We start from the raw sequence: 51,352 nt of genomic DNA on the forward strand, positions 1-51,352 counted from the left end.
GATTGTCCCCCTCGGAAGCTCATAAGGCTCAGGGAGGAGGAGCATATCCTCGTAGTCCCCTGAAGCGAAGGAATCACTGAGGTGAAGAAGCTCTTCTTCATCTGGTATGAAGAATGATTGAATAGTGCAGGTCTCAAAAGTATCCATACACTCATTGTAACATATTGAAAATTAAAAAGCAAAGATACCACATCTTAAAAAGCCCATTGGATAAAGGTTTTAAGGCCATCGCTGGATGCCATGCAGAGGGCCCGGAAGAGGTGAGGAGGTTATAAATGACTCTGGAGTTCGTCCGTGTGGAGCCTGGTGGCCTCCAGGGCTTCATGGGGCCATGAGGATCCTGGGAAACACCGAGAATATGACAAATATGAAATATTTATACACTCCGCACCCTCTGGAGAAGCTCTTCCCTGCTGATTCTATCCGGGGGGAGGCCTCCCCCACACAATTGCAGGCGCAGTGGTAAAATCACCTGCCATTGTCAGGAAATCCTCAGGGCGGCCTTCGGGTCACTGCCATGAGTGAGAATACCGGGGAAAGCCTCCCTGATACTATTCCGGAGTGGTCTTGACAATCACCGTCTTGAAGTAAAATCCGGCATCGCCCACCGGGTCGCATGCATTCGAGAGGGCACCCTCTGCGCCGATGTTGAGGATGTATATCTTGTCGGCTCCCACATACAGGTATTTGCCCTGCTCATCGGCGGCCATGGAATGGGGATCTGCACCAAGATTGTAGGGATTTCCTGCAATCACGTCCAGGGTGCCGTCATCCTGGTCGATGGCATACTGGAACATCGTGGTGTTGCTGTTCGTCCCGTAAAGGTACTTGTTGGCGACGGTGCCGATGAGCGACCAGTTGCCCGTTCCTGTAGTAGCGATATCAGCCCCGTTATCACTGAGCACGCCGGCATTGAAAAGCATACTGTGAATACTGGGAGTTGCAGGATTGACGCAGAGCGAATAGAGATGAGATGGCAAGAACAAGCAGGACCGACGGGATATCAAGATGCCCTGATCTTTTCATTGTCAATCCCCCTTTTTATGCAGCAATGGTCCCCTTACCTGACATATAAAAAATTTTAGCAGAACGCCGTTTTTTTTTTCAATAGCCAAAATGTAAACATTTTGTGCGATCAGGACCTCCATACTGCTCCCATTCGCTCAGGTGGAGCTGACAAAATGAATTTCTGCGGCAGGGGCGCCTGAGCTACTCCTGAGAGCGCTCCCGGGGAAATAATGGAGTAGTCCCCTTTTACCAGAGGGATTTCCGCATCTGCCTTGAAAAGAGAAGAGGGAGGAGAGCCGATGACGATCACCCTTGAGCTCACGGGGCACCTGCCCCACTACGGCGGCCAGGCCGAGGTGCGCCTCGAGCTGGCGGCGGGAGAGCCTCTTGACGGGGCCCTGAAAAAGCTCGGCATCCCCCCTGACGAGGTGCTCCTTTTCATCATAGACGGGAAGCACTTTTACGGTGACCATGTCCCGCGGGATGGCGACAGGGTCAATGTGCTGCCGGCCATATCGGGGGGATGAAGGCTTTTTCTCCGCAATGGAGAAAATGAAGGAGAGACACAGATATCTCAATCGGGGGAGGCTTTGGCATGGATACTCACGACGCTTCATCAAAGGGAATATTTTATGACTACCTGATTTCCTTTCACAAGGTGGCCCGGGCCCTGGGCTCAACGCTCTCGTCCGACGAGGTCCTCAGGAATATGCTTGAGAACATCACCGCCACGATGAAAGGCAAGGCGAGCTCAGTGATGCTCATAGATGAAAAATCCAGGGAACTTAAGCACCGGGCAAGCCATGGCCTCAGCGAGAAATACCTTGCCAAGGGCCCCATTGATCTCGACAGGTCAATACTCGACAGGGAGAAGGGAGCGCCCATCCTCCTCAAGGACGCCACCGCAGACGAGCGTGTGCAGTACAGGGAGAGCGTGAAAGAGGAGGGAATCGGCTCAATACTGATAGTCCCCATAGTGGTGAAAGAGAAGGTCATAGGGGCTCTCCAGCTTTATACCGACGCCCCGCGGGAGTTCTCGGAAGACGAGATCCGTTTCCTGTCTTCACTGGCAGAGACAGGCGGCCTGGCCCTTGAGAACGCCTTCCTCTATGAGCAGAGGCAGAAGGAGAACCAGGCCTTCTGGGAGCTCGGCAAATCCATCAACGGGAGCCTCAAGCTCAACGAGGTGCTTGAGACGATGGCGAAGGGGATCACAAGAGCCCTTGACCTGAAGGGCTGCATGATAAGGCTCCTGGATGAGAAGCGCAGGGTTCTTGAGCTCATGGCCTCCTTTGGCCTGAGCCAGAAATACCTGAAAAAGGGGACGGTGGACCTTGACAAGTCCTTCATAGAGCCCATGGAAGGGAAATATGCCTACGTGCGTGATGCCGGAAGCGACACGAGGCTCCAGTATCCCCAGGAGGCCAAGGAGGAAGGGATTGCCTCGATCCTTTCGGTTCCCATGAAGGTAAGAGAGAAGATCGTGGGAGTTCTGCGCCTTTATACGAGCTACCCGAGGGAATTCAACAATGACGAGATGAACTTCATCAATGCCATTGCCGAGCTTGGGGGTACCGCCATTGAAAATGCCATGATGTACAGCAGGGTCAAGGAGGACTACGACGACCTCCGCGAGAGCATCGGGAGCTCCCGGTCCTGGTTTTAGCCTCACGCCCGCTGAACCCCGGCGCCTCTTAATGCGAAAGCCTTGCCACGTAGAGGAAAGAGGGAGTCTTGCCCTTCCCGGCGGAAAGCTGCAGAAAAGCCAGGTCGGGGCCATGGGGAGACCACCGGGGCTCCCAGAGATACTCGGGATTTTCAACGCCTTCGACAGTTTTCACCTGGAATACCGTCGAGAGCCCCTGCCCTTTCTTGGTGACGACCTTGAGGGACCTTCCCTCATCGCCGGTAAAGGCTATCCACTCACCGTCAAAAGACCATGAGACATTCCCCGGGTCATCGCCGGCATTCTTCACCTTCGTGCCCACGGGCACCCGGGCTCTCACCCCCCCCCCTGCCTCTACTATGGAAAGCTCGTACTCCCCCTTCTCGCCGGCAGCTTTGAAAGCGACGGCAGCACCGTCAGGGGACCAGGCAGGCGCCCCGCATGATGCCAGGTCCTCCTTCAGCACTCTTGAGGTGCGGTCATGGCCTGCGATGCAGAGATCGTAGAGAAGGCGCTTGGGATCACGTTCTTCAAGTGAGAGGTAAGCGCAGAAGCGCCCGTCACGGCTCATCTGCGGGGAGCGCAGCTTCCCATAGGCCACTTTCTTCCCCATGAAAAGCATCTTGGACTTTACCACGTGGACGGCACTGTCAGTGAGCTGCCTGAAGCGCTTCCCATGGGCGTCAAGGGCGAAGACATAGCACTCCTTCACGTTGGAATCGTCGCTCTCCTTCTGGAATACGGCCACCACGTCACCCCCCGGGGAGAGGGAAGGATCGAGTATCCTTATCTTCCGCCATGACTTTTTCACGGGAAGGGGAAGAAGCCTCTGCTCCTTCCTTTTCACCTGGTAAAGATAGATGTCGCTCGTCTCCCCCCCCTCCTTGAGGGAAAACACTACGCCTCGGGAGGCGTCAAAGCCGAAGGGAGTGTATTCGGCGCCAAGGGAAAACTCCTCGAGGACCCTGCAGGAATCTCCCTCGAAGCTGACCCACCTGCCGCCGGAAAGAAGGCCCCCGCCTGAAAGGGACCAGAGGGGTGAGGTATAGTCACCGTCAAGAGGGGCGAGAACCCTCATATTGCAGGGAGGAGCAAGCTTTGTGCTGTCAAGGAGCGGTGCCGCCCCGAGGAACAGGGGGCTTTGCAGGAGCGCAAGGAACAGCAGGAAAGCCATCCCGAGAAGAGAGGCATAAAGGCTCTTTTTCATGAGGCCACTTCCTTTCACCGTGATTCGGCCCAGTGAGCAAAGGTCCAGAGCTGGCCAATCCTGTCCCTCACCGTTGACGCGAGCTGCCTCTCGCTGAGAAGCTTTCCCAGCCCCTCCTCCTTGACCATGGAGACTTTCGAGGCATCGACGGACTCGTAGATAACGCCGAGCGTTGCGGCATAGAGATCACGACAGACACCGTATCCCATCCTGTCTGCCGTGTAGGTAAGGCCTTTCGATACCTTTTCGATGGTAAAATCGGCGGGTATGGTCCAGGTGACAAAGGTGGTGAGGGCTTCCCTTGCCTGGGGAGGAAGAGGAAGGCTGCCGATGAGAAAAAGAAGGTTGTCCCTGGAAAAGCCCTTGCGGCCTTTCGATTTCATAAGCTTCACCGCCAGTGACGAGATATTGTCGCCAAGGAGCCTGATGCCGGGAAGCTTCACAAGGGGCGCCACCCTGCCTATCCCCTCGCGGATTATCAGGGAGGCCATCTGCGTCGCCGCGTCGCCGAGCTGGCTCCTGTAAAAGCGGTGATCCATCCTCAGGCCTGCCATGTGATAGCCGAAAAGGAAGGTCTGCATACCCGGAGAGAGGGTGTCGGTGGAGCGGGGACTGTAAATAAGAATATGCTTTACTCTTGGCTTCTCCAGGATCTCGTAGCTGAAAAACCTGAATGGCCTCATCCCCTCGTAGCGATAAAGGGTTATGGGAAAGCCTGAAAAAAATGAGAGCGCGTCAAATAACGGCGTGGGGAGTGAATAAAGGTCCTTCTGAGACACCTCGGTGCTCTGGCGGAGCAGCTCCTGGAACTCCTGCCTTTCCTGGTGGCTTTCGGCGGGAACGAGCTCCCTGTCGCCTGCCACCTTGTGGATGAGATCAATGAAGCGCCTCTCCTCAGAGTGGACATAGTCATCAAGGGCAAGCTTCTCAAGGCCCGTGGAAAAATCGGTTTCCATGACGCCCGCCATGGAGGTAGCCTTATAGGCCGCCTCCATCTCCCTGAACCGGTAAAGGAGCGACTGGTTCCCCCGCTCCCCGCAAAAACCTTTCATCCTCTCCAGGAGGCCTTCATTGAGGGGCTGCTGCTTCCACATCGTGATGATGGCATCCTCGGGAGGAGCCCCTCCTGCTTCTTTCCCAAGGATCGCCATATTAAGGGCCATTGCCTCCTCATGGGCGGGATTGGAAGAGAGGAGGGCGCTTACGTAGCCCTTTGCCTTGGGGAGATTCCCCAGGCGCTCGAAGTGAATTCTCGCAAGGCTCATAAGGCAGCCATCGCGCTCCTGGGCAGCGAGCCTCAGCGAAAGGAGCTTTTCATAGGTTCTGGCCGCTTCATCCCAGTTCCCCTGCTTTTCAAGGCAGCCCGCCTTGCCAAGGTAAGCCTCCTTGCTGTCGTTCTTCTTCTCTATTGCCCTGTTGAAGCAGCGGAGGGCTTCATCGGCAAGGCCGTGGTCATTGAGAAAAGTCTCTCCCAGTATCACCAGGTCCTTTGCCACGGGATTCTTTTCATACTGGGTCAAGAGCAGCCTCAGGTCATCAGGTCTCGTCTCGCCGTCGCCAATGAGCCTGCCGATGCTTCCCCTGAGCTCCCTGAGGCCAATCTGCTCGTCAGGATGGCGCCTCAGGTGCTCCCTGAAAAAGCGGTCGGCCTTTTCAGATTCTTTTCTTGCCTTCCAGAACTGCCCCAGCTTGAGGGAGGGGTAATGGCCCGCCTCATCATATCCCTCCTTCGCCGCCTCTTCAAAGTGGGAGAAAGCGCCTTCGTGATCGCGGGCGAACTCTTTCACGAGCCCCAGGTGGTACATTAGGGGACCCCTGGGGAGGAGCTTCCTCTCCAGGGCCCGATCAAGCACTGCTCCTGCAAAAGGCTCGCCTGCACAGTCCAGCTCCATGATGACCGAGGCAAGAAACCTTGTATTCTCGTCATCATGAGGTTCAAGCTCGTAGTGCTTCTTCAGCAGCATCATGGCCTGCCTGGTCCGGACGTTAAGAGTGCGGTAAGTCTTTGCGAGATGCTTGATGAGGCTCCTCTGCTCAGGTCTGAGCTTGAGGGCTTTTTCCATCACCGCCAGGGCTTCCTGGTCAGTCCTTTCAATCGATATGAAGAGCGACGAGAGCTCAAGAAGCACGATGGCATCATTGGGCGTTACCGACAGGAGCTTCTCGAGGATCTCCGCCAGGGCCCCCTGGCTCCCCTTGGCCCGGTAAACACCTGCAAGGGCCCTCAGCAGTTCGATGCGCGTTTTCCTGCTCGAGAGGCTCCCGTGGGCGAGAAGGCTTTCATAGAACTCGCCCCGCTTCTCCTCTTCCCCGGCGCTCTCCATGAGAGGAACAAGGCGCCTGAGGGCCCCTGGGTAGTCAGGATTATAAAGAAGGAGCTTTTTATAGGCCTCCGCCGCGAGATCAGGCCTCCCCTGGGCTTCATGGATCTGCCCTCTCTCCATGAGGGCGTCACCGTTATCAGGATCCGTTGCGAGGACCTGCTCCAGGAGCGCCATGGCTTCCGAGTGCTTCTGCTCATGAGAGAGCCTCTTTGCCGCCCTGAGACGCTTTGTCTTCTCTCCGTCTTGCTGGGGATTCCCTGCCACCGTTGTCACCTCGCTATGAAGCATCAAGCAGCCCTGCGGCCCCCAGGAGGCCGAAGCATCCTGTGAGCATCATATCCCCGAAGGGAGCTGCCTCGTAATAGCCAAGAGAGCGGACCATGGCCCTGTTGGGCCCTGTCACCGCCGTGAACGAGAAAGGCTCCATCGAGCGGTATTCATCAAGGATCACGCACCCATGGCCCTTCTCCTCCCAGACTTCCTCATGAGAGAGACGGCTCTCGGCAAAACGCCCGAGCATGCCGGCAATCTTCTCCTTTGTCATAAAGCACGTATGGTGTTCAAGCAGGCCCAGGACCTTTTCCCCTTTCATGAGAGCCGCAAGGACATGCTGGTTGCCCATGTTCACTACGAGCGCGCCGCCGGCAGCCTTCTCTTTGACCAGGGGATCGAAAAGGGCGCCCAGAAGGGCTGCAGGGCCTGTATCCATCAGCTCGCTTGCCGGGAGCCGCTCCCTTATGGCCTTCATCCTGGTAAAGAGGGGCGGGATGTCATTGAAAAGGAGCGACCGCAGAGTCCCTCCCCCGGCAAGAAACTCCCTCCAGTAGGCAAACCTCACCTGCCTGTTGCTTCCCCTGAGGCATTCGCCGTGGTCCTGGACCGCCACGAGGTACCGGCAGGGCTGGGGCTTCCCGTAATGCCTGAAAAGGGCAAAAAGAGGCTCAAGCTCGATGTCTGAGAGGGCAAGGGAGTGCATCCCGCGGGGAGGGCTCTCGGCTATCATGATGCCCCTCTCCTTCACTTCCTCGAGATTGTCCCTGAAGGTTTTTGCCGCCGAGGGCGAGGCATAGACCTCATAGCCGGCCTTGATATGCTTCTTTACGGCAGAGCTCAGAAAATAGGATCCCATCACGGTCCCCTCGAGAAAAAGGGGCCTTCCCTCCATGGTATGCTCTTCCACCTGGCGGGCCAGCACCGCGGCCCTCGTGGGAAGGACAAGCTTGATGCAGTTCTCAATAGCTGTTCCTTCCTCCCAGAGAAGGATATCCTGCGTCCCCGCGCCCACATCTATGGCAAGTACCGTCTTCATCTCTTTCTCCCTGAATTCTTTGTGGTATGGATAGGATTTCGATAAAAGGGATTCCAAAATCCTTTGCCTAATTGATCCTGTGCGGTGAAAGAAAGTTTTCGGGAGGTTCCCATGGCGGGATTCGGTCTTGACTTCAAGAGCTTCTTTGATGATTATTTCAGGAGAAATGACGAGAAATTCCTGGCCGAGCTCGGCGAGGTGATCAATGAGAGGGACGACTCCCGGGAGATTGCCGCCCTGGCTGACTGGTCCTTCAGGAATTACGTCATCGAGGCGCTGGTGAAAGCCCTCGAGGCGAACAATGAAAAAATATACCGGGACTTCGCGGACCTTCTCTCAGGCATTGAACCGCCTCAGCGCCACGAGCCCGCGCTCTATCAGGAGCCCCAGCGCTACGAAGAGAGCGCGCCCCCGGGGACAGGCTACCCTAAAAGAGCAAGCAGCAGCATCCCGGGAGGCGTTCCGGGGGGAGTCGCCGGGAGCGGGTACGCAGGAAGGTTTTCCTACGGGTCGCCAGGAGGGACTTCAATGGGAGGGTACAGCGGGGGCTCCCCGGGAACGATGCCCGGGAGCTTTCCCGGCATGGGACAGGCGCCCTCTGGCGGCGCCGACGAAAGCCAGGGAAACGGCGCGCCCCAGCCTCCCGTGGACTTCAACTTCGAAGCGTGAGAACTGCCTTCACAGCCGGTCTCTCTCCGGATCCTCGGGTACGTATCCCGGGGGAGGCGGTATCGCTACCGGGCCTCCCGTGATGGGGTGCCGTCCCGCGATGCCTCTCATAAGAATCATCAGCAGCACGATAATGGCCACGATGCCAAAAATGGCCAGCAGCATCACGGTCCTGTTTCCATCAATGGCGGCGCGGACTCCCAGAGCTGCCATGAGAAACGAAGCCAGGATAAGGATCACATTTATGGCGATGATGCCCAGGATCCTCAGCCAGGGATTTTCAAAGGGGTGGCTGTTCATGCTTACTTCTGCTTCTTCTCCATCTTTGCCCAGGTGTCCCTGAGGGAGATGGTCCTGTTGAAGATCAGGGCTCCTGCCCTGGAGTCGGGATCGACTGAGAAGTAGCCCAGGCGCTCAAACTGGAAGCGGCTCCCTGAAGGTGCATCACCAAGGCCTGGCTCCACCTTGCACCCCTTGAGCACTTCAAGAGATGCCGGGTTGAGAGAGGACGTGAAATCCCCCTCCTCCCCCGGGTTGGGCTTTGTGAAAAGGCTCTCGTAAAGGCGCACCTCGGCATCAAGGCTATGGGCTGCCGAGACCCAGTGGGACGTGCCCTTTACCTTCCTGCCGTCCTGAGAGGTGCCCCCCTTCGTGGAGGGGTCATAGGTGCAGTGGACCTCGCTGAGCTCGCCGGTCTTTTCATCCTTGACCACACTGGTGCACGTCACATAATACGCCGCCTTCAGGCGCACCTCGCGGCCCGGGGAGAGACGGTAAAAGTCCTTCGGCGGGTCCTCGCGGAAGTCGTCGCGCTCGATATAAAGCACCTTGGAGAAGGGGACCGACCTCTTCCCCGCCGAGGGGTCCTCGGGATTGTTGATGCACTCCACTTCCTCGGCGGCGCCTTCAGGATAGTTGTCTATGACCAGCTTGAGAGGCCTGAGGACTCCCATGACACGGGGGGCACGTCTGTTGAGGTCATCGCGCAGGCAGTGCTCAAGGAGCGAGATGTCCACTATGCTGTCGGCCTTGGCGACGCCGATGACATCGCAGAAGACCCTGATGGCCTCGGGAGTGTAGCCGCGACGGCGCATCCCTGCAAGGGTAGGCATTCTCGGATCGTCCCAGCCCCGCACATGGCCTCCTTTCACAAGCTCAAGAAGCTTCCTTTTGCTCATCACTGTGTAGGTGAGGTTGAGCCTTGCAAACTCTATCTGCTGGGGGTGGCACTCCACCTCGAGCCGATCAAGATACCAGTCATAGAGAGGCCTGTGGATCTCAAACTCCAGCGTGCAGATTGAATGAGTGATGCCCTCTATGCTGTCCGAGAGGCAGTGGGCAAAATCATACATGGGATAGATGCACCATTTGTCGCCTGTCCTGTGATGAGCGGCCTTGCGGATGCGGTACACAGCGGGGTCGCGCATGTTCACGTTAGGCGACGCCATGTCAATCTTTGCCCTCAGGACACAGGCGCCGTCGGGAAACTCGCCTTTTCGCATGCGCTCAAAGAGGTCAAGGCTCTCCTCCACAGGGCGGTTCCGGTAAGGGCTCTCCTTCCCCGCCTCGGTGAGGGTGCCGCGGTACTCCCTTATCTCGTCGGCGTCCAGGTCGCATACATAAGCCTTCCCCCGCTTGATGAGGTCCACGGCATATTCGTAGAGCTTCTCAAAATAATCGGAGGCATAGTAAAGGCGGTCATCCCAGTCAAAGCCCAGCCATTTCACATCGTGCATGATGGAATCGACATATTCCGTATCCTCCTTCGTGGGGTTAGTGTCGTCAAACCTCAGGTTGCATGTGCCGCCATACTGGGCGGCAACCCCGAAGTTCAGGCAGATGGACTTTGCGTGCCCTATGTGGAGGTAGCCGTTGGGCTCGGGGGGAAACCTCGTGGCCACGCGGCCCTTGTGCTTCCCTGTCTTCATGTCCTCATCAATTATCTCCCTGATAAAGTCCTTTGTCAGTTTTTCTGCGGGGGCTTCGCTCACCGTGGACACTCCTTTCATGAGAGCTTTTCTTCTCGCTCATTTTTTGGCATGGTTACTAAGAAATCCTGCTGCCTCCTCCAGTCGGCTCATGCAGCGGTAAACGCCCAGGGCGCTCATTGACTCGTAAAGCGGAAGGGACTCTCCTGAGCCGGTCACGGCAAGCCTTACGGCCATATGAAGAGCCTTGCTCTCCACGGAAAGCTCTTCCCGCGCCTTGAGCATACATTCCTTGAAATGATCGGCAGTGACAATCTTTTCCGCATCATTCCTGAGCTTTTTCCTGAATGCCGTGAGAAGCTTCGCTGCCTCGTCACAGGACAGGCCCGCTTTCTGGAAATCCTCGAGGCGGTAGCTGAGGGTGAGCCTGAAAAGAAAATCAGTGATGGCGCCAAGCTCCCTTTCAAAGCGCCTGAACCGCTCCCTCACCTGGGGCGCGAGGCCGCCAAGGTACTCCATGAGAAAGGATACCCGCGAAGAGAGATAAGAGCAGAACTCCCCGCTGTCCATCCTGTTGATATAGAGATCATTGAGGGCATTGAGCTTCTCGTAGTCAAAGGCGGGGCCTGAGACGGAAATGCGGCTGACGTCAAACTCCCTGACAAGCTCGTCGATGGAGAATATCTCGATATTCCTTATCTCCTCCTCTGTCCTCCCCTCCGTGGTCCGGGAGTACCCCATGAGGGCAAGAAAATTGAGAAGGGCCCCGGGAACATGGCCGGCGGCGCGGAACCACCGGAGGGACACGGGATTCTTTCTCTTGGAGATCTTGCTCTTGTTCCTGTCGGGGTTCCTCAAGAGCGACAGGTGGTAGAACTCAGGCACTTCCCACCCGAATGCCCTGTAGAGAAGCACATGCTTGAACGTGGAGGCAATCCACTCCTCGCCGCGGATTACCGTCGAAATCCCCATCAGGTGGTCGTCCACCACGTTAGCCAGGTGGTACGTGGGAAAGCCGTCGGACTTCAGCAGCACCTGGTCATCAATCTCCGAGCATTTCCGGGAGATATTTTTGCCCCTGGTGCAGTCAAAAAAGGAAATCTCCGCGTCGGGAGTGTCCCCGGGGACTTTGAGCCTTATGACATGAGGCTCCCCGCGGGCCGCCCTCTCCTCGGCCTCAGAGGGCGGCATGTTTCTGCAAGGCGAGTCTGCCGCAAAATAACCGACGGCAGGGCGTTTATCCTTTTCCTGGCGGGCCCTCAAGGCATCAAGCTCCTCCCTGGTGCAGAAGCACCGGTAGGCCCAGCCGTTCCTTATAAGCTCCCCGGCATGCTCCCTGTAGATGCCCTGTCGCTCGGACTGGCGGTAAGGCCCGAAAGGGCCGCCCACGTCGGGGCCCTCGTCCCATGTGAGGCCCAGCCACCTGAGACAGTCCAGGATGGCCTGTTCCGATTCAGGCGTGGAGCGCTCCCTGTCAGTATCCTCTATCCTCAGGATAAACTTCCCGCCGCGGGACCGGGCCAGACACCTGTTAAAAAGCGCGATGTAGGCAGTCCCCACGTGGGGCTCCCCAGTGGGAGACGGTGCTATCCTCACCCTTACTTCCTTGCTCATTTTATCCTCCTGTCCTGGCCATTCGTTATCCCTCGGGAAAGATCTCGAGCTCCCTGGGGAGATCGGAGAGCACTTCCAGGGTGGAGTCCCCGTGGAGGGCCACGACATCCTCAATCCTCACACCCATTTCTTCACCGGGGAAATAGAGCCCCGGCTCGACGGTGAAGACCATGCCGGGGAGAAACCTTTCATGGGATTTATAGTTGAATACGCTTACCCGGGGCTTCTCATGGAGGTCAAGGCCTATTCCATGGCCCAGCGAGTGGACATAGCCATCCCTGGAGAGAGGGTTCCGGGAGAGGGTGGGAAAGCCCCTGCCCTCAAAGAAGGCCGATACCTTTTCGTCGGCCGACGACACGGGCACCCCGGGCCTTATGGAAGCGAGGCCCACACCCTGCGCCTCCAGGACCGCCTGATAGAGCTCCTTGAGGCGGGGCGGCGCAGGGCCGATACAGACAGTTCTTGTCAGATCGGAGATATAACCTTTCCTCGTGCAGCGGGGAAATATGTCCAGTATCAGGGGCTTCCCCGCCTCGATGGCTACAGAGTCATCTCCAATGCTGTGGGGAATGGCCGAGTCACGCCCCAGGGATATGATGGGGGGATCGGCGGCGTTCATGGCGCCCTTTGCCATTTCCATGAAGGCGCGCTTCCTGAGATCACCGACAGTCACCGCCCTGCCGTTCCTGTGGACAAGCATGGTGCCCCTGAGCTGCTTGGACCTGAGATAATCAATAAGGGCCTTGATGATCACGCAGGTCCGGCGGGTCATGTCCCGCAGCACTTCAAGCTCGCCGTCGTCCTTGGTCTGCCTTATGGCCTGCAGGATGTTGTCATCCACATCCTGCACAAGAGCAATATGGGGGTAACGTTTCAGGATCTCCCGGTAGATGAAAAAGGAGCGCTGGATATAGTCTATACCATAAAAGGCCACATTTCCGCCTATTCTCAAGTGCTTTATCAGGTTGCCGTAAAAAGCCATCCACCGCTCGACTTCGTTCTGTATGTTTTTCATCTCGCGGCGGGAGACGATCTCCTCGGTATCAAGCCCGCGGAGCCCGCAGCGCTCCACCTCCCCGCGCTCCATCGAGTTGTGGATCACGATAAGCTCCTCGTCACGCTTCTTTACCAGGACAGGGTTCAGGATGTTGGCTTCCCCGATAAAATAAACAATATCGGGGTTTGAGGAGCGGGGACCGGAGAGGATGATCCAGTCAATGCCTCTCTCTTTCATCGCTTCATCGAGGTGCTGCTTCATGGCGACTCCTGCCAGGGTTTTATCGTTTCATGGGGGGGCCGTGCCAGGGTGAAAAAGAAGGTCGATCCTTTCCCCGGCTCACTCTCCAGCCACACTTCGCCGCCATGGCGCTCTACGCCTTTCTTCACAATGGCAAGGCCTATCCCTGCCCCTTCGGTTGTGGCGGCTCCGCTGGATGAGCGGGTGAACACGTCAAAAAGTCTCTCATGAAACTCTTTTTCGATGCCTATGCCATTGTCCCTTATCTGAACCTCATAGAGTTCACCGCGGCGCTCCCACTGTACATCGACTTCCGAAGCGCGGTATTTGAGGGCATTCTCCACCAGGTTGAAGAATACCTGGTAGAGCACGGCATAATCGCCTGACACGGTGGGCCACTGCTCAGCCGCCCTGATCACGGAGTCGGCAAAAGTCTTCCTCTCCGAGAGGCTCAGGATCACTTCCCCGATGATCTCGCCCAGGTCTACCTCGGTAAAGCTCCGCTTTACAAGCGCATACCGGGCATAATGCTGAAGGCCCTTTATCATCTCCATGGCCTTATCGGAGTTCACCCATATGCGTTCTATGATGGTAGCCACCTCGCCGGCAAGCTTCTCATCCATCTCCTTGAGGAGGAGAGAGCTGTATTCCCTTATGCTCATAAGGGGGCTTTTCAGGTCATGGGATACGGCATACACGAAGCCTTCAAGCTCCTGGTTCTTATTGCTGAGCTCCTGCTGGCTCCTTTTTATATCACTGATGTCGAGCATGATCGTTGCGAGGCAGAGCGGCCTGCCGGTGAGGATTTCCTTCACAATGAAGGTGGTGATATGGACATCGACCTCTTTCCCTGTCTTGAAATGCCGCAGTTTCGCCTCATCAGACCAGATTCCTTTCTCCTTCACTATGGGTATGATCATGCTCATCAGGGTACCCTTCCTGTCGCGGCCTACGAATTCATGAATCTTCAGCGTGGTGACGTCATAGGAATCATCGATCCCCACAAGCCTCCTCCCTGCCTCGTTCACATAGGTGACATCACCTTCAAGGGTCGCCATACCGATGAACTCCTTGCTGTTCTTGACGAGGGACACGAATTTCTGAGCCTCCTGCTCAGCCCTCCTGCGCTCTGTGATGTCGCGGATCGTCCCCATGCTGGCCGCCCCGCCCTTGTACTCGATGAGGCTCCCCGTTATCTCGAGGTCCCTGATGCTCCCGTCCTTATGGATACCCTGGATCTCATAGGTCACAGGCGCTTCGCCGCCGCTCTGGCGTACCGTGTAAATCTCCTTCAGGCGCTCAAGGTGATGAGGGGCGACAAATCTTTCCGCGGCCATCCCTGTGATCTCCTGGACTGAATATCCCGAGATATGCTCCATGGTCTTGTTGGCGAACCTGATGATGCCGTCCTGGAGAATCACGACGCCGTCTTTGGCCTGCTCCACAAGCGTTGAATACTTGGTCTCCGATTCAAAAAGGGCCTGCTGGGCTTCCAGTATCGTGGTGAGATCTTCCGTGTAGAGCAGGAGCAGGTCAGGGGGGACAAAGACCACGGTGGCCATGATATTTCTTGTCTTTCCCGTCGTAATATAGGTATACTTCGAAGTGACCCTTCTTGTGCCCCTGTCCTTCGCGCACTGGCGTAACTCCTGGATCACATCGGGCCTTGCGGCGAACAGCTCTGACACATCCTTCCCCTTGAGGCCCGCAATGTTCCCCTCGGTGACTTCCAAGGCCTTCTCATTGTAATCGACGAGCTCCATCTGCTCACCGCTGATCTTGAAGAGGTATGAGGCCAGGGGGAAAAACCTGAAGAGGGACCGGAGCTTCTCCTCGCTCACTTTAAGGGCATCTTCGGCAAGCCGCTTTGTGGTGATATCCCTGATAAGCCCCACGAGATGGGTGATCTCGCCGCTTGAGTCCCTGAGTGGCACCTTGATGGTGGTGAGAATATGGCGCCGGCCCTTCGAATCCGTGATGGGCTCTTCCGGTATCTCCACCTTCTGTGCGGTGCGGAACATCTCTTCATCTTTTTCCCAGAAAAAGTCGGCCTCCTCCTTGGGGAAAAAATCATAGTCGCTCTTCTGAAGCATATCCTTTTTCTCATGGCCCACCATCTCGCATAAAGCCCTGTTCAGGGAGACCCATCGGTGGCCCCTGTCCTTGATGAACACTGGATCAGGGATGGTTTCAATGACTGTTTCCAGAAAGTTTCTGTACTCGCTGAGCTCCCTCTCGACAAAAGCCTTGTTGATGGCCTTGTTGATGGAATTGACAAGCCTCTCGTAGCGGGCAAGCCCCTCTTCCTTGTTGAAATAATCGCTTGCGCCTGCCCTCAGGGCCTCAATGGCAATCTGTTCGCTCCCCTGGGCGGTGAGGAAGATGCATGGAATGTCAATATTGCCCTCCCGAAGCTTATGGAGCATATCTATGCCGTTCATGCCGGGAAGCTCATAATCGGAGAGGATGAGATCGGCCTGTCCCGACGAAAGAAAAGCAAGAGCATCCTCTGCGGTTTCAACAATCTCAATGGAAAAGCCGGGATCGAGCTTTCTCAGCCTTGTCTTGATGAGAAGGCCATGATCAGGGTTGTCCTCGACGAGGAGCAGCCTTTTCTCATTGTTTCGATCTCTGTGCAAATCCATTGTTTCTCCTGTGTTGGAGCCTACCGGCAGGCGCCTCCCGGCAAAGAGGGCTCCTGCTCTTCGCGCTCAATCCTGCGAAGCCTCCTGAAGGCCTTGCAGAATACGCAGACTTTCTCAATCTTACCGATTGCCGGCGCAAGATCTGATTCCGGCTTTGAGCGGGAATAGATGCAGAGAGGGCAGATAGAGCAGACAAAGGCTCCTGCCTTAAGCATCACTTTCTCCCTGCCGTCAGCTACGAGGCCCAGGTTCGCAAGAAAGGTGAGGACCGAGCCTGCGAGAAACCCCACCAGAACTCCCAGCAGAATCCATAAGAGCATGGCCACTCCTCCTCTTCACTGTGTGCCCGGGGTCCTCTCGGTGATCCCCGGGATAACTATGGAAAATAGTATCATTCCCGGCAAGGAAAGTCAATCTTTTTAGGGAGCGGGAAATATGAGGCGCACCGAGGAGAATTTTAATTGAAAACGAATATTGTGAGTCAAGATTGGTGGACTTTTGATATCACTATGGACAACTCGCTCTTCAGATCACTCATCGAATCGCTTGACGACGGCCTCGCCCTGATCAGGGACGACAATACCATCATTTACTGCAACAGCGCCTTCAGAACATTAAGAGAGACGACATTCCAGCGGGCCGAAAATGCATCCCTCCTCAAGCTTTACCCGCCATCCCAGAAAGAGGGGCTCCTCTCCCTGCTGAAATCCCTGAGAAAGAAGGAGCCTTCCGAGCACACCACCCTGTTCGTGGAAACCGAGTCCGGCAGGCAGTTCTCCGATACTTACACCGCCATGACCGACAAGTTCGGCGAGGTCACCGGAATAATCGTCATGACCCGCGAAGTCCTCGCTACGGTGAAGACCGACGGGGGGAAGACCGTGGCTCAGAAATACGTGAGCAAGGATGTCACGGAGATAAAAAAAGAAAAAACCATCAAGGAGATCACCAACAGGAGAAAAAGGGAGATAACGGCCCTCCACGGCCTTACCATCGCTGCCTCAGAGGGTGAGAACACTGGCGAGATTCTCATGGAGTGCCTCAGGAACATCATGGAGATGTTCTCCCTGGAGGCAGGGGAAGTGCGCTACCTTGACAAAAAAAAGCAGCACTTCTCTCCCCCCGTTGCCTGCTTCGGCATGTCAGAGAGCTTTGTCAAGAAGTCGAGCGCTGCCGGCGTCGGGAAATGCCTCTGCGGCTCGGCAATCGCAAGAGAAGAGATTGTGTACTCGCCGGACATAACCCTTGAAGAGCAGCATCCCTGCAAGCACTGCATAGAAGAGGGATTCAAGCTGTCCGTCGGCGTGCCTCTCTTCTCTCAGGACGAGATCATCGGGATCCTCCACCTTGCCTCCCACAGGACCAAACAACTCGACGAAGACGATCTCTCCCTGCTCAAGATCGCGGGGAATTTCCTGGGGCTTATCCTGGACAACGAGAAGATGAATGAAAAGGCAGAAATTGCCAGGGAATACCTCAAGGGGATGATTGCCGCCAACACCGATCCCATCATAATAACAGACCCTGAGGGGAACATAATCGACATCAGCCCTGCACTGGAGAGAATGACGGGCTTCCCAAGGAAAAAGCTTCTCAAGACCCCGGCGGTGCGCCTCTTCCCCGAATCATTCAGGAGCCTCATCACCGACATGCTCTCCTCTGTGCTCACCGAGAACAAGGTAAGGGAGCTGGAAACCCACATCATCTCCCAGGAGGGAGATGCAATTCCCGTGGGCATCTCAGCCTCGCTTCTCAGAAAACCGGAGGGCACGCCGCTGGGAATCATCAACGTCCTGAAGAACCGGGCCGACGAGAAGAGCCTTCAGAAGGAGATCCAGAGGCGGAACAAGGAGTTTTCCCTCTTTTACAGCCTCTCTTTTCTCATGACTGCGAACCTCAGCATCCAGGAGTTCACCACCAAGGCGCTCCACGAAGTTTTCAAGCTCATCAGCGTGATTCCCAGGGCGGTGCTCTATGAGTCATCGTCGCCAGAGGGACCGATTGAGCTTGTTGCCCACGTAAACATGCCCCCCGAGATTACTGGAAGCGAGAAGACCGTCCCCAGAGGAGAGTGCCTCTGCAGCAGCGTGCTTGAGAGCGGAGAGGTCCTCGTGAGCGATGCCCCTCAAAAGGCCATGGACTACCGTCATCATGGTGAAAAATGGAACATCCTGGTGCCGGTGAAATGCGACGAGAGGGTCCGGGGGGTTCTGGTGCTTTACGCTGACAGGAAGCCGCCGGCCGGTGCCGGTGACACGCAGCTCCTCGCCATGATAGGAAATGTGCTGGGAGCCGCCATGGTAAAACACACCCTGCTGAGAGAATCCATATCACATGATGAAAAAGCACTTGAAGGCACTCCCAGCCTCAGGATTTTACAGGCTGCCGTGAAAGCCTTCACTACCCATGACCATGACGAGGAAGCCCTCCCTTACCTTCTCTGCAGGGAGGCGAGAAGAATCGCCGATTTCCGCACTGCCACAGTAAGCCTCTTCGAGGAGGAGGCCCTTATCTCTTTTCACCTCTTTGGAAACGACAAGGTCAAAAAGAGCAGAATGGAAGGGATCCCCACGGGGACAAGGCTTGCATGGGTGATAGACAAGGCTGAGCCCCTTATCTGTGACAACCTGGCTCTCCAGGCAAAACCCTTCAGAGAGGATAACGCCCTTCTTCAAAGAGGGGTGGTCTCCCATCTTTCCCTCCCTATTCTTTGGAATGAAGAGCTTTTCGGCGTGCTTACCCTTGAAAAGGCGACACTTACGCCCCTTGGCGGGGAACAGCTCATTGCCCTTGAGCTCATGATAGAGTATTTCGCCGCCCTCATCCATGAGCCCGTGAGCCCTCAATCCCCCGATGAGGACTCCCAGGCCCTCCGGTCAGAGATGGAGACCCTTGTGAACCAGCTTGAAGCCTATTCGGGAGAGATCCTCCGCACGAACCTTCATTTTGAAATCGAAAAGCTCCTCCTCTCGGCGGTAATAAAGTGGTTCGCTCCGGAGATTATCATGTTCCCCCTGGGAACCGGCGAAGGGGGAGAGAGGAAAGGCGTCGTCTATTCACGGAAAAAACCGGACAGGGAGATGGTCACGGCCATTCAGATCTTAATCACCATGGAAGATGCCGCCCTTGGAAATATCCTGAACACTCTTACCCTCCATGCCGAGGAGCTCGCCGAGCTCCCACCCGCTCCGCAGCCTTTCAATGTAGAGAGCTTTCTGCTGGCGACCCCTCTCAAGCTCCAGGGTGACAACGGCCTTTTCTTCGCGATGGCTTCAGGCGCCGCGGGCCACTTCGAGCTGAAGCTGCCCGTGGCAAGATGCTTTTCCCTCCTCCTCACCATAGCCTCAATGAGAATGAGGGAGATTTCCGTGCTTGAGCGGGCCACGACTTCGCTCATTGAGATAAAAAAGGCCCTGAGCACTTAGGGGGACTATTTCATCGCTTTTTCCATCTGTTCCACGTTACGCTTCATGAGAGGCACGTAGTCCAGATTTTCCCTGGTGCCTATGGGATCAAGCAGCAGCACTGCCACGCCGCACTCTTTCCCAATGACCTCTGCTGCCTTGGGGGAGAACTGGGGCTCGGCGAAAATGGCCGAAGCCTTGATGCGCTTCACTTCCTCCACGATATCCCTCACCTCCCGGGGGCTGGGCTCCCGTCCCGGTGACAGCTCGATGGCGGCGGCCTGGTCGAGGCCGTAGTCGCGGGCAAAATAGATCCATGCGGCATGGTGGGATATGAATCTCTTCCTGGAAAACTTCCCGGTCTTCTCCCTTATCTCCCCGTCAAGCTCCTCGAGGGTCCCGAGATACCTTCCGCTCCTCTCCCGGTAAAAGGCTTCGCCTTCGGGATCGACGGCAATAAGGGCATCACGTATTGCTTTCACATGGCAGCACGCGTTCCTCGGGCTGAGCCAGATATGGGGATTGCCTGTCTCGCCGTGGCCGTGGTGATCGTCGTGGGATTCATTGTCTATCACCTCTATGGTCCTGGAGAGCTCGATGACCCTCAGGGCCTTGTTTCCCGATGCCTCGACAAACTTATCCTTCCAGAACTCAAGCCCCAGGCCCACCACTACAAGAAGCCTTGCCTCAGCGAGGGTCCGCAGCTGCGACGGCTTAGGCTCAAAAGTATGGGGGCTTGACCCGGGGGGGATAAGGAGCTCCACTTCCACCCTGTCGCCACCCACCTGCCTGACAAAATCCGCCAGGGGCACAATGCTGACGGCCACTTTTATCTTCGAGGAGGGCGTTTTCAGAACATTGCCGGATGAAGGCGCCTTCGTGGCAGCGCAGGAACAGCACAGAAGCGCCGCAGCAAGCAAAAACAGCACCACACGATAATATTTCATAGAATCCCCCGCCGGTATCTCACGATTCATCTGCCCCACAGACCATTTGATCACGGCCTGGGCCTGGGGACATTCTTCTCTTCGGCCTCTCTGCACACCACAGAAGTTACCACGGCATGGAGGCGAACTCCTGCGTCGCCCGGTGAGAGGATTTCACTCCACGCTTCACGAAGAAATGGAGCGGCCCCATGAGGGTAAACCCCTGGGGCCGCCCACCTAAAAATCATGACGAGGTGCTTTATGGATTTTGAACGTACCCAACAGCTTGCCCACACCGTGAGACTCCTTGCCGCCGATGGCGTGCAGAAGGCGAATTCAGGCCATCCCGGCATGCCCATGGGCACTGCCGACATGGCGGCAGTGCTCTGGCAGGGTTTTCTTCACTTTGACCCCGACGATCCCCTCTGGCTCAACAGGGACCGCTTTGTGCTCTCAGCGGGCCATGGCTCGATGCTTCTTTACTCCCTCCTCCATCTCTTCGGCTTTGCTGTCACCCTCGACGACCTGAAAAGCTTCAGGCAGTGGCACTCGAGGACGCCGGGCCACCCTGAGAAGGGGTGCCTCCCCGGCGTTGAATGCACCACGGGCCCCCTGGGGCAGGGCTTCGGCATGGGCGTGGGAATGGCCCTTGCAGCCAAGGTGATGGCCAACCGATTCAACACCGGGGATTTCTCCCTTATCAACCACAGGATCTACGGCATCGTGAGCGACGGCGACCTCATGGAGGGCATCTCCGCCGAGGCGGCATCCCTTGCGGGGCACCTGAAGCTTGACAACCTCCTCTATCTCTATGACTCAAACAGGATCTCCATAGAGGGCTCGACGGACCTGGCCTTCACGGAGGACGTGGGAAAGCGCTTCGAGGCTTATGGATGGAAGGTCTTCCATGCCGACGGCCATAACCTCCGGGAGCTTTTTGAGGTGACAGGAAAAGCCCTGGAGGACAGGACGGCGCCGAAACTCATTGTCTGCAGGACCCACATAGCCCGCTGGAGTCCTGCCATGGAGGACAAGGCTGAATCCCACGGCTCTCCCCTGGGGGCCGAAGAGATCAAGGCCACGAAAAAAGTGCTCGGATGGCCCCAGGACAAAGACTTTTACATCCCCGACGAAGTTGCCGCTTTCTGCAGGAAAAGGGTTGATGAGCTCAAAGCCCTCCACTGCGCATGGAAAACACAGTATGCCGCCTGGCGCAAGGAGCACCCCGACCTGGCGGAAAAGCTCGACGGCGCGCTGAAGAAGGAGCTCCCCGGAGAGCTTGAAAAAACGCTCATTGAGAACCTCCCCGACAAGGACGAGGCCACGAGGGTCTCCTCAGGTGCCGTGATCCAGAAGATCGGCAAGCTCATCCCCTTTGTCATGGGAGGCGCTGCGGACCTGGAGCCTTCGGTGAAATGCCATATCAAGGGGGCCGGCTCTCTCAAGCCCGGTGACTTTTCCGGGAGGAACATCCACTTCGGGATCAGGGAGCACGGAATGGGAGCCATCCTGAACGGGATGGCCCTCTATGGGGGGATAATCCCCTACGGCTCAACGTTCCTCGTTTTCAGCGATTACATGAAGCCCTCCGTGCGGCTTGCTGCGATGATGGAAGCCCAGGTGGTCTTCATATTCTCCCATGACAGCGTCTTCCTTGGAGAGGACGGGCCGACACATCAGCCCGTGGAACACCTGGGAGCCCTCAGGATCATCCCCAACCTCAGAGTGATAAGGCCTGCCGATGCCATGGAAACGGCAATGGCTTGGTTCAGTGCCCTCAAAAGGAAAGAGGGACCCACGGCACTTGTCGTTTCGAGGCAGAATGTACCCCAGCTGAAGCGTGCCGCCCGATTTGACGCGTCGCTCATCACCAGGGGAGGCTACATCCTGGAGGACTCGAAAAAGCCCTCCCCCGATGTCATCCTGCTTGCTTCAGGCTCAGAGGTCCACCTTGCCCAGAGGGCTCACGAGCTCCTCAAGGCCCAGGAAATTGACGCCCGCATAGTCTCCATGCCTTCCATCGAGGTGTTCCTCGACCAGGAGCCCTCCTATAGGCACAGTGTCATTCCCAGGAATTTCGCCAGAGTGGTGGCCATAGAGGCAAGCCTCACAAGGGACTGGGACAGGTTCACCGCGCCTTCGGGGCTCACCATCGGGCTTACCCGCTTTGGTGACTCGGCCCCGGCCAAGACCATCGCGCAGCATTATGGATTCACCCCTGAAAAGGTAGCCGAGCGCGTTGCAGTGTGGCTGAAGGAAAAAGAGGAAGTGAAGGCCTTCCCTGCCCTCTGATGCGCTATTTGATATATTTCTTTATGGTGCGGACCAGCATGTCGGGGTCAAAGGGCTTCTGCACGAAATCAACAGCGCCGAGCTTCTGCTGCCGGTCAAGAATCCTGCTGTCGTCAAGGGAGGTAAGTAAAATCACGGGGACATTTTTCACGTCATCCTGAGATTTTATTATCTCAAGGGCTTTGATGCCGTCCATGATGGGCATCATGACATCCAGGAGTATGAGATCGGGCCTCTCCAGGTTAATAAAGGCCAGGAGCTCCGCGCCGTTGGGGAAGGTCTTGACTCGGAAACCCTCTTTTTCCAGGTAGAGCTGGAGCATGTTGGAGATCAGGTGGTCATCCTCAGCGACAAAGACCAGCCCCTCGCCGAACCGGCACACCTCGGAAGATTCTTCGCATCCCTCATCACGGGCACGCTGCATGATCTTCACAAGATCGCGGTATATGATGAACTGATTTCTGCCGCTCTCCTTGGCATAGTAGAGCGCCTTGTCAGACCGCGCCACCAGGGTCTTCTCATCCTCCCCGTCATCGGGGCATGTGGTTACACCGGCGCTGAAGGTGATTTTAAGGGGCTCCTCCCCGTGGGGTACCGCGATGGTCCAGCTCTGCATCCTGTCATAGATGCGCCGCATGACCAGGTGGGCGTCCTTCAGGTCTGTCTCCGGCAGGATCAGGCCGAACTCCTCGCCGCCATAACGGGCCACCACATCGACATTGCGAAGCTGCGACTTGAGAAAGTCGGCAGTCTGCCTCAGGACAAGGTCCCCCACGATATGGCCGTGAGAGTCATTCACGTTCTTGAAAAAATCAAGGTCAATGATGACAAGTGAGAATTTTCTCTTGTAACGCTTCCATCGCGTGATCTCCTCGATGAGCCTCTCATAGAAATAACGGTGGTTGTAGGCACCGGTGAGGCCGTCCTTCACGGCGAGCTCCTTGAGGATCTTTGTCCTCGCCATGAGGGCCCCCACGCGGGCCACGAGCTCCTCGGGATAAAAGGGCTTGGTGATGTAGTCGTCGCCGCCGATGGAGAGACCTTCAATCCTGTCCTCGAGAGTGTCCTTGGAGGTGAGAAAGATGATGGGAAGAATATTGCCGCCGGGCCGCTGCCGTATTATCTTGAGGACATCCATGCCGTCGATGTCGGGAAGCACGATGTCCAGAATCACCATGTCGGGTGAAAACTTGAAGACCTCCTCAAGGGCCGTCTTTCCATCAGTGGCCACCTTGATGGTATAGCCCGCTCTGGTAAGGTACTGCTCCACGAGCTCACCGATGGTCTCATCGTCATCGACGATGAGGATCCGCGAAGGCCGGGTCACTTTCTTATCATCGTGCTCTGCCAGAGCAAAGGACTGCCACTGGGGTCCCGCCCCGCCGCTCTGCTGAAGCAGGTGCTCCCCTTCTTCAGCAGGATAGCGATCCTCAACGGCCTGCACCAGCAGCTCCTCCATCTCAGCGGTGTGGGCCCTGAGGGATGAGAGAAGGTCTCCTCCCACTTCCATATCGCCATGATCCTCGGAAGGCAGAGAGTTTTCAGCCTTCTTTGATATGACGCCTATCTGGGGAAACCCGTAAACGCCGCTGGAGCCTGCTATCTTGTGGTAATTGAAACGGAGCTCCTCGATAAGCGACCTTTCGCTCCTGCCCTCTTCAAGCATCACGAGCGCGCTTTTTATCGCCTCAATCCGCTTTTTCGTCGTAGGGAAAAAGGAGCGGGAGGTCAGCTCCCTCTGATCCTTTTTCACTTCTTCCTTCGAGGCTTTTTTCTTCACCGCAGCTCTTCCTGGTGTCTTGTATGGGATACAATCACTGCACTATACACAGGTATATATTCATTATATGTTGCGGTAATCCTTCAGCTGAACCCTTCGGGGAGAGCAGGAAGCTTGAGAGCAAAGGCGCTATTCCATGGTTTCAAGCGAGGGAGGAGGCGGCGGGCCCGAGTCGTCCTTGTCCACAAAGGGGAACCATTGTTTGACCGATGACTTGTCCGAACCGCCTGAATGCGATGAGCCCTTGGACACCGGGGTAGATGCCGATGACGAAGCCGATCCGCCATCCGCTTTCCCCCACACGGGGGTGAAGGATGACCCCGAGTAGCTCTCGGAAGCAAGAAGACTTGATATTCCGCCGGGGCCGAGAGAAGGGGGAGGGGGCGGAGCGCTCTCCTCACCATCTTCACCCTGTTTCCCTGAGGCTCCTTTCGCGCCGGGCGCCTGAGGGAAGAGAAGATAGGAATACTGCTTCATCTCCGAGAGGGCCGGGCTATACTTGGGATAGGGGTCATGCCCCCCCCTGGTCTTCTCCTTCACCCAGCGCTCAAAGGAATACCGGTCATTGACGGCCACCTGTTTCCCCTGGCCTTTTGAATGCGTATTTTTTTCACCACCGGAGCTGTTCACCGCCACCGTCGCTGCGGGAGCCTCGTGCGAATTGTACCGGGTCACGCCGTCAGGGGGAGTGATATAGCTCAGGGCAAAATTCCAGTTCTGCCAGCTGTCGCTCTTGCGGAACTCCACCATGGCAATGGAGGTGAATTTCCTGTTCTTGATGATGTAGCGCTGGCCGGGGAAAACCCTCGCCTTGAAGCCCGGATATTTGGAGAGGGCCACATAGACGTTTCCCCTGTAGTTGCCTACTTTGGTGGTGCCGTCAGCAGTGAGCAGCACTTCCATCGAAGAGCGGCCGGGATATATCAGCGCCTCGTTTGTCTTGATCCTCATGTGAGCAAATTCCGATTTATCGACCCACAGCCTCCCCCTGGTAAGAAATATTTCAATCTCCAGGGGGAGGAGCACCGGTGTCTTTCCTTTGAAGTATTCAATGACTCTGGTGAGGCTGTCAGTCCTTTTCCTGACCCTTCTGAATTCAATGGAGGTCTCAGGGGCGAGGCGGAGAGATATGGCGTCCTTGAAGAGAATTACGGTTCTCTGGGCGCCTGTAGTGCTGATGATATCCCCCTCCTTAATATTGTGAATCCCCCAGTCAATGATAAGCTTGTTCTGCACCTTTTTCCAGTCCTGCCATTCCGTGCGGACCATCTTCACTCCCCCGCCGAAGCAGAGGATCTTTCCCTGGACGGCGATGCCTGTAGTAACGGCGCTCACGAGCCACATCAAAAGGAACACCAGAAGCACGGCTCCCAGGATAAGCTGCCGCTTTCTCGGGGGATAATTCAAGAGATTGACGCCAGGGTGTTTTTTCATCAGTAATCCTTGAGAGGCATCGCTCCATATCAATCTTACCAGAAATCGCCATGGCGGTCAATTAACTCTTCCCCGGGATGCTCCGCCACTCACGCTAGCCCGAAGGATAGGACGTATTGTTGCCGCCCTTGTTTTTTGCCTGCTGAAGGGCTTCCTCCACCTTTGCGATAAGATCTTCCTTGTTTTTCGCGTCAACAGGGAAATTTGCCACCCCTATGGAGAGGCTGGAATGAATCTTGGATTTCTTCGCCCTTGCCATGCTTCTCATCTCGAAAGCCATCCTGATGCGCTCGCTGATCAGCACGGCGCTCGACTTGTCGGACTGCAGAAGAAGCACGGCAAACTCGTCGCTCTGAATGCGTGCCACTACATCAGTCTCCCTGGTGTGGGCCTTGATTATCTCGGCGACCTCCTTGAGTAATTTGTCGCCTGATTCCGTTCCATATTCCTCGTTTATCCTGGTAAAATTATCAATATCGATGAGGGTGAGGGAGAGGAGGGCTTCATAACGCTGGCTTCTCTTTATCTCCTCACTGAAGCGCTCGTTGAAGTAAATGGCATTGTAAAGGCCCGTGATATCGTCATACATGCCTCCCGCGATGGTCTTCTGGAAGAGCTGGGCGTTCTGGAGGGTTACCGCGGCAATATTGGCGAAGCTCACGACGAATTCCAGGTTCTCTATGGTGAAGGCATAATTATCGGGTCTCCCGAGGTAGAGAACGCCCAGAATCTCCTCCTCGTAAAGGATAGGGGCAACCAGGGCGCTCTTTTCATAGGTGAGAAGGGTCTGGAGCTCAGCCCCGTCGATGAGGACCGATCCCGAATCAATCTTTACAGGCTTCTGCTTCTCTGCGACCCAGCCGGGAAGGCCTTCACCGAGCCTGAGGCTGAAGTTGCGGAAAAAATCGGAGTAAGGGCTGTAAGCCACTTCGGCAAATATTTCGGGCTGACCCTCCATGGACTCGAGCATGAAGAGAATACAGGTCTGGGCGGGGATTATCTTCAGCAGGTGCTCGACGATTGACATATAGGCCTCTTCAGGATTAAGGCTCTTGTTGAGCTCCATCGAGGCATCCAGGAGGGCCTGGATCTTTGCCAGTTTCTTTTTAATGCCCTCAACGTCCTTTTCCCCCTCTTTCAGGCGCTTTTCAAAGATGAGCGTCATCTCCTTCTCTTTCTCCTTGTAGAGCTCCGTCTGGGCAGTGGCCTGGTTTTTCTGCTCGTGGAACTTCTTGTACATCTTCTCAAGCTCTTCTTTGCTCTCTTTAAGCTTGTTCTTGAGATCGTCGCCCTCGTTTTCCTTCTCTGTAAGGGCATTTGACAGGCCCTGGATATGCTTTTTATCATTCTGGCTGTCTTCAATGATCATATTCTTTTCTTCCTGGGCGATGCGTTTCGTTTCGGCGATCTCCTCCTCGAGACCGACGGCAGTCTTGAAGATCCAGAGGAGCATCACGCCGACCATCACGACGTACTTCAGCATGTCAACGCAATATTTCAGGACCACTTTCTTTGCCGCGCCTTCCTGGGCAAGATCAATATGGAGATTCACTGACGTTGAAGTGATGCTCACCATTTCCCCGGCGACAAGCACACCATAGATGAAGCCGGGAAGCAGCACGGCGAAAAGAAAAGCCGAGTTGCCCAGGAAAAGGGCCGCCTCAAGGGCGGGGAGCACGAAGCCCAGCAGCATATAGGCCGAGCCCAGAAACACATTGGTGATGAGGCCCGTGACAAGGTCGGAGAAAATGAGAAGGTACACGTAGAATTTCTTCTCACTGCACCTGAAGGCATAGATGGCCGCGCAGAAATGATAGAAGAACAGGAATGCCGTGACAATCCAGAGAGGGCCCTGGGGGCCGCCGGCGGGACCCATTCCGGGGAATATGGAAGGAAGCGTGACAAGATGGGGGCTTGCATCGGGAGTATTCAGGTTGGTGAGAAAAAGGCCCAGCATGAGAGCAAGAAACCTGAAGCCAAAAAGGTACCATACAAGCCCTGCAGAACCCCTCGACTGGTTTCCCGCATCCATCGGCACTTTGTTCTCCTCGATAGAATCGATCAATATTCATTCTTCAAGTTCACTTTTAATCCTTTCCCTCCCGCCCCCATGGAGGGACTCCCGTTGACTCATTGGAGAGGGAACGATATAATGGTCAAGGTGGTTTCCATGGTCCATTCATCAGATTTTAACGATATCAGGGCACTTCAAGCTTTCAGGAGCCTGGGGAGCTCGATTGAAAAGGGAACAAGCTGCGCCGTTTCAGGGATCGTTCCCCCGGCAAAGCCCCTTTTCATGGCTCTTCTGCTGGCGGAGCTGCCCCTTCCCTCATATCTGGTCACTTCCGACAGCGAGAAGGCTGAGCGCTTTTACCACGCCCTCCATTTCTTTACCCCCCCCGCCATGGCAGGCAGGATAGCTCTCATGCCTGAAATCAACGATGATGAAGGGGAGGATCTCTCCGGCGGCGCCACGGCCCTCTGGCTTCCCGTGCTGGAAAAGCTCTCGCAGAGGGAGGAGATCTTCCTCATCACCCCGCTTTCAGCCCTCCTGAAAAAGATAGAGACTATGGAGAACCTCAGGCAGGGCGCCTTAAGCGTCGTGAAAAACCAGGTCATATCCCCCTCCCGTCTTTGTGAGCACCTCGTGGAAAGAGGATACGAAAGGAGTGCCCTCGTGGAGAAAAGGGGGGAGTTCTCTCTCCGCGGCTGCATTCTGGACATGTACCCCGCCACAGGTGTTCCCGTAAGGCTCGAATTCTGGGGCGATGAGGTTGAATCCATCAGAGGGATAGACGTCGCCACGCAGCGATCGGCCGGGGAGGCGCCCTCGGTGAGAATACTCTCCCTTTCGGGTACAAGAGAGAGTTCAACTCTTCTGGATTATCTTCCCCTGAGCTCCTGGCTCATCCTGGACGAGCCTTCGCAGCTTGCCCTCCAGGCCTACGAGCACGGAGAAACGCCTGCCGAGGCCGCTGACACTTCTTTCAAAGACAGAAAATTGATAAGCCTCTCGTCCTGGGGCCACGAGGAGGAGATCCACTTTGCCACGGCGACCCTCTCGCCCTTCTACCGGAAGCTCGAGGATTTTTCCCTCTTCCTCAGGGAGAAAAGGGCCCAGGGTCACCAGGTCATCGTGATAAGCACCCAGGATGCCAGGCTCAGGGATGTGCTGGCGCAAGAGGGAATCGCCGCCGCTGATGAAGCGGAGCCCGGTGCAGGCTTCGTGAGCCTCGTCCATGGCTCTCTCGACGAGGGATTCTTTTTTGAGCCAGGCTGGACGGTCCTCACCGACAGGGAGATCCTGGGCACAAAGCGGAGCGCCCATTTCATCGCCGCTGAGAAGCGGTACATCCCGGTAAAGCTCGAGGATCTCACGCCCGGCGACTTTGTGGTCCATGTGCTCCATGGCATCGGGGTTTACAGGGGCCTCAGAACGCTCACGATAAAAGACCATGCCAAGGAATTCCTGGCCCTGGAGTATGCGAAGGGCGACATGCTCTTTGTTCCCGTTGACCAGATGGAGCAGATCCACAGGTTTACCGGTCTCGAGGAAAAGACTCCCTCCCTCTCCTACCTGGGAGGCAAGGAATGGAAGAATACAAGGGCCAAGATTCGGCATGAAGTGGAGGAAATCGCAAAAAAGCTCGTGGAGCTCTACGCAAGAAGAGACGCCCTGGAAGGCTTTGCCTTCTCGCCTGACATGCCATGGCAGGGCGAGCTGGAAAGCAGCTTCCCCTACGAGGAGACGCCCGATCAGCTCAAGGCAGTGGAAGAGGTAAAGCATGACATGGAAAAGATCCGCCCCATGGACAGGCTCATCTGCGGCGACGCGGGGTACGGCAAGACCGAGGTGGCGCTGAGGAGCGCCTTCAAGGCGGTCATGGACGGGAAGCAGGTGGCCCTCCTGGTACCCACCACCATACTGGCCGATCAGCACTACACGACTTTCTCCGAGAGGCTTGCGCCTTTCCCCATGAAAGTAGAGATGCTCAGCCGCTTCAGGAGCGCCGGGGAACAGAAGGCCATCATCGACTCCCTCAGGGAGGGAAGCCTCGACATCATCATCGGGACCCACAGGCTCCTTTCGGAAGACGTGCAGTTCAAATCCCTGGGCCTTGTGATTATCGACGAGGAGCAGCATTTCGGCGTCCTTCACAAGGAGAGGCTCAAGGAGCTCCGGAGCCACGTGGATGTCATCACCCTCTCGGCGACACCCATCCCCAGGACGCTCTCCTTCGCCCTCTCGGGCATCAGGGACATGTCCCTCATCACCACGCCGCCTGAAAACAGGCTTCCGGTGAAGACCTTCCTTCTCCCGTTCCGCCACGAGGTGATAAAAGGCGCCGTATCGAGAGAGATTGAGAGGGGGGGGCAGGTGTATTTTATCCACAACAGGATAAGGGGGATAGCCCAGATGGCAAGCGCCATAGAGAAGCTTGTCCCGGGAGCCCGCGTGGCCACTGCCCATGGGCAGATGAGCGAGGAGGACCTGGAGAGGATAATGAAAGGCTTCCTGGACAGGGCCTGCGATGTCCTTGTCTGCACGACCATCATCGAGAGCGGCATTGACATCTCCAATGTGAATACCATCATAATCAACAATGCTTACGGATTCGGGCTTGCCCAGCTTTACCAGCTCAGGGGAAGGGTAGGCCGCTCGCACCGGCAGGCCTATGCGTACCTGCTCTATCCCGCCCACAGGAAGCTTGGCGACATGGCCAGAAAGCGGATGGAAACCCTCAAGGACTTCTCTGACCTCGGCGCCGGATTCCATATCGCCATGAGGGACCTGGAGCTCAGGGGCGCAGGGAATATCCTGGGGACGGAGCAGCACGGCTTCGTGAGAGCCGTCGGTTTTGACCTTTACTGCAGGCTCCTGGACGACGCCGTCAAGGAGCTGAAAGGTGAAAAGCCCCGCAAAGAGGAGGGAGGCCCCTCGATTGAGCTCCCCCTCTCTGCGTATCTCCCCGGGGACTATGTGCCGGATGACCGCCAGAAAATCACTCTGTACCGCCGCATGTCAGCCCTCACCACGGCCGAGGAGGCAGCCTCCATTGAAGAGGAGCTCCGCGACCGCTTCGGCCCCCTGCCTCCCGAAGCGCGGAACATGCTGGCGCTCCTTGTGGTGAAATCCCTTCTCATTTCGATGAGAATCCCGAAAATCAGCCATGAGGGCTGCGATGTCTTCATGCTCATGCCGTTTTTCGAGGGGTTCAGCGCCGAGGCGCTCAGGGCGCTCCGCGCCACCGGCACCGCCATGGAGCTCAGAAACAACAGGCTCACCCTCGTGGGCCTGCTGGATAAAGAGGAGTGGACAGCGAAGCTGATAAGGTTTCTTGCCGCCTTCAGGAAGGCTGCGGGCTCTTCCCCTTCACTTCCATCATGACAAGGGCTACGTCGTCTGATTCAAAGAACGTCCCCGAGTGCCTTTTTACATCTTCCAGGATATGCTCCAGGATATCCTCGAGGGAGGAGTCCCTGGCCTCCTTGATCCTGTCGAGAAGCCGCGGGAAGGAGAAGAGCTGCCCTTCGGGGCTCCTCGCTTCGCTCACTCCGTCGGTGAACAGGATCACTTTGTCGCCCGGGAAGAGCACTGTCTTCTTTTCAAGCCACTGATTGGCGGAAAAGACACCTACGGGAAAGCCCTCGGCTTCGAGAAGCTCGATGGAGCCGCTCCCCCTTATGATAATGCCCTTCTGATGGCCTGCATTCGAATAGGTGAGCTCCCTTGTCTCTTCGTCGAGAATCGAGTAAAACATGGTGCTGTACCAGGAGCCCTCGCCCCAGAGGTCAATGAGCCTCCTGTTGATCTTGTCCAGGATGAAGGCGGGAGAGTAACTCTTCTTACCCCATTCGTAGAAAAAGCTCATAATCACCGCCATTACAAGAGATGCCGGGATACCTTTCCCCATTACGTCGCCTATGGCGAGCACGACGTGCTTTTTCTTGAAAGGGCGGAAATAATAAAAGTCGCCGCCCACTTCCATGCACTGGTGGATATAGCCCAGGACCCTTATCCTCTCGAGGTCAAAAGCCTTTGAGAGAAGAGTTTTCTGGAGAGCCTTGGCCAGGTCCACGTCGCGCTTCATGCGCTCCTCGAATTTCTTCACGTCCACGAACTTGTTCACGGCGAGGACCACGATGAGCGACAGCAGTGACCACTTGATAACCTCTATAAAGTCCTTCAGGACATAGTCTATAAAGGTCATCTCCGGGCGGATAGAGGCCAGGTGGAACGCGAGAAGGGCCAGGGGAAAGAAATAAAAGCCCCGGAGCCTGAAAAAAAGGCAGCCTGCCATAAGGGGTATAAAAAAGAGATCAAAGTGGAGATCTCTCCTGGTAAGGTGAAGTATGAGGGCGCAGGCCGCAATGAGTGCCACCACAAGCATCATCAGGCCGATGCGGTATTTTTTCTCGGGAAGCTCAACGGCAAGCGAGACAATTTTCCTGTCAAGCTTGCGCAGGGCGACCATCAAACGCTTGAGCCTCATGGTGCCTCCCTCATTATTTTCCCTGATTGGATCCGTGCAATTTCCCTCAATAATACATGACGCCCATGAAAAAGTCAAATGACCTCCAAGGAAGGATCTGCCGGGGAGAGAATAGATATGATGATGCCGTCTGGCATGCTCTGTGAGAATAAGAAGGAAAAGAGAAGGCACCTGCTGGCATATAATGAGCATCAGGATAAGAAAGGAACAGACGATGAGAGAATTCGACGAACTGGTAAAAATCATGGCAGCACTCCGGGGCGAGAAGGGCTGCCCCTGGGACCGTGAGCAGGACCACCGTACCCTCATGCCTTACTTCCTGGAAGAGACCCGGGAGGCACTTGAGGCCATCGAGGCCGGAGATATGGCGTCCCTCTGCGAGGAGCTCGGTGACGTGATGCTCCAGATAGTCTTTCACAGCCAGATTGCCCGGGAAGCCCGGGAGTTCACCATAGAAGAGGTCATCTCGGGCATATCCCGCAAGCTTGTAAGGAGGCACCCTCACGTGTTCGGCGAGAGCACCGTCACCTCTTCGCAGGATGTAGTGCGCCAGTGGAACGAGATCAAAGAAGACGAGAAGAAGAAAAAGGGGGGCGCCGCGCGGCGCTCTCCTGACAAAGAAGGGAAAAAGGCTCATTCTCTCGAAAAGAATCTGAGCGCGCTTGAGGAAGAGCTCAAGGCGCTCAGGAGAGACCTCAGAGATTCCCCCGGCACAGAGAAAAGGTTGGCACGGATCCTCTATTATGCCGTTGAAGCGGCAGGATGCGCAGGCATCGAGGCAGAGCATGCCCTCCGTGCTCCCGCTGACAGCAGCGGCGACCTGCAGAAGGGGGAATGAGCCTGGCAACAATACCGGGACACCGGTTTTTGCACTAAAAGAGAAAGAAGGTGGAATCATGTCTGAAATTGAAGCAGTAAGAGCGCGCCAGATTCTTGACTCGCGGGGAAATCCGACCGTAGAGGTGGATGTGTACCTCGCCAGCGGGATAATGGGCAGGGCTGCAGTGCCCTCAGGTGCTTCTACGGGCGCCCACGAGGCAGTGGAGCTGAGAGACGGCGACAAAAAGGACTACCTGGGAAAATCCGTACACAAGGCCGTCGAGAACGTAAACGAGATCATAGCCCCGGAGATCGTGGGGTATGATGCTCTCCGCCAGATGGAAATAGACAGCCTGATGATAAAGCTTGACGGCACGCCCAACAAGGGGAAGCTCGGCGCCAATGCCATCCTTGGTGTCTCCCTCGCGGCGGCGAAAGCAGCGGCGGACGAGTTGGGCCTGGAGCTCTTCCAGCACATAGGCGGCGTTTATGCACACACGCTCCCGGTCCCCATGATGAACGTGCTGAACGGTGGAAAGCACGCTGACAACAACGCCGACATGCAGGAGTTCATGATAGTGCCGGCAGGTGCCAAATCCTTCTCCGAGGCGCTCCGCATGGGCGCCGAGACCTTCCACAGCCTCAAGAAGGTGCTCTCGGACAAGGGCCTCAATACGGCAGTGGGCGACGAGGGAGGCTTCGCGCCCCACGTCAAGTCAAACGAGGAAGCCCTTGAGTTCATCCTGCAGGGCATCGAGAAGGCAGGCTACAAGCCTGGCGAAGACATCTTCATCGCCCTGGACCCCGCCGCCTCGGAGTTCTTTGAGAACGGGAAGTACGTCTTCAATAAGAGCACCAAGGAGACTCTCACGTCGGCCGAGATGGTGGAGCTCTATGGGAAGTGGGTTCAAAAGTACCCTATCCTCTCCATCGAGGACGGCCTTGCTGAAGATGACTGGGACGGCTGGAAGCTCATGACGGATAAACTGGGCCACAAGATCCAGATCGTCGGCGACGATCTCTTCGTCACCAACACGGAGCGCCTTATCAAGGGCATCGGCCTCGGGGTGGCAAACTCCATTCTCATCAAGCTCAACCAGATAGGCACCCTCACCGAAACACTCCGGTGCATCGAGATGGCCAAGCAGGCGTCTTACACAGCGGTGGTTTCCCACCGCTCGGGTGAGACCGAGGACACCACCATCGCTGACGTAGTCGTGGCAATGAACACGGGGCAGATCAAAACCGGGTCGGCCTCCCGTACAGATCGCATCTGCAAATATAACAGGCTTCTGCGCATCGAGGAAATTCTCGACGAGGAAGCATACTTCGCCGGCCTCAATGCTTTCGCGTCTCGCCGCAGGGCAGCCCTGGAAAAAGCGATGGCCTGAGGGAGTTTCAGGAAAAGACCTGAGAGGAGGGGGGAGGTACCCCCTCCTCTTTATCATCCTGCTGGAGTAACGATGAAGGCTGGGACACTGCAAGACTGGGCGGCCCTTGCGCGCCTCCCCTTTCACACCGTGGGCGTTTTCCCCTTTATCCTGGGCTCAGTCCTCGCATGGCGCGAAACGGGAGCCTTCAACTGGCCTGTCATTCTCTGGGGGACCCTTGCCGTCATCCTCATCATGGCAGCGACGTATCTCGCAGGGGAGTACTATGACTACGATGTCGATACCCTTTCCGGGAAGATGGAGAAGAACCGCTTCTCGGGAGGCTCGGGCGTGCTGCAGAAAGGTATCATGCCCCGCCACTATCCCCTTGTAGCTTCCATAGTCAGCCTTGGCGCCGCGGCGGCGATAGGGATCGTGATCCAGCTCGTATACAGAACCGGCCCCCTCACTATCCCGATGGGAGCTTTCGGGATAGTCTGCGGCTATTTCTATTCCACCAGGCCCATCAGGTGGTCTGCCCGGGGTGTGGGAGAGATCCTGATAGGGATCTGCTATGGGTGGCTCACCGTCGCCACGTCATATTACCTCCAGACGGGTATCATCACTCCTTTCGTCACCCTTGTCTCATTCCCCATAGGCTTTACCATTTTCAACGTGATCCTCATCAACGAGTTTCCCGACTATCCCGCCGACATGGAGGACGGGAAAAAAACCCTCGTCGTGCGCTTTGGGAAGGAAAAGTCCGCAGTGTTTTACATGCTCGCTTCTCTAGGAGCCTGGATATCATATATCCTCATTGCCGTGGCCTGGCCATCGTTTACAGCCCTCTATGCCGGGCTCCCCTTTCTGCTGCTCTCGGTGGCGACGACCCTCGAGGTGGCAAGAGGAGACTGGCGCCGCAGGGAGAACCTAGAAAGGATATGCGCGAAGACCATCGTGATCAACCTGGGGCTCTCGGCAGCCCTCATCGCAGCCGCCCTCATCAGGTAGGGAAGGTTGGCCCCCGCAGGGCCCTCCCCCTTTACCTGCCCCCCACCCTCGTGCTCCGGCAGCTCGGGAGCGCTCTCCTTCTCGCCCGCACGACGGGCTGGCGGGGACTTCCCAGGTGGATCGCCTCGGGGGGGGTGCGCACCCTCCCGGTGGCGGCAGGAGCTTATGGCATGGGCTGCATCGGCTACCCTGCCCACCCTGTGTGGGAGATAACGACAGCCTGCAACTCACGGTGCATCCATTGCCATGCCTCATCGGGTGAGCCCATGGAAGGGGAGCTCACCACCGCGGAGGGACTGGCCCTCATCGACGAGATCGTGAAAGTCCGCGAGTTCAGGATGCTCGTGTTCACGGGGGGAGAGCCCCTTGTGAGGAGCGATCTGCTGGAGCTCTGCCGTTACGGTACGAGGCGGGGACTTTCAATCGTCATCGCGAGCAACGGGATGCTTCTTGACAGGGGTAAGGCCCGGGAGCTCAGGAAGGCCGGTGTGCGGGGGATGGCAATAAGCCTGGACTCCTGCGATGCCGAAGTGCACAACCACATAAGGAGCCTTCCCGATGCCTATGACAGGGCCCTCGAGGGGATGGCCCACGCGAAAAAGGAGGCGATGGTCCTCCAGGTGAATTTTACCGCCACGAGGCACAACCTGGGCGATCTTGAGAGGACCATCGCCATGGTGTCCACCCTTGGCGCCGATATCATGCTTGTCTACCAGCTCGTGGAGGTGGGCCGCGGGAGCGCTCTCGGATCACTCGCACTCTCAAAGGAGGAAAACAGGCAGGTGGGAGAGATCATAAAGAAAGCCCAGAAGAAAGCCCTCATGGTCATAGAACCTGTCGCATCGCCGCAGTACTGGCCTCTCCTTCTTGACGGGCGGGGAGAACCCTCCCCGGGGAAGCTGCGCCTGGCCCGGCCCTTTTTCCATGGATGCACCGCGGGGAGGGGCTTTGTATATATAAAGGCTGACGGGGAAGTGTGGCCCTGCCCCTTTGTGGAAGTCTCAGCAGGCAACGTAAGGGAGAGACCCTTTCACGAAATCTGGCGCCAGGCGTCCCTTTTCAGGGACCTTCGCTCAAGAAAGCTCCTGAAAGGCCGCTGTGGGGAGTGCACAATGCATGAGATATGTGGAGGCTGCCGCGGGAGGGCCCATGCCGCCACCGGTGACTACATGGCCGAGGATCCCCACTGCTATTTCCTGGAAAAAGAGGAGTAATCGCATGTATCTGCTCATAGCTCCCAGGGGGACACATGAGAAGGGGAACTTTTATGGCCACCAGGTTATCGATGGCAAGGTCCTGGTCTTCAAGCAGTACTGGTGGCACCTCTTCAGGCGGCTGGGGTGGAGAGACATCACGCCACCCGGATGGGGCGGGAGAAGCACCAGGCCTGCCGGCCTGAAGAAGGTGCTTCATATACACCACAGCGCATTTGGCGATATGCTCTTTCTTACACCCCTGTTCAAAGCCCTTGCAGAAAAATATCCAGGCATCACTCAGGCAGTGTTGACGGGCAGGAAGGGCGCCATGGTTCTTGAGGGCAATCCCTGGGTGTCAGAGGTAAGGATTGACAAAGACTTGCCCGATCGTGATGAAATTCCACAGATCGATGACATTGTGCAACTCGATGAAATTGAGCACTATGATGACATCATCAACTACGACGGCATGGTCACCATATTCCCCGAGTGCGAGCTGACGAATGTCTATGATGTCTCTGCAGAATGGGCGGGGATTGAGCTTGAGAATCACCAGAAGAAGCCCGAAATGCACTTTCTTGATCATGAGCAGGCTGGTGCCGATGCGCTTCTTGCCTCGTGGGGAATCAGGCCCGGCGACAGGTATGTCATGATGCAGTATGATGCCTCGTCGAATGTGCGCACTATCCCCCTTATGACCCTTCTTGACCTTGCAGAGAGGATAGCGGCAGACGGCTACAAGGTGATTCTTTTCGGTGGCGGCGACCTGGCAAGGAAAGTGATCTACAGATGCAGCGCATGCGGCAGGAGAAATCTCGCCAGGCCGGCAGAGAGAATCAGGGAGATTAAGGTTAACTGCCCCTGCGGGGTAAGGGCCGAGGTACAGCAGGGGTACAACGGCAGCCATGAACTCTTTTTCATTGATCCCGAGAAGGTGACCATCAGGACCACCGCGCTTCTTATCAGAGAGGCTGCGGCTCTTGTCGGCCCTGATTCATGCGGGATACACCTGGCGGCGTGCTTTGAAAAGCCTTCCCTGGGGATTTTCTATAGCTTTGACGGTGATCTCAGGATGAGATATTACCGGAATGCACGGTGCATGCAGGTTGATGTGCCCTGCGGACCCTGTTTCCAGCATGGAAAGAGACGGTGCAGGTACCACGACATCTCAGGATTTTCGCGGTGCCTGGAAAAGCTGACCGCAGAATCCATCTATCAGGAATTCGCCTCGATGATGAGGGGTGAGCAAAGCCCCATGGCCCTTCCCTTTGTCCCCCCTCCGGCGCGGCCATGCCCGGTCTGCACCTCGGGGTCACGCTATTATATCTGCAGGAAGAAGACCGTCTGCTACTATGAATGCTCTCAATGCGGGGCATTTTATACTGACAGGGAGGTCGAGGAGCCGGCACAAAGAGTTGAAAACTCCCCTGATAAATCTCTTCTCATGGGTATCGAGCGCAGGCTCAGGAGAATAGGCAAGCTCCTCCACGAGAAATTTTTCGGGCCCGGCGCCCGCGCCCTTGAGGTCGGGACCGGCGCAGGGCACACCCTCGATGAGCTGCAGCGCCGGGGATGGGAGACTGAGGGAATTGACCGCGCAACTTTTCTCGATTTCCGCACGGAGAAGCACTATACCCTTCTCTGGATGAACAAGGTCTTCGAGCGCTTCCATCATCCTCGTGAGGTGTTCCGCCACGCCTTCGAAATCCTTGTGGAAGGCGGGGTTTTCGCCATGCAGGTCACCGATGGCGGCGAGTGGAGAGAGGACCGGTTCAGGTCGCGCTGGGGCGGTATCAATGCCTCCTATGCCGGAGAATATTCGGTCATTCCCGATGAAGGGTCCCTGAGATTCCTGAGCGGGCACTCGGGCTTTGAATATCTGGGGAGAGAGGCGATGAGCGAGCCCGGCTTCCTGTTCATAGCATTCAGAAAGGAAACGGGTGCGGGATGATGGTTATTTCCCCCCGCAGGCCTTCAGGCATGCTATCACCTTCGTGAGGCCGCTGTCCTGTGCGAGTGCCATGGGGGTCTTCCCTTTGCCGTTGCGGGCATTTGGGTCGGCGCCCGCTTTTATCAGAAGCTCCACTGTTCTGCAGATACCTTCCTCGCTCTGAACGGCTGACGAGCCTACCGCGCAGTGGAGCGGCGTGTCCCCGTCGGTATCGCGCGCCTTCACCTCGGCCCCTTTTGCCACCAGAAGGCTGACCTTGTCAATATTGCCGCCGGAGCATGCAGTATGAAGAGGGGTGACATTCAATTTGGCCTTCGAGCTCACCTTTGCGCCTGCCTCTATAAGTATCTCTGCGCACTCCATGCCGCCGCTGTCATGAAAGGTGCACATATGAAGGGGCGTCATCCCTTCCCTGTCCTGCGCGTTCACCTCAGCGCCCCTGGCGATAAGCAGGCGGGCCTCCTCGGCATCATTGGAGCGGGCCGCGAAATGGAGGGGGCTCCAGCCGTTCCTGTCCTTTTCCTGGATGTCGGCGCCGCTTTCGAGGAGGAGCGCCAGTACCTCCTTGTGGCCGTGGGCGGCATTATGGAGGGGCGTCTGGCCGTACTTGCCCCGCGCTTTCATGTTCGCGCCTCCTGAGATAAGGGCCGCTGCGGCCTCCCTGTTTCCCTCCGACGCCGCAAGGTGAAGGGGAGTCGTGCTGAACTCGTAATCCTTCGCGTGAACGTCGGCGCCTTTTGAGATAAGGAGCTTTATTACTGCTGCCTTTCCCTTCATTGAGGCGTAGTGGAGCGCCGTGGCGCCGTACCGGTTTTTCGCTTTCACGTCGGCTCCGAGGCTTATCAGATAGAGGGCTGTCTCATCCTTCCCGCGGCCTATTGCCAGGATCAGAGGAGTGGCGCCCTCGCGGTCCCGGGCGTTGAGAAGGCCCGGGTCTTTCTTCAGGAGGGCCTTCACCCCGGCAAGATCGCCCTTTTCCGCGGCATCGTGAATGGGGGCGGAAAAGACCGCTCCCGCAATGATGATGACAAAAACCATTGAAAAGATAAGGATTCTCTGCATTCCAACCTCCCTGCCATTGAACTTCTGAGGGGCTGCGGGTCCTGCAGCTTTCCTCACGGTTTCCATTGTAGCAGAAAAGGGGGCACTGCCGCAATACTGCCGCCGCGGAGGGGGATGGGAATCACCTCCGCGGCATAGGCGATTCGCGCGATGGCACCAGAGCTTCTCAGCGCTCGTCAGCGCCGTCACGACATTCTCTGCGGCACTATCAAGTGCTCCCTCACGTAGTTGCGGATGCCGCGCCGCACTTCTTCGGGCACCCGCTCATCAAAGCGCATCTTCCCGCCCGACAGGCTCACAAGGCCGCAGAGCCCTGGCGTTTCCTGCAGGATCAGCAGCAGGCTCTGGAAGATCTCGTCATCAAGGGCCTGCCCGGGATTTTCGCAGACCTCCCATTGATAATCACCTGATTCCTGCCCGGGGTAATCACTGAATCCGCGGAGAAGAAGGCTCAGGGGAAAGGTGAAATACAGGCTTTTCACATTTCCATTGTCTTCAGAAGGGAGGGCAGAGTAGCGCTTCCAGGCCCTGGAAAGCTCGCGGGGCTCGGGCGAGTTCTGCTGGCCGGGCCCATCGCAGTTGACAAGGGCGACGATAGTCTTCACCACTTCAGGGACCGGGAGCAGGTGGCGGTCATTATCCAGCTTTACCGGCTTTTTGCCGCTGAGGAAAACGCCTCTGCCGCACCCGGGGCAGGGCTGCCCTATCAGTTCCGTGAGGGATTTTACTTCCGTGCTTCCGCATGAGGGGCAGGCGCGGGGGTCACGGGCGAGATCAAGGCTCACCATGGTGAGGCACCTGAGGCAGGCGCAGCGCTCCGCAAAGCCGGCCTTGCCGGCTTCCACCGCCTTCGAATAAGGGAGGCCCGTTATCCTGAAGACCTCCTGAATCTCACCGGGATGGGGGCACACGACAGGGGTGCCGGCCTTATCAAGGGCATAGAGGTATCCCCTTCCTCCCGGGGGGAGGGAAAAATCGCACGTGTCACAGAAGAACTCTTCGAATACCGGCATTATATCCCCATGTTCTTCACAGAACCGCGCTTTCCCTGGACTTTTCCGCAGTTCTGATCAGTCCGCTGTGCGGGGGCCAGAGGGAGGAGTCCGGGCGGTCACCTGGTTTTATCTGTCAAAGAAGAAGAGGTATGCCGCCAGCGCTTTTATAAGGGAGCGGTCATAGCCGTCACACTGCATATAGATGCTGCCGCTTTTACGCACGTAGCCGCTGGAATCAACCTCATAGAGGATTGAGCCGTTTGATCTCAGGTAATCCCCGTCAATCTGCCCGATTATCAATCCGCTCCTCCTGATATAGTTGTCATCGCCAATCTGCCCAATGATGCTGCCGCTTTTACGCACGTAGTTCCCGTCATATTCCCCGACGATGGTGCCTTTCACCCTGAAGCAGCTCCCATCGATTTCCGCTACTATGGATCCATTCCTGCGCAGGTAGTTGCCTGCCTGGCAGGGCTCGCACAGCAGAAAAAGCAGTGCCAGCAAGAGGAGAGCCATAACGGCTCCTGCAAGAAAACCGCTTTTCCCCATTTTCGTCACTCCTTCCGTACTGATTCCGGCAGATCCCGGGCTTCCACAGAATAGTATACTATAAATCCGGGAATGTCTCAATCCATCGCAATATCACCCTGCCGCAGGGGCAGGGGCGATGTGGGCGGCCACCATGACTTCAGAGGGGACTGCCCTGAACGGAATCTGCTGTTCCTGGTTTTTCACACCAGGAGAAATTATCCGGGAAGAGAATTACCCTTACTGACACAGGCTTCGTTTCCAGCAGCTTATGCCGTGATTCATTCCATCACCGAGGAGGTACTTTACCATGAAAAGAATCTCGCACACCACGCTCATTCTTGCCAGTGTGGTCCTGCTTGCCGCGGCAATCTTCTGTTCCGGCGGATGCGGGGGCGGCTCAACCTCTTCAGGCACCTGGGGAGACGGCGGTTCCTCGAACACCGCCATTACCGCAGTCGGATGGGCTTCAGGCAACGGCGGGTATATCACTAAAACTGCCGACGGCGGGACTACCTGGAGCCTTCAATCTTCGGGCAGCACCAAAGATCTGAATCAGCTGAATTTCATCGATTCACACAACGGATGGGTCGTCGGGAAAGAAGGCACTCTCCTGAAAACCACAGACGGCGGCAAAACCTGGACAACCCTCGCCAGCGGCTCTGTCCAGGCTCTTACAGGAGTTTCCTTTGTGGACACGAACACCGGCTGGGCTGTGGGGGAAAGCGGAACGATACTGAAGACTGCAAACGGAGGAACGACCTGGAGCCTTCAGGCGAGCGGCACCGTTCAGAATCTCTCATCAGTCTCCTTTGTGGACTCCAATAACGGCTGGGTGACCGAATCAAGCGGAGGAAAAATCCTTCGGACGACAAACGGGGGAGTCAACTGGGTCGAAAGCGACCTCGGACCGACCTTTGCCACCTCTCAGACCCCATTCGGCCCCCCTTCTTTTGCGGCGGTAGAGTTTACCACTGCCACCACAGGATGGATTGGCGGGTCACAGCTGAATTTTAACGGCGCCGCAGCGGGATTCATGGCGCGGACGAGCGACGGCGGAACCACGTGGACCGGTGGACTGGTGGGCGGTGACTTCAGCTCCATCAAGGACATCAGCCTGCTTGGTGTCAGCAACGGCTTTGCCCTCCTGAGCGGCGGGCCCGGCGGACCAAGCGACAGCAACCTGCTCATCTCCAATGACGGAGGCGCGACGTTCACCTCAAAGGCCATCAATGGGCAGCCCTCCTCCCTGTCATTCATCGATACCGCCAAAGGCTGGGTAGCGCTCACAAACGGAAATGTGCAGAGCACCACCGATGGGGGCAGCACCTTTGCTTCGCAGGCTTCCGGTATTTCCCAGATAAATGCCGTCCAATTCATAAGCGTGAAATAGGGCTCCTGCCGCCGGCAGGAAATCGCATTGACTCCCGGGCCGTATTCCTGGTATACTCACCTCAGGGCCTGATCAAAGCATTTATCCCTGGCGGAATCTTTACTTTATGGATTATGGCAGAGTTTTCCAGTTAATCAGGGAATTGAACCGTCATGAGGTTGAATACATCGTCGTGGGGGGAATTGCCCTTGCGCTTCACGGGGTGGTGCGCGCCACGGAAGATATCGATATATTTATCAAGCCGACCAGAGAAAACGTGGAGAGCCTCAAGAGCTCCCTGAAAGCCCTGTGGAACGACAATGCTGTCGAGGATATCTCAGCTGATGATCTGCTGGGAGATTATCCCGCCCTGACCTATGGCCCGCCTGATGACTCCATGTCCATTGATATCCTTACAAGGCTGGGAGAAGCATTTTATTATCAGGATCTTGAATCGGAAACGGCTGAAGTGCAAGGTCTGCCGGTAAGGATTGCGACGGTAAGCACCTTGATCCGCATGAAAAAAGATACCGTCAGGCTGCAGGATAAAGCCGATGTAGAAGCCCTGCGCAGGAGATTCGAAAAAGAGGGGGATGAAAGTGCCTCTTAAGAAGTTCCGCACCATTGAAGAAATGAATGCCGGGAGCGCTCCGGAAGGCGGGAACAGCGCTGCGAGGATGGAAGCTCTGGCAGCTCTGATGGAAACCATGGTTCCCCCCCTGTGCAGGAGGGGAGTGCGGAAATTCAGGACCATCGAGGAAGCCAATGAAGCGCGGCTCACTCTCGAGCGGGAAAGGGCAGAGAAGTTAAGAGAAAAGCGATAAGGTCTTCGTTTTCGGTTACGCCATCTCCGAGCTCGATGATTATGCGAGCGGAGTCAATCAATTGTTTCATTATGGCCACATCGACCGGCTTCATGAAATACCCGAGCGGGTCAAGGTCCTTGGCGCGCTCCATGCGATCCCTGTCGGAATAGCCCGTCATGAAAATCACCGGGACGGAATACTCTGAGGTGATGATGCGGGCGGCCTCGATGCCATCTGTCTTTCCCGCAAGATTTGCATCCATCAGCACAAGGTCCGGTTGTTTTTGAGCAACAGACGCCACTGCTTTTTCTCCCGACGCCACCAGGGCGCATACTTCATATCCCGCCTGCTCAAGCTCGCATTTAATTCCGAGCGCGATAATGGCTTCATCTTCAGCAACAAGGATTCTTACCGGCTTTTTTCTCATCATACCCCCGGGATTTTCGAGGTCTCGGCGAAACGGATCTGGCATGTGAGCCCCCGCCGGGCCTCGAAATAGACTTCTCCCTGCAGCTGATGCTCGGCGAGCGCGAAAATGCTCTGCATCCCCAGTGACTGCTGACCGCGAAAATCGAAGCCGGGCGGCAGCCCGACGCCGTTATCTGAAAAAACAAGCTCCAGCATGGTATCCCCTGTTTTCCTTAATTGAAGCGAGATCTCACCGGTCATGTCACCGGGAAAAGCATATTTCAACGCATTTGACATAAGCTCGTTCACAATTAATGCGCAGGGGGTGGCTATGTCTATGGAAGCTGAGACAGGCTCAAGATCAATAACCAGGGAGATCTTGCCGGGAGACACCTTGAAGCTCTGCATCAGCAGGGTTGCCAGCTCAGAGAAATACTCCCTGAGGTCAACGCGGGAGAGATCCTGCGACCGGTAGAGCATCTGGTGGACCAGCGCCATTGCCTTGATCTTCTGCGTGATCTCCCTCGCGAAGTCTGAAATCCCGGTATTTTTTCGTTGGGCGGCTTCAAGGACAAGCATGGAATGAATCACCTGCATGTTGTTCTTGGTGCGGTGATATAACTCGCGCAGCAGGATTTCCTACTCCCTGAGAGCCTGGAGAATCTTCGCCTCTGCCCGCTTGCGCTCCGTGATGTCATCGTAAATGGCGACGATCTCGCCGCCGGGCAGCTTATATACCCGGTTTTCCCGCCATGTTCCCGGGTCGTGCTCATCGCGGTAAAGAGCGGCAGGGAAATATTCCGCCTGCCCGGTCCTCCACACACGCTGGAAAACCTCAAACACGCCGAACTCTTTCACCCCGGGGAATACCTCCGTGACGCGCTTCTCCAGGATGCTTCCCCTGTCTACTTTCTCGATGAGCTCCCCTGCCTTGTTAAAATCCCTGAAAACAAAATCCTCACCGTTATCGACAGCCCCATAGACGGCCACTGCGCTCGGCATTGTGGAGAAAAGCTGTTTAAAGCGCTCCTCGCTCTCACGGATCGCCTCCTCAGCTCGCCTGCGGTTCGTGATGTCGCGGGTGACTGCCCAGAGGTACCTGGGCTTTCCGGGCGAATCAAAAACCGAAAAGCCTGGAGCTCGATGGGGAAAACCACTCCATCCTTACGGATATACTCTTTCTCAAAGATTCCTGAATAGCCTTCCTTGAAAAGCCGGCGGTTCCAGATCTCCTCGCGCTCCCATGAATGCCATTTCTCAGGCGTGATGCTGTCGAAGCTTTTCATTGCCAGCAGTTCCTCTTTGCAGTAACCGAGCATGTCACAGTATGCCCTGTTGGCATCGACAATCCGCCATTGAGGGTGAGCGCCACCAGGCGCCGGAGGCTGTCTCTTGAGAAAAGAACAGGCTCCGCGCTGGCGTGATCAGCTTAAACATCCTGGAAATAGCTCTTTATCCACTCCGGGCGAGGCGGTGGAGAAGACCTGAGCATATCGCGCCATTTCTCGTCGGTGAGGCGGTCAGCCATGGGGTGCCTGAACTCGTAATAGGAGAGCACGGGGCCCGCGGCAAGCACAATATCACCCTCGGGGCGGGCATAGGCCACAATGATATAATCCACATATCCCGAGGCTTCCTCGAGCACCTGGCCTGAGTTCACATCAGTATGCACATCGCCGATAATGGTGGTCTTCAATCCCTTTTCATCAACCTCACCGATGGCACCCTTCAGAGCAACGGGAAAGCTCCCCAGGAAAAGGTTGTCAGCCTCTGTAAGGGGAGTATTCTCCACCTGGCGGATGCAGATCTCATTGAGCCTCTCGAGGGTTTTCACCAGCGACAGAATTCTCATCTCGGACTGCGCGTCCAGGACACCCAGCTCTTTCAGTCCCGCGTGGGCCATCCTTGCCGTGGTGAGCATTTTTGCATAGAATTCAGGAAGCGGCTCCACGATGCCCTTTGGCGGCGGCGGCGGAGTGGGAATGACCGGTGCTCTCACGCAGGTGGTAACCTCCATCCGCATCGTATAGCTCTGCTTGGCATAGAGGATGGTGTCGTGGCGCAGGGCTGCCCACGAAGAGAGGGCCGTGTCAAGCTGCCGGTCAAGCCAGGCATCCTGCCGCTGGTAGGTCTGGTATCCCTCGCCTCTCTCCGCCACCAGGGATTTCAGGGCATAGAGCCAGGACCAGTAGAGGTTCCGGTTCCAGTCCTCGGGCTTGAGGGAGGCGAACTCGGCCCTGAGCCTTTTTATCTGGGGCGCATATCCGGGCCACTCATCATTTTTTCCCTGCCGGATGTGCTCTTCCGCCCGTCTGCTTCCCAGGACGCTGAACACGTCAAGCCCCATGGGGACACCCCGGGCTGAATAGAGGGTTTTACCTGTCTGTCTGTCCTTGAGGTAGGTAACGGTAAAGCGATCGGGAATCTCACCGGGAAGCATCCCCACTGCCGGAGAAACCAGCTCTCCCAGGATATATGAATCGGGAATATACCGCTGCCCCATGAACCGGAAGCCCATGGTGGCATCCAGGACCCGGTCAAGCTCCTTCACTGATGCCGGCTTTTTCGCATCGAACTCGTTGAGGTCTATGCCGGCATTACCTGTCCCGGAAAAAATTGCCGGCCCTTTAAGCTTCGCAAGCTCAAGAACGAGCCTGGCATATTTCTCTTCTCCCTCCAGGTCGCCGGGAGAGAGCGTGCTTCCAAAGACTTTTCGCAGGCAGTCCCGGTAATCATAGATGGTGAGGTCATCGGAAAATCCGACGTAAAATGCGGTGACGGCATAGATCCGGTCCCATGCATCGGTTATCTTTTTCCCGCCCCCAAGGGTGAGGGTGCCGCAATATTCCGAAATGAGCGAGGCCTGGATGGTCTGAATCTTTGCATTTTGCCTGTTTACCAGCGCACGAGCAGGAGGAATGAGGGGCCCGCAGATCTCATTCCCTTTGAGCAAAAAGGTCATGCGGCCGAACCACATCATTCCCCTGAAATATTTTTTCAGTGTCTCGCTCCTGGTATAGTGCCCGCGGGGCTTATACTGGCTGTAATCCTCCGGAACCCGCATGAGGGCATGAGCCTGCGCGTCTGCATATTCGGCAGGTCCCTTGTGCTCTTCTATATTTTTGCACTCCCATTCCACTACCTCTCTTACAGAGGAGGGAGGCCGAAAGGCAGGATCAAACTGGCACATGGCCACGGAAAAATAGGCAACATTCCGCTTTGCGGCTTCCCTGAGATCACCTGTGAGGGCAGTGTAATCCTTCTCCGACTGCGCGAGCAGCGCCCTTGTCACGTCCATAATCTCGGGATAAAAAACCTTCTCCTCCATATTTTTCAATGTTTCGTCAAACTGCACGTGAAAAAGATGCAGCGGTGTATCGGCGGTCACATAGATGGGAACCTTCCGGTCGATGATCTCCCTGTAAGGCGCCGTGATGTCTTCCTGGGGGCCGCCCTTATAGACCACAAAGCCGTTCTTTCCCAGAAGCTCTTTGCACCTGGCATTGGTGAGATAGGTGCGCTCCAGGTCTTTGAGGTTGGATACCTTTGCAAAATCAAGCGGGAGGGTATAGGCAGGCATTTTCAAGGTAAAATTCTTTTTTTCAGGTTTATAGTGCTTCAAAAAGGCCTTTGTCATATCCTTTGCCCGCTGAGGGGTATTTACCTCAGGCTTATTCGTGCTCCGTGGAGACGGTTGCACTGATGGTTGCATTGACAGCTGCGGTGACGGCTGCAGTGCCCCCGTTTCCTGCTTCATGCACCCCGGGGAAAGCAGAAACAGTATCACGCAGAAGGAAAGGCAGATCGTTAAATTGAGAGCCTTACTCATATAATACTCCTCCTTTATTGCTCAGCACATTTTCCAGGCCTTTCAATCAGTCACCGGAATTGACATTTTATTCCTCAACAGAAAAATCTCATAAAGGACAAAAGGCGTAAATCTTTGAATAAGAGAGCGCACCCCAAGATGTACTCTCCCCCAATGAGGCTTTATGACCAAGAGCATTACTCCCGCAGGCAAATGGAGATCCTCTCCAGATGACCTCGTGGAGATCTTTCACCAGACCCTCCAGGACGTTCCAGAGGCTGAACGGCACAATTGGAAAACATCAGTGAAACATTGAGTATTCACGCGTTCAAATCAGCCGAATATTGACTTTTAGGAGCCTTGACCTTATAATGCTTTCAGGGGCACAACGCAGAGGGGACTTTTCAGCATGGACATGAGAATTGGCATTGCAGGGAACAGGGCGCTGCAGGAGAGCTTCCGTGAGCATGAGAGCGCCGGTAACCCGCCTGTGACTTCAGCAGCCTTCCCGGGAATCTCAGACTCTTTTGCCGCTTCTGAGGCCCCGCAGCCTCAGAAGAAGCCTTTCATCATCGGCCACCGCGGCGCCTCGTCGCTTGCCCCCGAAAACACCATGGCATCTTTCAGGAAAGCCCAGACCCTCGGGGCCGAGATGATAGAGCTTGATGTCCACCGGACCAAAGACGGCGCCCTGATAATCATGCATGATGACACGGTGGACAGGACCACCGATGGCCAAGGCGCAGTGAAAGATCTCACATTGAGAGAGATAAAGGCTCTCGACGCCGGCTCGTGGTTTTCACCTGACTTCAAGGGGGAAGGGGTTCCCACCTTTGACGAGGTGCTTCAATGGGCACGGGGGAAAGTAAAAATTGACATCGAGATAAAAAACTCTATGCAGTACCCCGGTATCGAGAAGGAGATCATTTCACTCCTCAAGGCGCGGGGCATGGAGAAGAACGTCATCATCACCTCCTTTGATCCGCAGTGCATAAAGAACGTGAAAAAAGAGGACAGCACCATAAAGACAGGCGTGCTGCTCCATCCCGAACCGCTTGTCACTTCCCTGAAAGTCGGAACTCCCCTGGGGGCCTTCGCAGGCCTTGCAGGCAGCCTTCTCGCAGGCTTCCACCCCGCCGTCACGGCGGGGCTTGCCGTGGCCGGCGGGATAGCAGGCTTTTTCGCCTCAAAGGCTATAGGAAAGAAGCTGAGCCTCAAGGATGCCCAGGACAAGGATGCCGATATCCTGCTGCCTCACTGGTCCATAGTGGATAAGCAGTGGGTCAAGGACGCCCATTCCCAGGGCACCGAGATCTTCGCTTACACGGCCAACAAGCCCAAACTCGTGCACAAGCTGCTGGACTACTACGGCGTGGACGGCATCATCACCGACAACCCGGAGCGCTTTATCGAGAACGACGACAGCTTCTGGCCCTTCTGAATGATGCCTTCATTTTGCGGACCCTGACGTGGAGGCTATCCTGCTTGATGCCGGTTCAGGGAGCGAGAGGGACCTGGATCCCAAAAAACTCATGGAGCTCGTCGAAGAAGCACCCATGGTGCGGTGAATTATCCTTCTAAAACTCATCTACTTTCTCGATCTGCACCTCAAAAGTGAGGGTGCCTGTCGAGGCTCTGAAAGTCCTTGTCGTTTCACTCTCCGAAAGCTCAAGGGTCCTTGTCTTTATGAGCCTTCCCGATTCTTCAGATACATCGGCATGGAGCGCCTTAGGCCTCCCCGTGTTCCCGTCAAATGAGAAGGTGCCTGTTATACTGCGTCCGCCGCCGAGTCTGTGGGGAGCGGCAATGTTCACCTCCCCCTCGCAGGGTTGCCTGTCGATGCTTCCAGCCGGAACCATCCTGCCGTTCTCTTTGACGAGCATCTGAAGAGGAGAGTCATCGAGGCTCCGGAGATCATGGGCGGCACTGTTGACCTCGTTCATCAAATCCCATGCGCTCAGGTGCTGGAAAGCTTCATGGAGGGAGTCGCTTCTGCCCATGGTGACCCGGTAGGTGACACCTTCCATGGAGACTGAGCAGGTTGTGCTCGTGGCGTCCTGCGAGTATTCCACATGCCGTGTCACCTTTTTTCCGGCGATTCGGGTCATTACCTCTGCGGAGATTCTTTGCGGCTCTCCGGTCGTGCGGTCATAGCTCATGGTCCCTGAAACGCTTCTGCTTCTTGTGATGACCTGCGGTGTCCTGATGGAGACTTCGCCCATCCCGCGCAGCTCATCGACGCTCACCTTCTCCTGGTCCGCACCGGGGAACGGTGCAGGGGAGTCATCGAGCTTTCTCAGATCCTGCGCTGTTTTCCCGAGCTCATCCAGTACCTCCCCTGTAGTCATCTGGAAAGCTTGCTCTCTGAATGCCGGGAGTTCCTGACTTTCAATGACACGCTCATTTACCGGCTGCGCTGCAGGCTGTGCCACCGGTCTTACTGCCGGGGCAGCGGAAAGAGCCGATGGAAGCATTGCAAGGCCTGTCAGGCCAAGAGTCATTGTAAAGGCAAGCTTCCTGAGAAATGATCGCTCTTCCCCCCTGCCTTCTTCACTTTCCACGCGGGGATTCAATGAAGCCATGAAATTTTCAGGGACTTTGCCTCCCCCCGTCTTCTCGCCTGGAGTATATCCATCAGGAGGGCAGGTTTTCTGCCCCTCGCCTTCCGGCAGCGTGAGGCGCCTGGGAAACTTGTGGACAGTGGCTTCCTGGAACGCAGGTCCTGCTTTCTCAATGGTCATGCTAAGTGCCGTCCTTTCTTGCCCGGGTTTCACTGGTCGCGGGACGGTGCCGGTTTCACCACGGGTCTGGTCATGAGAGCTGCAGGTGCCGGGACAGGGGTTTGATGCGGTGAATATGCTTCGAAGAAAAATTTGTTATTTACCTTGCGCGGGTGCAGGTGAAAATCTGGTACCTGAATCTTCCTGATGACAGTATAGCAGAAATTCTCTCAATGCTTGTTGCCATTATGTTAAATCTGGGATCGGGCAGCGTCCGGACTTTTCACCTCCTTACTTTCAGTTCTGCATCTTCGTGGGATTGCGCCCGATCAGAATCTTTTTTGGAGTGAATTTTATTTTACCCGGCAGAGGCTTCGGTTTTCAATGCATGGAAACCGGCACAATCTTTTGCCAGATGGCCTTCAATAGGCTCCAGGATCATTTTTGACCTCTTAGTCCCTTCCGGACCCTTTGGATGGCATCCTGTGATGTGCTTATATTCTATCTGTGACAAGCTTTTTTAAGAGTGCATTATTTGATATTTCATCAACGCTGTGATATGATCTAACCATGGATACACATGAAACCCACACAATCTCTGATCTGTTCCTTCCCGATGAAGAGGAGCTTCTTCACCTCGGTGAATCATTTTCTTCACAGGATTACGAAGATATGCTGCTCCTCCCCGAGCCTTACGAGATCCCTTCGGGAACCACATGCAGGCCGGAGCACTTGATCAAGATAACCAGGGAGGGCCTCATTCCCGAAGCGGAAAGGCTCACGGGGGACATCACCTTCGGCTCAATCGACAGGGATGAGCGGGCAGAGCGCATTGATTTTCTGCTCTGCGAGGCAGTCCGCGGCCGCCTGGCACTTGATCTTACACTCGGCGGCCTTCTCGTCACTCTGAAAACGAAAGGGGTTGATCAGTTAGGATACCGCTCCATGGGCACCTTCGCCACGGAGCATCTCTCGTTCTCCGGGCGCACCGCGTCGGAGCTGATGCACAACTTCGAGCTCCTCAAGGCGCTCCCCCTCACCCGGGAAGCCTATCTTGAGGGCAGGATCGCGAAGAGCGCTCTGAGGTTTCTCTCGAGGGTCGCCACCCCCCAGAACGAGGCTGAATGGCTCGCCATTGCAAGTGGGCGCTCCCTGTGCGGCCTTGAGGGGGAAGTGAAAAGGGCCCTCGCAGAAGGGAAGGCTCCTTCGGCTCCCGCTTCTGAAGAAAGCCTGCGCACGGCGGGCGGGGCGTGCGATGATGTGCACGGTGACGAGGCTGAGGGCACGATGATGTATTTCAGCGTGCCGCCCTCCCTTGCCCTCACCTGGGACTTCGCCCTCTCCCTCTTCCGGGACAAAGAGCACTATG

At 56.2% G+C, this 51,352-nt stretch carries 39 protein-coding genes; 16 read left to right on the forward strand and 23 right to left on the reverse strand.

Annotation, left to right across the window (positions count from 1 at the left end):
- Nucleotides 1–551 precede the first annotated feature (551 nt).
- The gene (locus tag RDV48_28620; GenBank protein ID MDQ7826796.1) at nucleotides 552–923 is read right to left on the reverse strand and encodes a hypothetical protein; all 372 of its coding nucleotides are present in this window, start codon (nucleotides 921–923) and stop codon (nucleotides 552–554) included.
- 384 nt (nucleotides 924–1,307) lie between these two features.
- On the opposite strand from RDV48_28620, the gene RDV48_28625 reads away from it, so the two are divergent.
- On the forward strand, nucleotides 1,308–1,535 hold the full coding sequence (locus RDV48_28625; GenBank protein MDQ7826797.1) for a MoaD/ThiS family protein: 228 nt from the start codon (nucleotides 1,308–1,310) through the stop codon (nucleotides 1,533–1,535).
- 68 nt (nucleotides 1,536–1,603) lie between these two features.
- Nucleotides 1,604–2,674, forward strand: a complete 1,071-nt coding sequence (locus RDV48_28630) for a GAF domain-containing protein (GenBank protein MDQ7826798.1) — start codon at nucleotides 1,604–1,606, stop codon at nucleotides 2,672–2,674.
- A 28-nt stretch (nucleotides 2,675–2,702) separates the two neighbouring features.
- Here RDV48_28630 and RDV48_28635 read toward each other — a convergent pair whose 3' ends face one another.
- From RDV48_28635 to RDV48_28645, 3 genes are read right to left on the reverse strand one after another with little or no spacing between them, the layout of a single operon-like run.
- A complete protein-coding gene (locus RDV48_28635; GenBank protein ID MDQ7826799.1) occupies nucleotides 2,703–3,881 on the reverse strand; it encodes a hypothetical protein in 1,179 nt (392 codons plus the stop codon).
- Between the two features lie 14 nt (nucleotides 3,882–3,895).
- Nucleotides 3,896–6,493 carry a tetratricopeptide repeat protein gene (locus tag RDV48_28640; GenBank protein ID MDQ7826800.1) on the reverse strand — a complete coding sequence of 866 codons (2,598 nt, stop codon included), beginning with the start codon at nucleotides 6,491–6,493 and terminating at the stop codon, nucleotides 3,896–3,898.
- The gene (locus RDV48_28645) at nucleotides 6,483–7,514 is read right to left on the reverse strand and encodes a DUF1786 domain-containing protein (GenBank protein MDQ7826801.1); all 1,032 of its coding nucleotides are present in this window, start codon (nucleotides 7,512–7,514) and stop codon (nucleotides 6,483–6,485) included. The genes RDV48_28640 and RDV48_28645 overlap by 11 nt, the downstream gene beginning before the upstream one ends.
- Nucleotides 7,515–7,625: 111 nt before the next feature.
- Here RDV48_28645 and RDV48_28650 point away from each other — a divergent pair, with 111 nt between their 5' ends.
- Entirely contained in the window at nucleotides 7,626–8,183 is a 558-nt protein-coding gene (locus RDV48_28650) for a hypothetical protein (GenBank protein MDQ7826802.1), read from the forward strand.
- A 9-nt stretch (nucleotides 8,184–8,192) separates the two neighbouring features.
- On the opposite strand, the gene RDV48_28655 is transcribed toward RDV48_28650, so the two are convergent.
- From RDV48_28655 to RDV48_28680, 6 genes are read right to left on the reverse strand one after another with little or no spacing between them, the layout of a single operon-like run.
- Nucleotides 8,193–8,483 (reverse strand): hypothetical protein, encoded by a 291-nt coding sequence (locus RDV48_28655; GenBank protein ID MDQ7826803.1) that lies wholly within the window; start codon nucleotides 8,481–8,483, stop codon nucleotides 8,193–8,195.
- A gap of 2 nt (nucleotides 8,484–8,485) precedes the next feature.
- A complete protein-coding gene (locus RDV48_28660; protein ID MDQ7826804.1) occupies nucleotides 8,486–10,192 on the reverse strand; it encodes a glutamine--tRNA ligase/YqeY domain fusion protein in 1,707 nt (568 codons plus the stop codon).
- Nucleotides 10,193–10,210: 18 nt separating this feature from the next.
- Entirely contained in the window at nucleotides 10,211–11,725 is a 1,515-nt protein-coding gene (gene gltX, locus RDV48_28665; protein ID MDQ7826805.1) for a glutamate--tRNA ligase, read from the reverse strand.
- Between the two features lie 25 nt (nucleotides 11,726–11,750).
- A complete protein-coding gene (locus tag RDV48_28670; protein ID MDQ7826806.1) occupies nucleotides 11,751–12,983 on the reverse strand; it encodes a Xaa-Pro peptidase family protein in 1,233 nt (410 codons plus the stop codon).
- Nucleotides 12,980–15,607 carry a PAS domain S-box protein gene (locus tag RDV48_28675; protein ID MDQ7826807.1) on the reverse strand — a complete coding sequence of 876 codons (2,628 nt, stop codon included), beginning with the start codon at nucleotides 15,605–15,607 and terminating at the stop codon, nucleotides 12,980–12,982. Before RDV48_28675 ends, RDV48_28670 begins: the two co-directional genes overlap by 4 nt.
- Before the next feature lie 20 nt (nucleotides 15,608–15,627).
- Nucleotides 15,628–15,927, reverse strand: coding sequence for a hypothetical protein (locus RDV48_28680; GenBank protein MDQ7826808.1), 300 nt, complete (start codon nucleotides 15,925–15,927; stop codon nucleotides 15,628–15,630).
- A 141-nt stretch (nucleotides 15,928–16,068) separates the two neighbouring features.
- Between RDV48_28680 and RDV48_28685 the strand changes: the two genes are divergently transcribed.
- Nucleotides 16,069–19,032, forward strand: a complete 2,964-nt coding sequence (locus tag RDV48_28685) for a GAF domain-containing protein (GenBank protein ID MDQ7826809.1) — start codon at nucleotides 16,069–16,071, stop codon at nucleotides 19,030–19,032.
- Nucleotides 19,033–19,037: 5 nt separating this feature from the next.
- Here RDV48_28685 and RDV48_28690 read toward each other — a convergent pair whose 3' ends face one another.
- On the reverse strand, nucleotides 19,038–19,958 hold the full coding sequence (locus RDV48_28690) for a metal ABC transporter substrate-binding protein (GenBank protein MDQ7826810.1): 921 nt from the start codon (nucleotides 19,956–19,958) through the stop codon (nucleotides 19,038–19,040).
- A 240-nt stretch (nucleotides 19,959–20,198) separates the two neighbouring features.
- Here RDV48_28690 and tkt point away from each other — a divergent pair, with 240 nt between their 5' ends.
- Nucleotides 20,199–22,229, forward strand: a complete 2,031-nt coding sequence (gene tkt, locus RDV48_28695; protein ID MDQ7826811.1) for a transketolase — start codon at nucleotides 20,199–20,201, stop codon at nucleotides 22,227–22,229.
- A 4-nt stretch (nucleotides 22,230–22,233) separates the two neighbouring features.
- On the opposite strand, the gene RDV48_28700 is transcribed toward tkt, so the two are convergent.
- From RDV48_28700 to RDV48_28710, 3 genes are all read right to left on the reverse strand, one after another.
- The gene (locus tag RDV48_28700; GenBank protein MDQ7826812.1) at nucleotides 22,234–24,009 is read right to left on the reverse strand and encodes a response regulator; all 1,776 of its coding nucleotides are present in this window, start codon (nucleotides 24,007–24,009) and stop codon (nucleotides 22,234–22,236) included.
- 129 nt (nucleotides 24,010–24,138) lie between these two features.
- Nucleotides 24,139–25,443 carry a hypothetical protein gene (locus RDV48_28705; GenBank protein ID MDQ7826813.1) on the reverse strand — a complete coding sequence of 435 codons (1,305 nt, stop codon included), beginning with the start codon at nucleotides 25,441–25,443 and terminating at the stop codon, nucleotides 24,139–24,141.
- Between the two features lie 94 nt (nucleotides 25,444–25,537).
- Complete coding sequence (locus RDV48_28710; protein ID MDQ7826814.1) at nucleotides 25,538–27,475, reverse strand: diguanylate cyclase; 1,938 nt, start codon at nucleotides 27,473–27,475, stop codon at nucleotides 25,538–25,540.
- A 138-nt stretch (nucleotides 27,476–27,613) separates the two neighbouring features.
- Here RDV48_28710 and mfd point away from each other — a divergent pair, with 138 nt between their 5' ends.
- Nucleotides 27,614–30,832 (forward strand): transcription-repair coupling factor, encoded by a 3,219-nt coding sequence (gene mfd, locus RDV48_28715; GenBank protein ID MDQ7826815.1) that lies wholly within the window; start codon nucleotides 27,614–27,616, stop codon nucleotides 30,830–30,832.
- Here the strand turns inward: mfd and RDV48_28720 are convergent.
- Complete coding sequence (locus RDV48_28720) at nucleotides 30,792–31,937, reverse strand: PP2C family protein-serine/threonine phosphatase (protein MDQ7826816.1); 1,146 nt, start codon at nucleotides 31,935–31,937, stop codon at nucleotides 30,792–30,794. The two genes, mfd and RDV48_28720, sit on opposite strands and share 41 nt — an antisense overlap.
- Before the next feature lie 214 nt (nucleotides 31,938–32,151).
- Here RDV48_28720 and RDV48_28725 point away from each other — a divergent pair, with 214 nt between their 5' ends.
- The 5 genes from RDV48_28725 (at nucleotide 32,152) to RDV48_28745 (ending at nucleotide 38,284) form a co-directional block, all read left to right on the forward strand.
- On the forward strand, nucleotides 32,152–32,775 hold the full coding sequence (locus tag RDV48_28725; protein ID MDQ7826817.1) for a MazG family protein: 624 nt from the start codon (nucleotides 32,152–32,154) through the stop codon (nucleotides 32,773–32,775).
- A gap of 58 nt (nucleotides 32,776–32,833) precedes the next feature.
- Nucleotides 32,834–34,147, forward strand: a complete 1,314-nt coding sequence (gene eno, locus RDV48_28730) for a phosphopyruvate hydratase (GenBank protein ID MDQ7826818.1) — start codon at nucleotides 32,834–32,836, stop codon at nucleotides 34,145–34,147.
- Nucleotides 34,148–34,219: 72 nt separating this feature from the next.
- Nucleotides 34,220–35,137 carry a prenyltransferase gene (locus RDV48_28735; GenBank protein MDQ7826819.1) on the forward strand — a complete coding sequence of 306 codons (918 nt, stop codon included), beginning with the start codon at nucleotides 34,220–34,222 and terminating at the stop codon, nucleotides 35,135–35,137.
- Nucleotides 35,068–36,351: a radical SAM protein gene (locus RDV48_28740; GenBank protein ID MDQ7826820.1), complete on the forward strand. Its 1,284-nt coding sequence runs from the start codon at nucleotides 35,068–35,070 to the stop codon at nucleotides 36,349–36,351. Before RDV48_28735 ends, RDV48_28740 begins: the two co-directional genes overlap by 70 nt.
- Before the next feature lie 4 nt (nucleotides 36,352–36,355).
- Nucleotides 36,356–38,284, forward strand: coding sequence for a methyltransferase domain-containing protein (locus RDV48_28745; protein MDQ7826821.1), 1,929 nt, complete (start codon nucleotides 36,356–36,358; stop codon nucleotides 38,282–38,284).
- Nucleotides 38,285–38,287: 3 nt separating this feature from the next.
- Here RDV48_28745 and RDV48_28750 read toward each other — a convergent pair whose 3' ends face one another.
- The 3 genes from RDV48_28750 to RDV48_28760 all read right to left on the reverse strand — a co-directional run bounded on the left by RDV48_28750 (nucleotide 38,288) and on the right by RDV48_28760 (nucleotide 40,890).
- Nucleotides 38,288–39,346 carry an ankyrin repeat domain-containing protein gene (locus RDV48_28750; protein ID MDQ7826822.1) on the reverse strand — a complete coding sequence of 353 codons (1,059 nt, stop codon included), beginning with the start codon at nucleotides 39,344–39,346 and terminating at the stop codon, nucleotides 38,288–38,290.
- 185 nt (nucleotides 39,347–39,531) lie between these two features.
- Nucleotides 39,532–40,359, reverse strand: a complete 828-nt coding sequence (locus tag RDV48_28755) for a hypothetical protein (GenBank protein ID MDQ7826823.1) — start codon at nucleotides 40,357–40,359, stop codon at nucleotides 39,532–39,534.
- A gap of 108 nt (nucleotides 40,360–40,467) precedes the next feature.
- Nucleotides 40,468–40,890 carry a polymer-forming cytoskeletal family protein gene (locus RDV48_28760; GenBank protein ID MDQ7826824.1) on the reverse strand — a complete coding sequence of 141 codons (423 nt, stop codon included), beginning with the start codon at nucleotides 40,888–40,890 and terminating at the stop codon, nucleotides 40,468–40,470.
- A gap of 289 nt (nucleotides 40,891–41,179) precedes the next feature.
- Here RDV48_28760 and RDV48_28765 point away from each other — a divergent pair, with 289 nt between their 5' ends.
- The 3 genes from RDV48_28765 (at nucleotide 41,180) to RDV48_28775 (ending at nucleotide 43,065) form a co-directional block, all read left to right on the forward strand.
- Nucleotides 41,180–42,262: a YCF48-related protein gene (locus tag RDV48_28765; protein ID MDQ7826825.1), complete on the forward strand. Its 1,083-nt coding sequence runs from the start codon at nucleotides 41,180–41,182 to the stop codon at nucleotides 42,260–42,262.
- Between the two features lie 106 nt (nucleotides 42,263–42,368).
- Nucleotides 42,369–42,851, forward strand: coding sequence for a DUF6036 family nucleotidyltransferase (locus RDV48_28770; GenBank protein MDQ7826826.1), 483 nt, complete (start codon nucleotides 42,369–42,371; stop codon nucleotides 42,849–42,851).
- Nucleotides 42,835–43,065 carry a hypothetical protein gene (locus tag RDV48_28775; protein MDQ7826827.1) on the forward strand — a complete coding sequence of 77 codons (231 nt, stop codon included), beginning with the start codon at nucleotides 42,835–42,837 and terminating at the stop codon, nucleotides 43,063–43,065. The genes RDV48_28770 and RDV48_28775 overlap by 17 nt, the downstream gene beginning before the upstream one ends.
- Here the strand turns inward: RDV48_28775 and RDV48_28780 are convergent.
- From RDV48_28780 to RDV48_28795, 4 genes are all read right to left on the reverse strand, one after another.
- Entirely contained in the window at nucleotides 43,019–43,477 is a 459-nt protein-coding gene (locus tag RDV48_28780) for a response regulator (GenBank protein MDQ7826828.1), read from the reverse strand. The two genes, RDV48_28775 and RDV48_28780, sit on opposite strands and share 47 nt — an antisense overlap.
- Nucleotides 43,474–44,091, reverse strand: coding sequence for a sensor histidine kinase (locus RDV48_28785; GenBank protein ID MDQ7826829.1), 618 nt, complete (start codon nucleotides 44,089–44,091; stop codon nucleotides 43,474–43,476). The genes RDV48_28780 and RDV48_28785 overlap by 4 nt, the downstream gene beginning before the upstream one ends.
- A gap of 3 nt (nucleotides 44,092–44,094) precedes the next feature.
- Nucleotides 44,095–44,457: a PAS domain-containing protein gene (locus tag RDV48_28790; protein ID MDQ7826830.1), complete on the reverse strand. Its 363-nt coding sequence runs from the start codon at nucleotides 44,455–44,457 to the stop codon at nucleotides 44,095–44,097.
- Nucleotides 44,458–44,884: 427 nt separating this feature from the next.
- Entirely contained in the window at nucleotides 44,885–47,092 is a 2,208-nt protein-coding gene (locus RDV48_28795) for a DUF3160 domain-containing protein (protein MDQ7826831.1), read from the reverse strand.
- A 580-nt stretch (nucleotides 47,093–47,672) separates the two neighbouring features.
- Between RDV48_28795 and RDV48_28800 the strand changes: the two genes are divergently transcribed.
- Nucleotides 47,673–48,704, forward strand: coding sequence for a glycerophosphodiester phosphodiesterase family protein (locus tag RDV48_28800; GenBank protein MDQ7826832.1), 1,032 nt, complete (start codon nucleotides 47,673–47,675; stop codon nucleotides 48,702–48,704).
- Between the two features lie 136 nt (nucleotides 48,705–48,840).
- Here the strand turns inward: RDV48_28800 and RDV48_28805 are convergent, their stop codons facing one another.
- A complete protein-coding gene (locus RDV48_28805) occupies nucleotides 48,841–50,004 on the reverse strand; it encodes a hypothetical protein (GenBank protein ID MDQ7826833.1) in 1,164 nt (387 codons plus the stop codon).
- A 549-nt stretch (nucleotides 50,005–50,553) separates the two neighbouring features.
- Here RDV48_28805 and RDV48_28810 point away from each other — a divergent pair.
- A partial coding sequence (locus RDV48_28810) for a hypothetical protein (protein ID MDQ7826834.1) occupies nucleotides 50,554–51,352 on the forward strand: 799 nt, incomplete at its 3' end.

It is taken from the genome of Candidatus Eremiobacterota bacterium, from assembly GCA_031082125.1.
Lineage (GTDB): Bacteria > Vulcanimicrobiota > CADAWZ01 > CADAWZ01 > Ess09-12 > Ess09-12.

Bases quoted from the DNA above. Each gene is read 5' to 3' on its own strand.
- RDV48_28705 (MDQ7826813.1), bottom strand. From the start codon at position 25,443: ATGAAAAAACACCCTGGCGTCAATCTCTTGAATTATCCCCCGAGAAAG.
- eno (MDQ7826818.1), top strand. From the start codon at position 32,834: ATGTCTGAAATTGAAGCAGTAAGAGCGCGCCAGATTCTTGACTCGCGG.
- RDV48_28720 (MDQ7826816.1), bottom strand. From the start codon at position 31,937: ATGAGGCTCAAGCGTTTGATGGTCGCCCTGCGCAAGCTTGACAGGAAA.
- RDV48_28780 (MDQ7826828.1), bottom strand. From the start codon at position 43,477: ATGATGAGAAAAAAGCCGGTAAGAATCCTTGTTGCTGAAGATGAAGCC.
- RDV48_28675 (MDQ7826807.1), bottom strand. From the start codon at position 15,607: ATGGATTTGCACAGAGATCGAAACAATGAGAAAAGGCTGCTCCTCGTC.
- RDV48_28625 (MDQ7826797.1), top strand. From the start codon at position 1,308: ATGACGATCACCCTTGAGCTCACGGGGCACCTGCCCCACTACGGCGGC.
- RDV48_28740 (MDQ7826820.1), top strand. From the start codon at position 35,068: ATGCGCGAAGACCATCGTGATCAACCTGGGGCTCTCGGCAGCCCTCAT.
- RDV48_28790 (MDQ7826830.1), bottom strand. From the start codon at position 44,457: ATGCCGAGCGCAGTGGCCGTCTATGGGGCTGTCGATAACGGTGAGGAT.
- gltX (MDQ7826805.1), bottom strand. From the start codon at position 11,725: ATGAGCAAGGAAGTAAGGGTGAGGATAGCACCGTCTCCCACTGGGGAG.
- RDV48_28795 (MDQ7826831.1), bottom strand. From the start codon at position 47,092: ATGACAAAGGCCTTTTTGAAGCACTATAAACCTGAAAAAAAGAATTTT.
- RDV48_28735 (MDQ7826819.1), top strand. From the start codon at position 34,220: ATGAAGGCTGGGACACTGCAAGACTGGGCGGCCCTTGCGCGCCTCCCC.
- RDV48_28770 (MDQ7826826.1), top strand. From the start codon at position 42,369: ATGGATTATGGCAGAGTTTTCCAGTTAATCAGGGAATTGAACCGTCAT.
- RDV48_28765 (MDQ7826825.1), top strand. From the start codon at position 41,180: ATGAAAAGAATCTCGCACACCACGCTCATTCTTGCCAGTGTGGTCCTG.
- RDV48_28800 (MDQ7826832.1), top strand. From the start codon at position 47,673: ATGGACATGAGAATTGGCATTGCAGGGAACAGGGCGCTGCAGGAGAGC.
- RDV48_28750 (MDQ7826822.1), bottom strand. From the start codon at position 39,346: ATGCAGAGAATCCTTATCTTTTCAATGGTTTTTGTCATCATCATTGCG.
- RDV48_28640 (MDQ7826800.1), bottom strand. From the start codon at position 6,493: ATGCTTCATAGCGAGGTGACAACGGTGGCAGGGAATCCCCAGCAAGAC.
- RDV48_28660 (MDQ7826804.1), bottom strand. From the start codon at position 10,192: ATGAAAGGAGTGTCCACGGTGAGCGAAGCCCCCGCAGAAAAACTGACA.
- RDV48_28755 (MDQ7826823.1), bottom strand. From the start codon at position 40,359: ATGCCGGTATTCGAAGAGTTCTTCTGTGACACGTGCGATTTTTCCCTC.
- RDV48_28760 (MDQ7826824.1), bottom strand. From the start codon at position 40,890: ATGGGGAAAAGCGGTTTTCTTGCAGGAGCCGTTATGGCTCTCCTCTTG.
- RDV48_28805 (MDQ7826833.1), bottom strand. From the start codon at position 50,004: ATGACCATTGAGAAAGCAGGACCTGCGTTCCAGGAAGCCACTGTCCAC.
- RDV48_28670 (MDQ7826806.1), bottom strand. From the start codon at position 12,983: ATGAAGCAGCACCTCGATGAAGCGATGAAAGAGAGAGGCATTGACTGG.
- RDV48_28775 (MDQ7826827.1), top strand. From the start codon at position 42,835: ATGAAAGTGCCTCTTAAGAAGTTCCGCACCATTGAAGAAATGAATGCC.
- RDV48_28680 (MDQ7826808.1), bottom strand. From the start codon at position 15,927: ATGCTCTTATGGATTCTGCTGGGAGTTCTGGTGGGGTTTCTCGCAGGC.
- mfd (MDQ7826815.1), top strand. From the start codon at position 27,614: ATGGTCCATTCATCAGATTTTAACGATATCAGGGCACTTCAAGCTTTC.
- RDV48_28655 (MDQ7826803.1), bottom strand. From the start codon at position 8,483: ATGAACAGCCACCCCTTTGAAAATCCCTGGCTGAGGATCCTGGGCATC.
- tkt (MDQ7826811.1), top strand. From the start codon at position 20,199: ATGGATTTTGAACGTACCCAACAGCTTGCCCACACCGTGAGACTCCTT.
- RDV48_28710 (MDQ7826814.1), bottom strand. From the start codon at position 27,475: ATGGATGCGGGAAACCAGTCGAGGGGTTCTGCAGGGCTTGTATGGTAC.
- RDV48_28630 (MDQ7826798.1), top strand. From the start codon at position 1,604: ATGGATACTCACGACGCTTCATCAAAGGGAATATTTTATGACTACCTG.
- RDV48_28725 (MDQ7826817.1), top strand. From the start codon at position 32,152: ATGAGAGAATTCGACGAACTGGTAAAAATCATGGCAGCACTCCGGGGC.
- RDV48_28745 (MDQ7826821.1), top strand. From the start codon at position 36,356: ATGTATCTGCTCATAGCTCCCAGGGGGACACATGAGAAGGGGAACTTT.
- RDV48_28635 (MDQ7826799.1), bottom strand. From the start codon at position 3,881: ATGAAAAAGAGCCTTTATGCCTCTCTTCTCGGGATGGCTTTCCTGCTG.
- RDV48_28650 (MDQ7826802.1), top strand. From the start codon at position 7,626: ATGGCGGGATTCGGTCTTGACTTCAAGAGCTTCTTTGATGATTATTTC.
- RDV48_28645 (MDQ7826801.1), bottom strand. From the start codon at position 7,514: ATGAAGACGGTACTTGCCATAGATGTGGGCGCGGGGACGCAGGATATC.
- RDV48_28620 (MDQ7826796.1), bottom strand. From the start codon at position 923: ATGCTTTTCAATGCCGGCGTGCTCAGTGATAACGGGGCTGATATCGCT.
- RDV48_28690 (MDQ7826810.1), bottom strand. From the start codon at position 19,958: ATGAAATATTATCGTGTGGTGCTGTTTTTGCTTGCTGCGGCGCTTCTG.